Genomic DNA, 57,401 nt, shown 5'->3' on the forward strand with positions numbered 1-57,401 from the left:
GGAGCGGCGATGCCGGTCATGTCGGTCCTTTCGGTGGAACTCGGTGCGGGAAGGGAGGAGTTCAGGGGTGGCCGTCCCGGCCCCGTCGGCTCGTCGCCGTCAGGACCGGCGTGATCGCCCGGTCGCGCGGGCGGCAGGGCGGACGGCGCCCTGGGTCCGCCGAGCACGAAGAGCCGCCACCCGCGAGAACGAACGTTCTGTTCATCAAGACTGGCGAGAGCGGGGAGACTTGTCAAGACCGAACGTTCTACCCGCTAGGATGGCCGTATGGTGCGCAGCGAATCCGGGAGCCGGCCGTCCGAGGCACGCTCCCGGCTGCTCAAGACGGCCACTCAGGTGTTCTACGCGGAAGGGATCCACTCCGTCGGCGTCGATCGCATCGTCGCGGAGGCACACGTGACACGGGCGACCTTCTACCGCCATTTCCCCAGCAAGGAGTCCCTGGTCGTCGCCTATCTCACGGAGGCGGACCGCGCCGTGCGCGGCCAGGCGGACGCGGCCGTCGCCGCGAAGCTGTCCCCCGCCGACACCGTCCGGGCGCTCGCCTCGTCCATCGCACAGGGCATCCGCTCCTCGGGATTCCGGGGCTGCGCCTTCCTCAACGCCGTCGCCGAGTACCCCGACGCCGATCACCCGGTGCACCAGGTCGTCCTGGCGCACCGCCAGTGGTTCCTGGACACCGTCACCGGGCTTCTGGCCGACGTCCGGGAGGAGTCCGCCGAACCCGCCGCCCGCCACTTCGTGATGATGCGGGACGGCGCGATGGCCGCCGGCTGCCTCTTCGACCCGGTGCTGGTGTGCGAAACCTTTCTGGCCGGTGTCGAAAGGCTCCTGGAGACCCACGGCACACCCGCCTCCGCCGAGCCGGGGGACACCTGAGGTACGGCCCGCCGGGGTGCGGGCAGGGGGCGCGTTCGGCACGGCGGGCACACCGAAGAGGGCGACACCGTCCGGTATCGCCCTCAGCGTCTTCCGGTCACGGGAAGCGGCGGTGCGGGATGCTCATGAAAGCCGCACCACAAGCCTGCGCCGCGGCCAGGTACGGGACGGCACAGCCCTCAGTCCGGGGTCTCCTCCGTGCGGTCGTGCCACTTCGGGTCGTTCTCCCATTCGAGGTTCCGCTCACGCGCGGTGTCCATCGCGTGCTGGGCCTCCTCGCGGGAGGTGTACGGGCCGAAGCGGTCCTTCGCCGGGCAGTCGGGGCCTTCCTCGACCTTCTGGTGGACCAGGCAGTAGTACCACTCGCCCGGTTTGCCGACCGTGCGCTTCTTGAACAGGGCCATCGACGGATCCTTTCCTCGCTGCCATGGTGCCCCGAGCCCGCTGGTTAGACTCGTTGACATGTCTGGTCAGTCGCTTCTCGTGCCCGGGGAGATCACCCCCGTCCGTTCCGTCCCCGGAAACATCCGGCGCCCCGAATACGTGGGGAAGCCCGCTCCCACCCCGTACACCGGGCCGGAGATCCAGGACCCCGACACCGTGGAACGCATGCGGATCGCGGGCCGGATCGCCGCGCGGGCGATGGAGGAGGCGGCCAAGCACATCGTCCCCGGTGTCACCACCGACGAACTCGACCGGATCGCCCACGCGTTCATGGTCGACCACGGGGCGTACCCCTCGACCCTCGGCTACCGGGGCTTCCCCAAGTCCCTGTGCACCTCACTCAACGAGGTGATCTGCCACGGCATCCCCGACTCCACGGTGGTGCGGGACGGTGACATCGTGAACCTCGACGTCACCGCCTACATCGGCGGCGTGCACGGCGACAACAACGCCACCTATCTCTGCGGTGACGTGGACGAGGAGTCGCGGCTGCTCGTCGAGCGCACCCGCGAGGCGCTGAACCGCGCCATCAAGGCGGTACGGCCCGGACGGCAGATCAACGTCATCGGCCGGGTCATCGAGTCCTACGCCAAGCGGTTCGGGTACGGCGTGGTGCGGGACTTCACCGGGCACGGCATCAACACCTCGTTCCACTCCGGTCTCATCGTCCCGCACTACGACAGCCCGCACGCGACGACGGTGATGCGGCCCGGGATGACGTTCACCATCGAGCCGATGCTGACGCTGGGGACGCATGAGTACGACCTGTGGGAGGACGGCTGGACCGTGGTCACCAAGGACCGCAGGCGGACCGCGCAGTTCGAGCACACACTGGTGGTGACCGAGACCGGGGCGGAGATCCTGACCCTTCCGTGAGACGGCGCCCGGTCCGGACCGGGCGCCTTACCAGGAGGTTTGCCGGGAGGCCGCTCCAGGACGGTTTTACCGACAAGCAGTCGGGAACCTGTTGACTTAGGTGAGCCTAAGTAGGAGGATCGGTGTGTCGGTAGCCGCTGCGCACGCAGTGGACACCGGCGATATTTCCGCATCTGTACGGACTTCCCGTCCCTTCTTGGCCCTCGGAGGCCCGCCTTGGACGCAACCGCCACCCCCGCGACCGCTCCCAGCACCCCCTTCTCGACGCTGATCCGCACCGCGTCGCACGAACAGCACACCGAGGCGGAGTCCTCCACCTTCATGAGCGACATGCTCGGCGGACGGCTCGGGGTGGACGCCTACACGCGCTACACGGAGCAGCTGTGGTTCGTCTACCGCGCGCTGGAGGACGGCGCCGACGCCCTGCGCGCCGACCCGGTGGCCGGGCCGTTCATACGGCCGGAGCTGATGCGCTCGGCCGAGCTGGAGCGCGATCTCGCCCATCTGCGGGGCGAGGGCTGGCGTGAGGGCCTGGAGCCGCTGCCCGCCACCGCCGCGTACGCCGAGCGGGTCGCCGAGTGCGCCCGTGACTGGCCGGCCGGTTATGTGGCGCACCACTACACCCGTTACCTCGGGGACCTCTCCGGCGGCCAGATCATCCGGGGCACGGCGGAGAAGACCTGGGGCTTCGAGCGCAAGGGCGACGGCGTGCGTTTCTACGTCTTCGAGGGCATCTCCAACCCGGCCGCCTTCAAGCGGGAGTACCGGGAGCTGCTGGACGCGGTGAACGCCGACGACCTGGAGAAGCAGCGCGTCATCGACGAGTGCAAGCGCGCCTTCGCGCTGAACACCGCCGTCTTCCGTGAGCTGGGCGAGGTGTTCCCGCTCAGCGCCTGAGCCCGGCCCGCGCCAGCAGGACGCGGCCCCCGACCTCCACCGTGCCGTCCGGCGCGGGTGCGGTGAGGATCTGGGAGCCGCGTCCTTGTGTGATGTTGAGGGCCCGGCCGAGCCGGGCGCTCAGCAGCATGGCGGCCGCGCCGGTCGCCTCGTCCTCCTCGATGCCCCCGGCGTCCGCCCCGGTGCCTGCCACGGTCCCGGCCCCGGCGCCGGAGCGGCTTCCGCGTGTGTCCGTACGGCCCGAGTCCGTACGGCCCGTTTCCGTACGTCGGGGGAAGGCCCGCGCCCGTACCCGCCCGGCCGCCTCGTCCTCCCAGGCCCAGACGTAGAGCCACCCCTCGCCCGGCGGGGGTTCCGTCAGCGCCTCGATCTCGGCGGCCGTCGCGTACTGCTCCAACGCCCGGGGCGGGGCCCACTCGGGGCGGGCGGTGATCCAGGTGAACTCGCCGTCCTGGCGCGCGAACACGTCCCCGACCGGCAGCTCCAGGACCTCCAGGTCGAGCAGCCAGGCCGCGCCGACGAGCGGGTGCCCGGCGAACGGCAGCCGCAGTCCGGGGGTGCGGATGTCCACGGTGCCGCGTTCCGGGTCGTCCACGAACACGGTCTCGCTGAAACCGAGTTGCCGGGCGAGCGCCTGCCGGGCGTCGTTGCCGGGGTAGCGGCGGCCGTCCCGGACGACGCCCAGCGGGTTGCCGTGGCGGCCGTCCGGGCCGCAGAACACCCGTAGTACGTCGATTCCCTCGGGTACCTCGAAGTCGTTCACGGGGGCATTCAAGCACCGTTCGGCCACCGGGACATCGTGCGGCCGTGTGAACGCGACCGGGGCCGCACCGGCGGTGTGTGCCGGTGCGGCCCCGGTGGGGGTGTGCGTGGGAGCCTCGGGTCAGACGGCCTCGGCGCCCGCACGGCGGCGGCGCGCCGCGATCACGACACCGGCGCCCGCGGCGACGACGACACCCGAGGCGGCGATCAGCGCGCCGGTCGGGAGGTCGGAGCCGGTGGAGGCGAGGGAGCCCGAGCCGCCGACGGAACCGCCGACGGAGCCGCCGCCGCCGACCGTGCCGCCGGTGGAGCCCGTCCCGCCGGTGGTGCCGGAGCCGCCCGTGGAACCGCTGCCGCCGGTGGAGCCGGAGCCCCCGGTGGAGCCGGGGAGTTCGGCGTTCTCGTCGAGCGAGACGGCGACGGTCAGGGCGTCGAGCACCTCACCCTTGTCGTACATGCCGCCGAACGCCTTGGCGCCGCCCGCGGTCAGCGTGGTGGGAACGCCCTTCAGCGTCACGACCCCGCCCTTGGCGGCGAGTTCACCGGAGGGGAGCTTCAGGTCGGCCAGGGCCAGGTCGGTGTAGGTGGCGACCTTCTTGGTGGTGCGGTCCTTGCTGGAGACGTCGGCGACCAGCGTGCCGGTGCCGCCCTTGACCTGGATCCGCAGCTTGCTGAGGGAGAGGTCGAGGGTGTAGGCGTCGCCCTCCTTGTGACCGAGGAAGCGGACCGAGCCGCCGAACTGGGCGTCCAGGGTCTGCTTGTCGGCGTCGAAGGCTCCGGTGGCGTCGGGGAAGCGGTAGCCGTCGGCCGAGGCGGTGGCGCCGCCCGAGGTCTCGACCTTGCCGTTGGCGATGGGGCCCGTGACGTAGGCGCGGAAGGACGCCTTGACGCCCCAGTCCAGGGTGCCGTTGACGACCGGGCCCTGCTTCACGGACGGGGCGGTGGCCGATCCGGAGGGGGCCGGGGAGGCGGAGGTGGACGGGCTGGGGTTGCCGGGGCCGGTCGTCGGCTCCGTGGAGGGCTCCTTCGTGGGCTCCTTGGTCGGCTCCTCCGAGGGCTCCTTCGTGGGCTCCTTGGTCGGCTCCTGGGTCGGCTCCTTCGTCGGCTCCTGGGTCGGCTCCTTCGTCGGCTCCTGGGTGGGCTCCGGGGTGACGGCCTTGACGGAGAGCGTGGCGGGGTCGAGCTCCGCACCCTCCGCGTACATGTTGTTGAAGACCTCGGCACCCGCCTTGGTGAGGGTGGCGGGCATGTCCTTGTAGACCATCGCGCCGCCGTCGCCCTGGCTGGGGCGGACCGAGGAGAGGTCCAGCGCGGCGACCGCGACGTCGTCCTTGGTGCCCTCGGGGGTCTTGACGTCGGCGGTGATCGTGCCGCCGGTGAGGGTCGTCGTGACCTTCACGTCGGAGAGCGTGATGTCCAGGACACCGCCGTGCGCGTTGAAGTTGACGCTGCCGTCGAAAGCGGTGGAGGTGCCGTGGGTGCCCGTGTCGTAGGTGCCCTTGCCGTTGCCGAAGGTGAAGGCCCCGTTGCCGGGGGCCTGGGTGGCCCCGTCCTTGACGGTGATGGTGCCCGCTCCGCCGATGTACCGGCGGAACGAGTCCTTGAAGCCCCAGTCCAGCGTGCCGTCCGTCAGGTCTCTGGTGGCCGCGGGGGCGGCCTCCTTGCTGTCGGCGGCGAGGGCGGGCAGGGCGAAGGTGGCGCCCAGCGCGGCCGCGGTGGCGACGGCGGCGGCGAGGGCTATGGGGCGGCGGGTGGCTGCCATGGCGGTGACTCCTGAAGAGACGTGGTGACGGGGGAAGGTGTGAGGGGAGGGGAGGAAAGTTCAGGTGGTGGTGCGGGCGGCCGTACGGCGCCGCAGGGCCAGCCAGAGGCCGCCGCCCGCGGCGGCGAGCAGCACGGCTCCGCCACCCGCGGCGAGGTAGGTGCCGCCGCCGGTGCCGGACTCCGCGGCCACCGGCTGGGTGGACGGGGTGGCCGCAGGCGTCTCCTCGGGCGTGGCGGAGGGTTCGGCCGCGGTGCCCAGGTCGGGCAGTGCGGGCAGTTGGGCCTTCGCGTCCACGGCGACGGCGAGGGAGACCGGGTCCATCGCGGTGCCCTCGCTGTAGAGGGACCCGAAGGCCTTGGCTCCGTCGGCGGTCAGGGTCGCGGGGGCCTCGGTGAGCGCGGCGAGCCCGTCCTTCGGGGTGAGGTCCTTGGCCGTGAAGGTGACGAGCGCCACGCCCTTGCGGGTGGTGCCCTCGTTGGTGACGTCGGCGCGGAGGGTGCCCTTGCCGGAGGCCACCTTGACGGTGACACCGGCCAGTTCGAGGTCGAGGCCGCCCTTACCGGTGAAGCGGACACTGCCGGCGAACGCCGCGTCGAGAGTCTGCTTCTTCGCGTCGTAGGTGCCCTTGCCCTTCGGGAAGCGGAAGAGCGCTCCGCCGTCCTGGGCGCCGTCGGCGAGGGTCCACTCGCCCTGGGCGATGGAACCGGTGACGTACTCGCGGTAGGTGCGGCGTACGCCCCAGTCCACCGCGGCGTCCTCGAAGCGGCCCGCGGTGCTCTCGGCCTTCTTGGTCTTCGAGGGGGACGGCGACGGGGTGGAGGAGGCGGCCGGGGCGCCCGCCGGGGCCTTGGTGTCGACGGAGAGGCTGACCGGGTCCAGCGGGGTGCCGGCCGTGTAGTAACCGGCGAAGGCCTTGGCCCCCTGGGCGGTGAGCGTCGCGGGGACGTTGTTCAGGGCGACGGGCGTGGACCCGCCCCGCATGTTGATCCCGGACAGCCCGAGCGTGGCCATCGGCACCTGGGCCGAGGTGGTGACCCGGCCGCTCTCCCGCTCCTTGCTGACCATGTCGGCGTAGAGGGTTCCGCCGCCGCCGGATATCCGGACGGTGGGGCGGCCGATGGTCAGGTCGAGCTGGTTCGTGCCGTCCGACTGCCGGTGGCCGACGAAGCGCACGCCTCCCGAGAACCCGGCCTGGAACGCGCCGCTCTCCGGGTCGTACGAGCCGGTCGCGGAGTGGAAGCGGAACTGGCTGCCGCCGACGGTGGCGGTGCCCCCGGTGAGGCTCCAACTCCCCTGGGCGATGGGGCCGGTGACGTAGCTCTGGAACGAGGACTTGATCCCCCAGTCCAGCCGGCCGCCCTGCACCGTACGGCTCGCCGCCTGCGCGGCGGTGGCTGGAAGCAACGCTCCCAGGAGCACCGCGAACAGCGCGACGACAAGCGCGCGCACGGATCTGGACGGCAGCATGGGACCCTCCCGAAGGGCTAGAAACCGAGGTAAGGCTAACCTAAGGTGTATTCAGCCCGTGCCGGAACCCCCTCCGCCACTTCAGTTCGCAACACCCCCAGGACGGTGCACTCGTGCGATTTCCCCAGTACCCGGCTCTACCGGGGCGAAGAGCCGCACGACCGCGCGCCGCGCGATTCGGCGCCCTGGCCGCCGTGGTGGCGCTCACCACGGCGCTCGGCGGTTGCGGTGGCACAGGGGATCCGGCAGGCGGAACCACGAAGGCGGCGAAGGCCGAGACCGCGGCCGACAGGGTCGAACCGCTGGCCACCGCGCCGAAGCCGCGGCTGCCCGTCACGGTGACGTCGGCGGACGGGACCGAGGTCACCGTCTCCTCGACCGACCGGATCGTGCCGCTCACCGGCTCGCTCAGCGAGATCGTCTTCACCCTGGGCTTCGGGAAGGAGGTGGTGGCCCGGGACATCACCGCCACCTTCGAACAGGCCGAGAAGCTCCCGGTGGTGACCCGCGCCCACGACGTCTCGGCGGAGAGCGTGCTCTCGCTGCGGCCGACCGTCGTCCTCGCGGACACCACGACCGGCCCCACCGAGGCCGTCGACCAGATACGCGACGCCGGCATCCCGCTCGTCGTCGTGGAGCCCGCCAAGGAACTCGCCGACGTGGGCCGCCGGATCGACGCGGTCGCCGCCGCGCTCGGCGTGACCTCCTCCGGGGACGAGCTGAAGGCGCGTACGGAGTCCCGCATCGACGCCGTACGCGAGACGATCCCGGCCCGCGAGGACGGGGACGCGCCGCGCGTCGCCTTCCTGTACCTGCGCGGATCGGCCTCCGTCTATCTGCTGGGCGGCCGGGAGTCCGGGGCCAGTTCCCTGCTGGAGGCGGCGGGCGCCGTGGACGCGGGCAAGGCCTCCGGGCTGAAGAAGGACTTCACCGCGATCACCGCCGAGGCCCTGGCCAAGGCGGCGCCGGACGCGATCCTCGTCATGTCCAAGGGGCTCGACTCGGTGGGCGGTGTCGACGGGCTGGTGAAGATCCCCGGGATCGCCGAGACGCCCGCCGGGATGGACCGCCGGGTCGTCTCGATCGACGACGGGGTGCTGCTGAACTACGGGCCGCGCACCGACCGGGTGCTGGCCGAACTGGTCGAGCAGCTCTACCCGGAAGGCGGCTCCGGCCGATGACCGCCACCACCCATGACACGGGCGTCGTCAAGGACGCGTCCGGCGGTTCCGGTGAGGACTCCGCCCCCGGAACGGACACCCCTCGCAGGCGCGGGAACGCGTTCGTCCTCACCGTCGCCCTGTCGGCGGCCCTGCTCGTCGGCTGTCTGCTCTCCGCCGGCCTCGGCGCGTACCACATCCCGCTCGGGGACGTCCTGTCCTCCGTCCAGCACCGGATCGGTCTCGGCGGGCACGCCCTGGACCGGGTCGGCGAGAGCGTCCTGTGGAACGTACGCCTGCCCCGGGTCGTCCTCGCCCTGCTGGTCGGCGCCTCCCTGGGCTGCGCGGGCGCCCTGATGCAGGGGGTGTTCGGCAACCCGCTCGCGGAGCCGGGGGTCATCGGGATCTCCGCGGGCGCGGCGGTCGGCGCGGTCGGCTCGATCGCGCTCGGCCTGAGCTTCTTCGGCAACTGGACCATCACCGTCTGCGCGTTCGCCGCCGGTCTCGTCACCGTCCTGCTGGTGTACGCGCTCTCGCGTTCCGGGGGCCGCACCGAGGTGGTGACGCTGATCCTCACCGGCATCGCCGTCAACGCCTTCGCCGGCGCGCTGATCGGCCTGTTCATCTTCTTCGCCGACAACGCGCAGATCACCCAGATCACCTTCTGGCAGCTCGGCTCGCTGGCCCAGGCGACCTGGCCGAAGGTGCTCGCCGTCCTGCCCTGCGCGGTGCTCGGACTGCTCGTCGCCCCCTTCTACGCCAGGAAGCTGGACCTGCTCGCCCTCGGCGAACGCCCGGCCCGCCACCTGGGCGTGGACGTCGAGCGGCTGCGGATCGTCCTGGTCCTCGTGGTGGCCCTGCTGACCGCGGCGGCCGTCGCGGTCGCGGGCATCATCACCTTCGTGGGGCTCCTCGTCCCGCACCTGCTGCGGATGGCCAACGGCCCCGGCCACCGCTTCCTGATCCCCGGCAGCGCCCTCGGCGGCGCCCTGGTGCTGGTGGCCGGCGACCTCGCCGCCCGTACGGTGGCCGATCCCGCCGAGCTTCCGCTCGGGGTGCTGACCGCGCTCTTCGGCAGCCCGTTCTTCTTCTGGCTGCTGCGCAGGACCCGTCGTAGGCAAGGTGGTTGGGCGTGAAGGCGCTGAGAAGACTGTTCGCCGCGGGAAGCGACCGGGAGCTGCCCGCCCCCGCGGCGCCCGGTTCGCCGCTCGCCGAGGCCCGTGGCCTGGGCATCCGGCTGGGCCGCAGGCAGGTCCTGGACGCGGTGGAGCTGACCGCCCGTGCGGGCGAGGTGGTGGCCCTGGTCGGCCCGAACGGGGCCGGGAAGTCCACCCTGCTGGCGGCGCTGGCCGCCGATCTGCCCGCCGGGAGCGGTGAGATCCGCATCGACGGCCGGCCGGCCGCCGACTGGTCGCCGCCCGAACTCGCCCTGCGGCGGGCCGTGCTGCCGCAGTCCGCCGCGCTGTCCTTCCCCTTCCCGGTCGAGGACGTCGTACGGATGGGCCGGGCGCCCTGGGCGGGTACGGCCAAGGAGGACGAGGACGACGTGGCGGTCGCCTCCGCGATGGAGGCGACGGAGGTCACCCGGTTCGCGGCCCGGCCGTTCTCCGCGCTGTCGGGCGGTGAGCGGGCGCGTGTCGCGCTCGCCCGGGTCCTCGCCCAGCGCGCCCCGCTGCTGCTGCTGGACGAGCCGACCGCCGCCCTGGACCTGCGCCACCAGGAACTCGTCCTGCGGATCTGCCGGGAGCGGGCCGCCGCCGGGGACGCGGTGGTGGTGGTGCTGCACGACCTGGGGCTGGCCGCGGCCTACGCGGACCGGGCCGTGGTCCTGCGGGACGGCCGCGTCGCCGTGGACGGCCCGCCCGCCGAGGTGTTCACGGGCGAACTGCTGGGCGAGGTGTACCGGCAGCCGGTGGAGGTGTTCCCGCACCCGAGGACCGGCGCGCCGCTGGTCGTACCGGAGCGCACGCGCTGAACCCGGGGCGCCGCCGGCCGTACGGGGCGTGCGCGCCGGACCCGGGCGTACGCGCCCGGGTTCCGGGGCGCGCCGAACCCGGGGGCCTACGCGCCGGGTTCCGGGGGCCCCGGGGGCAACACCCGTCCCCCCTGTCACGGTTGGGCGCCCTATCCCTCATCCGCCCGCTCATGGCCCCGCGCGCCCCGGTAGGGTTCAGGCGGTCAGTGCGGACGACGGATCAGAAGGCGCAGAAGGCGACGGATGACAAGGCTGGGGCGACTGGCGGCGGGGCTCGCGGCGGCGACGGCGCTGAGCATGGGCGCGAGCGGCTGTGTGACGGTACACGGTGAGCTGGAGGTTCTTCCGGGGGCGACGAAGTCCGAGGCCGCCCGGGCCCTTGAGGACTTCACCGCCGCCTACAACGCGGCGGACAAGGCGTACGATCCGGCGCTGGACGAGGACCGGGTGACCGGTTCGCTCGGCGCCATCAACCAGGCCGGGCTGAAGGCGCGTCGGAAGAGCAGTCCGGAGGGCAACGCGGCGCACAAGCCGCTGGAGCTGACCGACGTCTCCTTCGTCATACCCAAGAAGGTGGGCTGGCCGCGCTGGTTCCTCGCGGACACCGACTCCAACCGGGACGAGGACGGCGGGAAGCTGGACACCCGCTGGCTGCTGGTCTTCGTCCGTACCGGCCCCGAGGCGCCCTGGAAGGCGGCCTATCTGGCGGCCGTCAGCCCGTCCCAGGTCCCCGAGTTCCGCACGGACGCCGACGGTCTCGCCGAACCCGTGCCCTCCGCCGGGTCGGACGAGGTGCTGGCCACCGCACCGGCCGAACTGAGCCGGACATACACGGAGTACCTGGAGAAGGGCGCCCCGGACGTCTTCGCCCCGGGGTCCACGACCTCCGGCTGGCGGGAGGCGCGGGAGAACACCCGGCGGGCGGGCTTCTCGTACCAGTACGTCGACCGGGCCCTGGACGACGGGGCGTTCGCGCCGCTGGGGCTGAGGACGAAGGACGGCGGGGCGCTGGTCTTCTTCAGCAGCAAGCACTTCGAGCGCCAGACGGCGGCGGAGGGGCTGCGGCCCACGGTCACGGCGGACGTCGAGGCGCTGCTGACCGGCGAGGTGAAGAGCACGCTGACCAAGGAGCGGGTCTCCAGCCAGCTGGTGTACATCCCCGAGCGCGGCGCCGGGGACGGGGAGGCCGCCGGCAAGGCGCGCGTGCTGAACCGGCTGCCCGGTCTGGTGGCGGCGCAGGGCTCCTGAGCCGGAGCGGGGCACGCGCTTCGTGCCCCGGGCCCGCCGGGTGGTCCGGGTCCCGTCCGAACCCGGTCCGGGCCCCTCGGCGCTCGGGCCCGGTCCCGGTCGGGCTCAGCGGCCGAGGGGCCAGGCCACCGCGTCGTGGTCCAGTCCGCTCTCCGCGGCGGCGTACCGCGCGCAGGCGTCGGTGAGTGTTTCGAGCAGGGTCAGCGGGTCGGGCAGCGGGTGCTCGGGGCCGCGGATCCAGTGCACGTCCAGCTCACCGGGGAGCCGGGCGGGCGGCAGGAGCACATAGCTGCCGCGGCAGTGCCAGCGCAGCCCCGGGTGCTCGTCCATGGTCTCGGGATGGCAGTCCAGCTCGCACGGCCACCACTCGTCCTCGTCCTCGGGGGTGCCCCGGGTCGCGGTGAAGAAGAGCATCCGGTCGTCGCCGGACTGGGCCACCGGCCCTACGTCGATGCCCGCGGCCGTCAGCCGTTCGAGAGCGGCTCGGCCCGCGGGCAGGGGGACGTCCAGCACGTCGTGGATCATGCCGGTGGCGGTGATGAAGTTGGCCTGGGGCTGGTTCGTGGCCCAGCGCTCGATCTGGGCGCGGTCGGTGGTGGACTGCGTCTGCCACGCGAACGAGACCGGATGCCGTGCGGGGGTGGGGCAGCCGATGCGTTCGCACGAACATCGGTAGCCGACCGGGTGCGCGGCGGGTGAGATGGGCATCCCTGCCTCCGCGACGGCCAGGAGCAGCGCCAGCCGGGCCGCGTCGTCGGCCTCCGGCTGTGGTTTGGGCCGTCGGCGCAGCCACTGGGAGATCCTGCTCTCTGTGCCGCGACTGCGGCCGGAATCGGCGCCCATCTATCCCCTCACCTCAGCGGTTGTGCCTCCATGGTCCCATCATCCTGCGCCCCGGGTGGCCCAAGTTCCCAAGTGGGGGGTCCGGGACGCGCCGGGAGGGTGACCTCTTTCGTCCTGAATGCCCTGGTATGGGTGGCCTGAAGGCGGGCCGGAGGCGGGTCCGGGATCACGGTGTGGGTGACAAGCCTCGCAGCGCGTGGTCGGCGCCCCGGCCCTCCGGCCCGCCCGGCGGAGGCCCGGAAGCGGGGAAAGGGGGGAGACACACCGGCGGCGGCCGTGCAACCACCCGTTCGGATCACTGCGCTTTCGGCCCGGTCTGGCGCACCATGAACGCACGCACCCACCCCGTGCGCGTGTCCCACCGTTCCGCAGCCGAGCTGCCGTTCGAAAGGAGCCTGCATTGACCCGTGACGCCACCCCTCGTCGCTATCTGATGTGCGCCCCGTCCCACTTCGAGGTCACCTACTCCATCAACCCGTGGATGGACCCCTCGAAACCCGTGGACCTGTCCCTGGCCACCACCCAGTGGGAGGACCTGCGCGACCGCTACCGTTCCCTGGGCCACACCGTGGAACTGCTCACCCCCCGTCCCGAGCTGCCCGACATGGTGTTCGCCGCGAACGGCGCCACCGTGATCGACGGCAGGGTGCTGGGCGCCCTGTTCGCCTACCGGGAGCGGTACGCGGAGGCGGAGGCGCACCGGGAGTGGTTCCGGGCCGCCGGCTTCACCGACATCCACGTACCCGACCATGTCAACGAGGGCGAGGGCGACTTCGCCGTCACCGCCTCGTATCTGCTGGCGGGCCGCGGTTTCCGCTCCAGCCCGCTCTCGCACGCCGAGGCGCAGGAGTTCTTCGGCCGCCCGGTGATCGGCCTCGATCTGGTCGATCCGCGCTACTACCACCTGGACACGGCCCTCAGTGTCCTGGACGACGCGGCCGACGAGGTCATGTACTACCCGGGGGCGTTCTCGCCGGGCAGCCGGGCCGTGCTGGCCCGGCTCTTCCCGGACGCGCTGATCGCGGAGGAGGCCGACGCGGCGGCGCTGGGCCTGAACGCGGTCAGTGACGGACGCCACGTCCTGCTCCCCCAGGCCGCGGTGGGCCTGTTCGGCCCGCTGCGGGACCGGGGCTTCGAGCCGGTCCCGATGGACCTGGGTGAGCTGCTCAAGGGCGGGGGCAGCGTGAAGTGCTGCACCCAGGAGCTACGCCCCTAGGGCGTGTTTCGAAAGGAGCGCCGTCCGCCCGGAGGGCGGGGCCTGCGGCGTCCGGTGCGTGCGATCGCAAGGCGGAGGATCGCCCTCGTACTGGACGTACTGGGGCGACTCCGACAACGCGGCGAGCGTGCGTGCCGGGCGTCGCGGGCCAGGCGGGACTTTCGAAACACGCCCTAAAGGCTGCCCTGGTCCGGTGCCGTGTGAGGCGGCCAAGGGTCGCCCCAGGCGGTGTCACGGGCGGCGCGGTAGAGCTCACCGTGCCGCTTGGTGACCGTGGCGCGGCGCAGCCCCTCGTCCCGTGTGCAGAGCTCCAGCAGCACCTGGCCCTTGCGGAGCTGGGGCTTGCGGGTGACCCGGGCGCGTACCGGATCGGTGGGGAAGCGGGTCGCCGCCACATAGCTGAACTTCTCGTCCTCGTGGCTGAGCGAGCCGCCCTTGACCTGGCGGTGCAGGGACGAGCGGCTGACCCGGGCCGAGAAGTGGCACCAGTCCGCGCCCGGTTCGATGGGGCAGGCGGCGCTGTGCGGGCAGGGCGCGGCGACGCTCAGACCGGCGGCGACCAGCCGGTCGCGGGCCTCGATGATCCGGGCGTATCCGTCCGGGGTGCCCGGTTCCACGACCACCACGGCCTGGGCCGCGGCGGCGGTGGCGTCCACCAGGGCGGCCCGGTCCCCGGGGGTGAGCTCCTTGAGTACGTAGCTGACGGTCGCCAGGTCCGTGGGGGCCAGTTCCAGCGCCGTACCGATCCTCGCGCGCTGCCAGGTGGCGGCGCGCAGCGCGGGGGCGCCGGACGCCTCGGCCAGCTCGCGGCCGAGGGTGAGGGCGGGCTCCGCCCAGTCCAGGACGGTGGTCCGGGGCCCGTCCTCCCAGGCGCCCGCGACCGCCCAGCTCGCCGCTCCGGTGCCGCCTCCGATGTCGGTGTGGGTGGCGGGCGTCCAGTGGGGCGCGGCGTCACGCAGGGCGTCCAGGCCCGCCCGTACGGCCTCGAAGGTGGCGGGCATGCGGTACGCGGCGTACGCGGCCACGTCCGAGCGGTCGCGCAGGACCGGGGCGTCGGTGGGGGTGGTCCCGCGGTAGCTCGCGATCAGCCGGTCGACCGCCTGCGCGGCCTGGCGGGGCGGCAGCCCGTCGAGCAGCGCGGCCAGGGCGGCGCGCAGGGATTCCGCGGTGGGGAGGGTGGCGTTCACCGGCGAATTGTAGGCGTTGCGGGCGGGGCGGTGGCGGCCCGGTGGCCCGGCGCCCCGCCCGGTACGCCTCAGCCCCCGGCCTGCTCCTTGGGGGCCGGGGCGCTCTGCCACGGGCGGCACAGCAGCAGGAAGCAGGCCACCGCGGACAGGGCGCACACCAGCTGGACGACAGCCATCGGCACGGCGGTCCGCTCCCCGGCGATCCCCACCAGCGGCGAGGCGACGGCGCCGACGAGGAACTGGGAGGTCCCCAGCAGCGCGGAGGCGGAGCCGGCCGCGTGCCTGGTCCGCATGAGGGCCTGGGAGTTGGTGTTGGGCATCGCCAGGCCCATGCACGACATCAGGACGAAGAGCCCGATGGCGACGGGCAGCAGCCCGACGTCGCCGAAGACCCCGGACGTCATCAGCAGCAGGGCGAGGGCGGCGAGGGAGATGACGGCGAGGCCGAAGCCGAGTGCCTTGTCCAGGCTGACCCGGCCGACCAGGATCTTGCCGTTGATCTGGCCCACCGCGATCAGACCGATGGAGTTGATCCCGAAGAGCAGGCTGAAGGTCTGCGGGGAGGCTCCGTAGATCTCCTGGACGACGAAGGGGGAGGCGCTCACGTAGGCGAAGAGCGTGGCGAAGGCGAGGCTGCCCGCGATCATGTACCCGGTGAACACCCGGTCGGCGAGCAGATGGCGCATGGTGCGCAGGGCGTCCCCGATGCCGCCGGTGTGCCGGTCGCTCTCGGGCAGGGTCTCGTGCAGCCACTTCCAGACGACGAGGGTGAGCGCCACCCCGACGAGGGTGAGGACGACGAAGATGCCCCGCCAGTCGGTGAAGCGGAGGACCTGCCCGCCGATGACGGGGGCGATGACGGGGGCGACACCGGAGATCAGCATCAGGGTGGAGAAGAACCGGGCCATCTCCATGCCGTCGTAGAGGTCGCGGACCACGGCCCGGGAGATCACGATGCCGGCCGCGCCGGCCAGTCCCTGGAGGAGGCGGAAGCCGATGAGCAGCTCCGCGGAGGGGGCGAGGGCGCAGATCATGGTCGCGGCCACGTAGACGATCATGCCGAGGAGCAGGGGCTTGCGCCGTCCCCAGCGGTCGCTCATCGGTCCGACCACGAGCTGGCCGAGCGCCATGCCGGTGAGGCAGGCGGTCAGGGTGAGCTGGACGGTGGCCGCCGGGGCGTGCAGGGAGCCGGTGACCTCCGGCAGGGCCGGGAGGTACATGTCCATGGAGAGGGGCGGCAGTGCGGTGAGCCCGCCCAGGACCAGGGTGACCAGGAGTCCGGCCCGCCGTGCGGCGGGGGTGGAGTTCGTGGTGGGAGCACCTGGTGCGGTGCCCTTGTGCGTCGGTATGGGTACGTGCTCTTCTCGCTGGGCCCGGCTCACGCCGCTGTCCGGCATCCTCGTCTCCGCTTCGTTGAAACCGCATCTATGCTCTCAGGTCAGTCGTAGTGGTCGGTACCTTTTTGTGTGAGGGCGGGCGGACATGGGCGGGACAGTGCGTTGGGGTGTTCTGGCGACGGGCGGCATAGCCGCGACGTTCACGGGGGACCTGCTCGCGATGGAGGACCCGGCGGCCGAGGTCCTGGCGGTCGCCTCCCGCTCGGAGACCTCGGCGCGGGCGTTCGCCGACCGGTTCGGGATCGAGCGGGCGTACGGCAGCTGGGCGGAGCTCGTCGCGGACGACGACATCGATGTCGTGTACGTGGCCACACCGCACTCCGCGCACCGGGAGGCGGCCGGGCTCGCGCTGGAGGCCGGCAAGCACGTGCTGTGCGAGAAGGCGTTCACGCTCAACGCCCGTGAGGCGGGTGAGCTGGTGGACCTGGCCCGGGAGCGCGGGCTGTTCCTGATGGAAGCCATGTGGACGTACTGCAACCCGCTGATCCGCCGGATGACGGAGCTGGTGCGTGACGGGGCGATCGGCGAGATCCGCACGGTCCAGGCCGACTTCGGCTTCGCGGGGACCTTCGGCGCCGAGCACCGGCTGCGGGACCCCGCGCTGGGGGGCGGCGCCCTGCTGGACCTCGGGGTCTACCCGGTGTCGTTCGCCCATCTGCTGCTCGGTGAGCCGGACCGGGTCCAGGCGGACGCGCTGCTGTCGCCGGAGGGCGTCGATCTGAGCACCGGGATGCTGCTGGGGTGGGAGTCGGGCGCCACCGCCCTGCTGGCCTGCTCGATCGTCGGGGACCTGCCCACCGTCGCGTCGGTGACCGGCACGGGCGGGCGGATCGACTTCCCGCAGGGCTTCTTCCACCCGGAGCGCTTCGTCCTGCACCGGCCGGGCCGGGAGCCGGAGGAGATCACCACGGGTCCGGGTCCGCAGGGCCTCACCGGCATGCAGTTCGAGGCCGCCGAGGTGACACGGGCGCTGCTGGCGGGTGAGAAGGAGTCCCCGCTGGTGCCGCTGGAGGGGTCGCTCGCCGTGATGCGGACGCTCGACGCGGTGCGGGACCGCGTCGGCGTCCGCTACCCGGCGGACGGGCACTGACCCCCGGCCGGACGGGCGCCGGGGCCGGGGTCACACGGGGACGAGCCCCGGGTTCCCCGCCTCGGTCACGAACGACCCGGCGGTGCTGACGGGCGCGCCGGGGGTGGTGACCGCGGACACGGTGCGGAAGTCGGCGCGCGCCTTCTCCCGGTCGAGGCCGACGAGCACATAGCCGCGGCGGCCGTCGTAGAACCGCAGGTGCGGGTTGGCGCGGGTGAGGTTGTCCCAGTTGGCGGGCCTCGCCGCGCCGTCCTTGCCGCTGGTGACCGAGGTGGCCACGATCTCGGTGCCGACGGTCCGGGAGGCGGGGTCGTCGAAGTCCTTCTTGAGGTCGAAGCCGTAGGCGACGTGCACGTCGCCGGTGAGGACCATCAGGTTCTCGATCCCGGCCGCCTCGGCCCCGTCCATGATCCGCTGCCGGGAGGCCGGATAGCCGTCCCAGCAGTCCATGGAGAGTCGGTAGGCGTCGGTGGGCACATCGCGCCGCTGCGCGAAGGTGACCTGCTGGGGCACGACGTTCCACCGGGCCCGGGACTGCTTCCAGCCGTCGATCAGCCAGCGTTCCTGGGCGGCACCCGTCATGGTGCGCGCCGGGTCCTCGGACTCCGGTCCGGGCACCTTCCAGCCGTCGCCGTACGCCTGGTCGCTGCGGTACTGGCGGGTGTCGAGGACGTCGAACTGGGCGAGCCGGCCGAAGTGCAGACGGCGGTAGAGCCGCATGTCGGGGCCGGTGGGGCGCTGCGGGGCGCGCAGCGGCTGGTTCTCCCAGTACGCGCGGTAGGCGGCGGCCCGGCGCAGCAGGAACTCCTCGGGCGGGACGTCGTTCTCGGGGGTGTCGCCCGCGTAGTTGTTCTCGGTCTCGTGGTCGTCCCAGGTGACGACGAAGGGGTGTGCGGCGTGGGCGGCGCGCAGGTCCGGGTCGGACTTGTAGAGGCCGTAGCGCATCCGGTAGTCGTCGAGCGTCAGCGTCTCGCGGTCGAAGTGGTCCGGCAGCACCCGGTCGGTGTAACCACGGGCGCCACCGGCGGAGTTGACGGCGTACTCGTAGAGGTAGTCACCGAGGTGGAAGACCACGTCCACGTCTTCGGCGGCGAGGTGACGGTAGGCGGTGTAGTAGCCGTCGTGGTACGCCTGGCAGGAGACGGCGGCGAGAGTGAGCGAGCTGTTGCGGGCGCCGGGCGCGGGGGCGGTGCGGGTGCGGCCGGTGGGGCTGGTCCAGGCACCGGCGCGGAAGCGGTAGTGGAAGACGCGGTCGGGGGCGAGCCCCCTGACGTCCACATGGACGCTGTGGCAGAACTCCGGGTGGGCGGTGGCCGATCCGCGCCGGACGACGCGCCGGAAGCGTTCGTCGTGGGCGATCTCCCAGCTGACCCGGACCCGCTCGGCGGGCAGTCCGCCGTCCGCCTCGAAGGGGCGGGGCGCGAGCCTGGTCCAGAGCAGGACGGCGTCGGGCAGCGGGTCGCCGGAGGCCACACCGAGGGTGAAGGGGTCCTCGGTGATCCTCCGGGCGTCCAGCTCGGCGGCGCTCGCCGCACCCGCGGCGGGCAGACCGGCCGCGAAGGCGAGGGCGGCGGCCGCACCGGTGACCGTGAGGAACCGGCGGCGGTCGGGACCGGCCGCGATCCGCCGGGCGGCGGACCGGAAGGCGGCGGGGTCGCCGCCCCGTTCCGCGGCGGCGGTGCTGTTCTGCGCGTATGTCATATGCCCCTCCTGTGCAAGCCGGATGGTGTCAGAGGCATTGCAGTGCGGGGCGACGACGTTCCGTCGGCGCGTACCCGACATCCATATGGCGGTGCGATGAGGACCGCGTGCGCGGGAGCGACCGCCACCGCGTGCGCCGGGCGACCGGGACCGCGTGCGCCGGAGTGACCGACCGCGCGCAGGTGCCGCCGGACCCGGGGCTACCCTCCGGACCATGGACGCTGACGCTGACGCTGACCGGAAGATCGCTGTCGTGACGGGTGCGGGATCGGGCATCGGCAGGGCCGTCGCCCGCACGCTCGCGGACGCGGGCTGGACCGTGGCCCTGGCAGGCCGGCGGGCCGCCCCCCTGGAAGAGACCGCCGCCGGGGCCGGCCGGGGCGACGCCCTGTGCGTACCCACGGACGTGACGGACCCGCGGGCGGTGACGGCGCTCTTCGACGCCGTACGCGAGCGCTTCGGACGCCTCGACCTGCTCTTCAACAACGCCGGTACGTTCGGGCCGCGTTCGGCGCCGGTCGAGGAGCTGGGGTACGAGGAGTGGCGGAGTGTGGTCGACGTCAATCTGACGGGGTCGTTCCTGTGCGCGCAGGCGGCGTTCCGGCTGATGAAGGAACAGGACCCACGAGGCGGCCGGATCATCAACAACGGTTCGGTCTCGGCGCACGCGCCGCGCCCGCACTCCATCGCCTACACGGCGACCAAGCACGCCGTCACCGGGCTGACGAAGTCGCTGTCGCTGGACGGGCGTCCGTACCGGATCGCGTGCGGGCAGATCGACATCGGCAACGCGGCGACCGACATGACGGAGCGGATGCGGACCGGCACCCTCCAGGCCAACGGGGAGACGGAGGTCGAGCCGGTGATGGACGTGGCCGACGTGGCCCGGACCGTCCTGCACATGGCGGAACTCCCGCTGGAGGCCAACGTGCAGTTCGCCACGGTGACGGCGACCGCGATGCCGTACATCGGCCGGGGCTGACCCCTTCCCGGCAGGGCCGAACCCTGCCTCTTCCTGTTCGCGCCTGCCCGAAACAGGGTGCCCAGTGAGCGAGTTCGACCGTTGTTGACTCCCTGGCCCAGCATTTCGGACTCCTGGACCGGGCAAGCGCGTACCGGACGTATGCTGCTGCCCTTCACCGGAAGTACACAGAAGGAACACACCGCATGCGCATATCCGTAGCCTCGTCGGCCGTCGCCCTGGCCCTGGCCGGCTCGCTGCTCGCCGCCGTTCCGGCGTCCGCCGCCACCCACCAGGGCGGTCTGCACCTCGGGAAGATCCAGTACGACAGCCCCGGCAAGGACACCCGCACAAACGCGTCCCTGAACGCCGAGTGGGTGGAGATCCACAACAACGGCAAGAAGAAGCTCCAGCTCAAGGGCTACAAGCTCAAGGACAACACCGGGTACACGTACATCTTCCCCACGTACACCGTGGGCGCCGGGAAGACCGTGCGGGTCCACACCGGCAAGGGCAAGAACAGCGGGAAGCACGTGTACTGGAACCGCGGTTCGTACGTCTGGAACAACACCGGCGACAAGGCGCGGCTCTACAAGGCGTCCGGTGCGCTCCTGGACTCCTGCTCCTGGAAGAAGGGCAAGGGCGTCACCTCCTGCCACTGAGCACCACGTCCACCGGCCCACGGGCCCGTCCCCGACCGGCGAGGCCGGGGACGGGCCCTCGGCGCGCCCGGGGCCGGGGCCGGGCGATGACAGCTGCTGACCGGCGAACGTGGCGGAGGACGCGGTTTCGTGTCCGGATGTGACAGGGAATCGTCATTGCCGCCGTCGGGCGGGGCGATGAGGATGGGGGCATGCCCCTTCCACACCATGTGGTCATCGCGGTCTTCCCCGGTGTCGACCTCCTGGATGTCACCGGCCCGGCCGAGGTCTTCGCGCTCGCCGACCGGGAGGCGGCCGAACGGGGCGTTCCCGGGGCGGAGTTCGCGGCCCGGAGCACCCTGGACGGTGACACGGGGGGCGGGGACGCCGTGGGCCGGGCCGGCTGCTACCGGGTCCGCCTCGCGGGGCCGGCCGCCGGGCCGGTGCGGACGTCGGCGGGCGTGCGGCTGGTGACGGACGTCGCCTTCGAGGAGGTGGACGGGCCGATCGACACCCTGCTGGTGCCCGGTGCCGCCGTCATGAGCGGCGGTGTCCCGACCGTCCTCGTCGATCCCGACGTGGTGGCCTGGGTGAGAGCTGTGGCCCCGAGGGCGCGGCGGGTGGCCTCGCTCTGTGTGGGCGCGCATCTGCTGGCGGCGGCCGGGCTGCTGGACGGGAAGACGGCGACCACCCACTGGGCGACGGCCGCCCAGCTCGCCGCCGATCACCCCGCCGTCACCGTCGATCCGGACCCGATCTTCGTCCGCGCCGATCAGGGACGGCTCTGGACGGGCGCCGGGATCAGCTCGTGCCTGGACCTCGCGCTGGCCCTGGTGGCGGAGGACCTGGGCGAGGACATCGCCCTCGCCGTGGCACGGCAGTTGGTGATGTACCTCAAGCGGCAGGGCGGGCAGAGCCAGTTCTCCGTACCGCTCAGCAAGCCCGCCGCCTCCCGCCGGGACATCGACGAGCTGCGGCTGTGGATCTCCGACCATCTCGACGAGGATCTGTCGGCGGAGGCGCTGGCCGGCCGTATGTGCCTGAGCGAGCGGCACTTCGCCCGGGTCTTCAAGCGGGAGACCGGCGCCGGTCCGGCCGCCTACGTCGAGGCGGCCCGGGTCGAGATGGCGCGACGCCTGCTGGAGACCACGGACTGCTCCCTGGACCACGTCACGGCGGCGACCGGCCTCGGCTCGACGCAGACCCTGCACCGCGCGTTCAAACGGCAGTACGCCACCACACCGGCCGCCCACCGCCGCCGCTTCCGCCGGGGGGCCGCGGCGAACTCCGGGACGGCCGGCACCAAGAAGACCACGGGCAGCACAGGCACCACCGGCACCACCGGCACCACCGGACCCACGGGCACCACCGGAGCCGCCGGAACCACCTGAGGCCCCTCCACCCACCACCCTCCGCACCGGCCCACGCGTGGCGGACGACTCCGCCGTGCCGCGGCCCACCCCAACCGCACCCGAAAGGTACCGACATGAGCGGAAACCAGCCCTCCCCCTCCCTGCGTGACGTCATCGGCCTGGACAGCACACCGCCCCGGCTGAGCGAGTCCGTGCTGATCCTGATCGACTGCCAGAACACCTACCGGAGCGGCGTCCTGGCGCTGGAGGGCGTCGAGGAGGCCGTCGCCGCGGCGGCCCGCCTCCTGGAGCGGGCCCGCGCCGCCGGCACCCCGGTGGTCCATGTGGTCAACGACGGCGGTGAGAACACCCCGTACGACATCCGCGCCCACATCGGCGCGATCAGCGACGAGGTCGCCCCGGTGGAGGGCGAGCCGGTGGTCGTGAAGCACCACCCCAACTCCTTCCACGCCACCACGCTGGAGAAGACGCTGTCCGGCCTGGGTGCCGAGCCCGGCAGCGGCAAGGACCTGGTGCTGGCCGGCTTCATGACGCACATGTGCGTCAACTACACCGCCCAGGGGGCGTTCAACCTCGGCTACCGGCCCACCGTGGTCGCGGAGGCCACCGCCACCCGCTCGCTCACCGCCCCGGACGGCACGGTCCTGTCCGCCGCCGCCCTCCAGGCCGCCGCGCTGACCGGCATCACCGACCTGTTCGGCACGGTGGCCCCGACGGTCGAGGCCCTCCCCGCCTGACCGCTCCGGGGGTGCGCGGCGGCGGGAGACCCTTCCGCCGCCGCGCATCCCTGGGTCCGGCGGCGAGCGCGGTGACACGCCCTGACACGCCGAGCTGAACGGCGACCGGCCCGTGGACGGCCGGGCGGCCACCACCCGGTGAACGGGGAGGCGTTACGATCGCGGGCACCGCGGCCCGTGCCACACCGCCTCGCCGCCGGGCCCCAGCCGCACCACACCGGGAGTACCGAGCCTTGACCGCACCACGCATCGGCGTTTCCGTCGTCACCATGGGCGACCGGCCCCGGCAGGTCGAGGCGCTGCTGGCGTCGGTGGCCATGCAGGACGTCCGGCCGGCCCGGGTCGTCGTCGTCGGCAACGGCACCCGGCTGCCCGACTACAGCGCCTTCCCCGGCCTGGGCGACCTGGCGGGCGGGGTCACCACGATCGAGCTGGACGAGAACCTCGGCTGCCCCGGCGGCCGCAACGAGGCGCTGGCCGCGCTCGCGGCACTGGACGACGTGGACGTGGTGATCGAGCTGGACGACGACGGGCTCCTGGTGGACGCGTCGGTGTTCCGCACGGTCCAGGAGCTGTACGCCGCCGACCCCCGCCTGGGCATCGTGGGCTTCCGCATCGCGGACGAGCGCGGCGAGACCCAGCGCCGCCATGTGCCGCGGCTGCGCGCCGGGGACCCGATGCGCCGCGGGCCGGTGACCGCGTTCCTGGGCGGCGGCCACGCGCTCTCGATGAGGATGCTCGCCGAGACGGGTCCGTGGCCCGCCGAGTTCTTCTTCACCCACGAGGAGACGGACCTGTCCTGGCGGGCGCTCGACGCGGGCTGGACGATCCTCTACGAGCCCGCGCTGCTGCTCCAGCACCCCAAGACCTCACCGGCCCGGCACGCGGTCTACTACCGGATGACGGCCCGCAACCGGGTCTGGCTGGCCCGCCGCAACCTGCCGCTGCCCCTGGTCCCCGCCTACCTCGGCGTGTGGATCCTGCTCACCGTCGCCCGTACCCGCTCGGCACCGGGTCTGCGGGCCTGGGCGTCCGGCTTCGCGGAGGGGATGCGCACGCCCTGCGGTGTCCGTGCCCCGATGCGCTGGCGGACGGTGTGGCGGATGACGCGGCTGGGCCGCCCGCCGCTCGTCTGACGGGGTGCCGCACCGCCTCCGGCCCGGCACCGGTGCCCGCCCTCAGCACGTCGTCAGAGCCGGTTCGCCCGGGGTGGGCTGGCGCATTATCGGCTTCAGGTGCTCGACGTAGATCTCGGACCACCGCGAGGCCCCGCCGCTGGTGTCCGTGATCTTCTCCAGGGCCTCGCACACCTCCCGGTGCAGATCCGTCTTGCGCGCGTCCGTCGCGACGCCGTAGCCCTCCGCGTCGCCGCCGAGGCTGTCGAGCGCCTTCGTCTTGTCGGCGTACTTGTCCGCGAGACCCGCGACGATGACGTCGTCGGTGGCCACCGCGTAGACGGGGCTCTGCGGGTTCAGCAGGGCCTTGACGCAGTCCTCGTAGCCGGAGAGGAGGACCTGCTGTCCGGCCATGCCCTCCTTCTTGATCCAGGGGACGTAGACCGACTCCCTGGCGGTGCAGACCTTCGCTCCGGAGTCGTTCTGGAGGTCGCTCAGGTCGTTGTAGGGCCGGTTCTTGCGGACCAGCAGGCCCTTGAGCGCCTCGAAGTAGGGGCCGGCGAAGGAGACCTTCTCCAGCTTCTCGCGTTCCTCGCTGATGCTGTAGCTGGCGAGGACGAGGTCCACCCGGTCGGTCCGCAGATAGGCGCTGCGGTTGCTGGAGTTCACCCGGACGAACTCCACCTGGTCGTCACCGAAGCCCAGGATCCGGGCGACGGCCCGGCCCATGTCCACCTCGAACCCCTTGAAGGTCTTGCCGCTCTTCACGCTCAGGCCGGGCTGGTCCCCCTTGACCCCGATCCGCAGGACGTCGTGGGTGTCGCTGAACTTCGGCGGACCGGCGGCCTTGCCCTGGTCGTCCACGACCCCCGTCTCCGGCGCGCCGCCGGCCGTCGTGCCGTCCCCGCCGCCCTGCCCCCAGACGAACCAGGCGGCGCCCGCGAGCAGCGCCGTGCACAGCACGGCCGCCGGGACCTTCCACCGGTCCCACGGGCGTCTGCGGCCGGGCGTCCCGGTGTGGCCCGTGACCGGCCCCGGCTCCTGCGGGACGGGTCCGGCGGGCTTCGGGGGCGCGGGGGTGTCGAGTACGGCGAAGTCCCGGGTGACGGCCTGGAGCGTCCGCTCCGCCTCGGTGGCGTCCGGGCGCGCCGCGGGGTCCTTCCGCAGCAGGGCCTCGATGAGCGCCGTGAGCGGTCCGGCGTACTTCATGGGCGGCACCGGTGACTCGCGTACCGCGATGAGGACCTCGAAGCTGGTGGCCCCGTCGAAGGGGCGTCTGCCCTCCACCATCTCGTAGAGGGTGACGCCGAGCGCCCACAGGTCGGACGCGGCCGTCGCGGGGTGCGGGTGCTCCACGGTGCGGCTGAGCAGTTCGGGGGCGAGGTACTGCGGGGTGCCGATGATCTCGTGCGACCGGGTCACCTGCACCGCGCCCTCGAAGGTGGCGATGCCGAAGTCCATGAGGAGGGCGCGCCCGTCGGGGCGGAACAGGATGTTGTGGGGCTTGACGTCCCGGTGCAGCACCCCGGCCTCGTGCACGGCGGTCAGTCCCCGCAGCACCTGGAGCCCTATGCGCGCCGCGTGCGGTACGGAGAGCTGTCGTTGTTCGCGCAGGAGGTCGGCCAGGGAGCGGGAGTTGAGCAGCTCCATCACGATCCAGACCTGGTTGCCGTCCTCGATCACGTCGTGCACGGCCACCACGTTCTGGTGCCCGATCCGGGCGATGGCCTGTGCCTCCCGGCGCGCCCGGTTGACCCATTGCGCCTGGGCGACGGGGGTGACGGCACCGGGGTAGAGCAGCCCCTTGACGGCCACCTTGCGGTCGAGGCTCGTGTCGAGGGCCTCCCAGACCACCCCCATCCCGCCGCGCCCGAGCTGGCTCAGCAGCCGGTAGCGGCCGGCGATCACGGTGTCCGGCCCGTTGCCCGAGCCCTGGCCGGTCGTGCCCTGGTTATGCATCGAAGCCCCCCGTATGCCCGTTGTGGTAGGCCACAATAGACGCTCGGTCATGGCGTGGTGACGCTCTCGGAAACGGGTTTCCGGCCCTGTTTCACCGGGCTCCGCGCGGGCCGCGCTCCGCTCTCAGCTCATCCGGCGGCGGTCCACCGGTAGCGCACGTCCGGCTCCCGTTCCTCGTTGCGGGAGCCGTCGTCGTACGCCACCGCGGTGAAGCCGTGCCGCTCGTAGAAGGCCCGTGCGCCGGTGTTGCGCTGGAAGGTGTACAGGCTCAACTCCCCTGCCGAGGCCGCCTTGACGTGGTCCAGCAGCCGGGTGCCCACGCCGCGCCTCAGTGTGTCCGGCCGCAGGTAGAGCTGGTCCAGCTCGGCACCGTCCAGCGCGGCGAAGCCGAGGATCTCCCCCGCCGGGCCCTCGGCCACCCACACCCGGCTGCCGGGCAGCAGCACATGGGTGATCCAGGCGAGCGTGTCCGCGTCGCTGTGTACGCGGGGCAGATACGGCAGTGCGGCGGCCCGTGAGGCCAGGAGGACCCGGGTGACCTCCTCGGCGTCCTCGGGCACCGCCTCGCGCACCGTCACCGGTCCGCCCTGTGTGGTCATGTCGCTCCCCCCGTCGGCAGGGGCCCATCTGTAGCAGAGCCGGTGGGAGAGGGGCGCGGGGTTTTCCGGGGCGGTGAGCGCGGCCCCGTCATCGCGGGCCGCCTCCGCACGCGCGGCGCGGCGGGCCGTCCCGCCCGGCCGGTGCGGCTCCGTGCTCCCCGGCGGGGGTCCCGTCTTCGGCGGCCCGGGGGATTTACTCCGGTCGCTCGGCGCGCGCCCGCGCACGCGGGCGGGAAAAGACGCGCGGGGCATCTCCGGCTGCCCGAAAGGGCATGCGCGACCGCCCGGAAGGGCATCTCCAGCTGCCCGTCCGTGGCGGGAATTCCCGTGCCGTGGCGGGCGGTGCGTCCACCGCCCCGGCGGGTCGTGGCCTTTTTGTTTCGTATTCATCTCGGGGATGTGTACGACTTCGTCACCGGGACGCGGACGGCGGGTTCCGGCGCCTTGCCCGTCAGGGCGCGACCCAAACCCGTTTACCAGGTGATCCGCGTCCGTTTCGGGTGGGACTGGGTAATCGTCCGAGGTCAGAGCGGGACCGGAAGATCACCTCGGACGGCTCCCGGCCGTCCCGAGGAGCGGAATCCAACGGTCATTATTCAGCCAGAATAGAAGGCTCACCGAGACACCCGCGACCGGGTCGCGCCATTCCTCCGACAGCCCGCCCGTATCTCTCCGAAGCAGCTCCCACCAGGCACGATGCGGCGAACCGACGTTCCGCCGACTCCGCACACCGCGCATTCCACCAGATTGGTCCGGACCTGTACGACCCAGGGTGGCGCGGTTGCGTGGCGTCCGACACATGAATAGCCGACGCCGGGTAGTCACTTTCCGGACAGCCCTGGAATTCGGCCCTTCTCTTCGGGCCCGGGAGGAATCAAGCTGTCCCTGCGACCACCACGGTTACCGCGGTTCCAGATCTCTCAGCACACCGCTGACATTGAGGACCTGACGGCATGCGGAAGCCTGCTTCCCGGTGGCGGGGGTGCCCGGCTTCTCACAGGTCACGGAAACGGTGACGGTCGCGTTCTGCTGAATCTGGATGGGGGTCACCCAGTGGTAGTCCTGATTGCGGAAAGTCTCCAGAGCGATCGTGGTGATCTTCCGTTCCCCGAAGGAGATCGTCACCACTCCTTCGTCTCCCTGGAAGTTCGCCACCACGATGTCGGTGACGGCGAAGACCTTTCCGGGCTCGACCTTGTACGTCCCGCTCTCCTCGGATCCGCTCGCCGTCTCCACGTCGATCGTCTCCGAGTGCTGACCGCCGCCGCCCGGCCCGCCACCCGATCCGGTGCCCGTGCCCGATCCGGTGCCCGTGCCGGTTCCCGGCGCGCCGCTTCCGTCGTCCGTCCCCTGGCCGCCCGTACCCTCGCCCGCGCCGGGCGCCGCCTGTCCGCCCTGCTGCTGGGCGCCCCGGGCCACCTGCTTCTCGGCCGCCTCGGTCCCCGCCTCCTCGGCCGCGCTGCGCACGGCGGGCCGGACCAGGGCGAACCAGGCGACCAGCAGGGCCACGAGTGCGGCGAGCACGATCAGCAGCCACTTCGGGAAGACCGGGAGCTGGAGGAACTCACCCGCCAGGGACTCCTTCTGACGCTCGCTCTCCTCTTCCGGGGCGCCGTCCCCGCTCTCGGCCACCTCGGCCTCGAAGGGCCAGGTCACCGGTGCGCCGAACCAGACCGGCTTCCGGGTGCGGACCCGCAGGCGTACGTCGGCGGACTCGCCCGGCTCCAGGCTCCGGGTGTCCGGCGTGAAGGCGAGCTTCAGGTCCTCCCCGGCCTGCCGGCCCGCGAGGGCGACCCCCACGGGGGTGTTCCCCCGGTTCTGCACGGCGGTGCGGTACCGGGCGCCGAGCCAGCCGCGCCGGCGCCGGGGGCTCAGCTCGGTGCGCAGCTCCCGGAACGCCTCGACGTGCACCGTGGTCTCGGGCACCACCACCCGGTCGGGGTGCTCCGCCGGCAGGACGCGGACGCCCAGGGGCATGTCCCCGGCGCGGACCTCGTGCGACCGGGGAGGCGCGAGTCTGATCGTCACCTGCTCGGAGGTCCCGGGGTACAGCGAGACGCGTGCCGGCTCGACGGTGCTCCACGCGGCGCAGTCGCCGACGACTTCGAGCGTGTAGGCCTCGACGATGTCGCTGTCGTTGCGCACGGTCAGGGTCGTCGTCGCCTCGCCGCCGGGCGACACCGTCACCGCGGGGATTCCGAGTTCGGCAGATGTGGTCACGATCCGACGCTAGGACGGCGGACCGCCCCTCCAGCAGAGTCGGGAGGGCAACGAGCGGGCAGGGACGCTGCCCCCGGGGCACGCCGCCGCGCCGCACCCACCGTCCGTGCCGGGGCTTCGCGGACCCGGCCCCGCGCCCCCTGAGGCACCCGGCTCCTCCGTACCGCACATCCCCGTCGTGGCGAGCGCAGACATCAGAAGAAAATGGGCAGTGGAACGATGATCTTCACAGAGGCGACGTACGAGCCCGGGGGTGCCCGGCAGCATCCGGGACCGGACGTACCGACACAGAAAACACGCACCGCGCCGGAACGGGTCTCCGTCGCGGTGTACGCGGAGGACCCGATCCTGCACACCGGCGTCGTCCAGCAGTTACGCCAGCGCCCGGAGACGGAGCTGCTCATGGACGCCGACGCGGACCGCGCCCAGGTCTCGCTGGTCGTGGTGGACAGGGTGGACGAACCCACCGTGCAACTGCTGCACCGCCTCCAGCGCAACACCTCGACCCGCACCGGACTGGTCGTCGGTCTCTTCGAGGCGGGCTCGTTGCAGACGATGATCGAGTGCGGGGTGGCCGCCGTCCTGCGGCGTTCGGAGGCCGACCGGGACCGGCTCGTCCACCTGGTCACGGCGATGGCCAACGGGGAGGGGGTGCTGCCGGGCGATCTGCTCGGCAAGCTCCTCGACCACGTCAGCAGGGTGCAGCGCACGGTGCTCGACCCCCGGGGGCTGACGCTCTCCACCCTGACGACCCGTGAGGCGGACATGCTCCGGCTGGTGTCGGAGGGCTTCGACACCTCGGAGATCGCCCTGAAGACCTCGTACTCCGAGCGCACCGTGAAGAACGTGCTGCACGAGGTGGCGACACGGCTGCGCCTGCGCAACCGGGCCCATGCCGTGGGCTACGCGATGCGGCACGGGCTCATCTGACCGGGCGGTCCCGCCCGGGCGGCGGCCGGTCCGGGGCGGGGCGGGCGCGATGGCCGGAAAGGGCAAGGGCGCTTCCCCCGCCCCGGGTACTCCCGGCCTGTATTTCCCCGTACGGGACGGTGACGCTTGTCCATGGAGAGCCATGAGGCCTGCCCCGATCCGACTGCGAGGTGACCCGTGACCGGCACTGTTGGCCCGGCCGCCCGGTATGCCCGTCCGGGCGTGCTGGCCGGCGCCCTTGTGCTGCTGGTCCCCCTGCTGGCGACGGGGTCCGTCCCCGGGCACCTCGGCGCGTCCCGGGCCGCCGCGGCCGAACCGGCGCCCGGCGCGGCCGCCGACGCCGGACGGATCGCCTTCGCGGGCACCGGACACCTCAGCCTGGGCCGGGTGGTGGCCAAGGACTCCAGCGAGGAGCTCTTCGGCACCGGCCCCGCGCACTTCGACCAGCAGCCCTCGGCCCGGGACGGCCTGCTGGTCTTCACCAGCCTGCGGGACAGCGCCCGCCCCGAGGTGTATCTGCGCGACACGGACGGTTCCATGCGCAGGCTGACCACCGGGCTCGACGCCGCCCACCCCGAACTCTCCCCGGACGGGGGGACGGTGGTGTTCGACGCGCCGGACCCCGAGGCCCCGGACGAGGACGCGGCGCGTGACCTGTGGACGATCGGCACCGACGGGACCGGGCTGCGCAGGCTCACCGACACGGCCGCCGACGAGGTCTCCCCCACCTTCTCCCCGGACGGCTCCCGGCTCGCCTACTCCAGCGACGCCGATCCGGGGCGCGGACGGCAGATCTACGAGCGGGCGCTGTCCGGAGGCCCGGAGCGCAGGATCAGTGACACACCGGCGGGCGACGCGATCGAGCCCGCCTGGAACCCGGTGGACGACGACGACCACCGCGATCTCGTCGCCTTCACCCTGGACCCGGACGCGGGGGCGGAGCCGGGGGGCGAACCGGAGACGGACCCGGCGAAGAAGCCCCATCTGTGGCTGACGGACGGCAAGGGCTCCGACCACGCGCTGCTGACGGGCGGCCCGGCCGCGTGGAGCACCAAGGCGCCCGCCTGGCTGCCGAACGGTGACGACCTGCTCTTCCTCAGCCCCGACCAGACCTGCACGTGCGACCCGTACGACAACGTCTACCGGTACGGAACCCAGACGTACGGGGAGCCGGAACTGCTCCTGGGCGAGAACCGCGACGTCGCCTCACCGACCTGGCTGGGATCGGCGACCGGGTCCGTGGTGGTCGCCCGTACGACCGCCGCGTCGGCCAACGAGGCGACCCTCCAGGACGCGCGGCCGGACGGCTCGGACCCACGCGACCTGCGCGTCGGCATCCTCCTGGAGGATCCGGAAGCCGTGCGGGACGCGACGACGAACCGGCTGTTCCTCCCGCAGAACGGCTACGACCCCTGGCACGAGCGGCAGAACTACACGCCGGACGGCCGGCACATCGTGGTGACCCGGTTCGAGGGCGAGCTGGGCGAACGGGTCGCGCGCATCTGGCTCGTGGAGGCGGACGGCTCGGACCCCACCCGGCTGACGCTGGGCGAACCCGGCCCCCGGGACTGGGACACCGATCCCACCATCTCGCCGGACGGCACGCGGCTCGCCTTCACCCGGACCTCGCCCGGGGGCGTCGGTGACGCCTCCGGCCCCGGCAGGATCCTGGTGGCCGACCTGGACACCGGGGCGGTCCTCGACCGGGTCGTCCCGCCCGCCGGGCTGGAGACGGCCGGTGACGCGCAGCCCACCTGGTCGCCGGACGGCGAGACCCTCGCGTTCACCCGCAATCACACCGTCGACGGCCGTGGCGGCAGCAAGCACGTCTGGACCGTGCCGGTGGACGCGCTGGACGACCAGCACGACCTGAGCGCGACGCGCTGCCCCGGGACCTGCGAGGTGATCGACGACAGTCCGGCCTTCTCCCCCGACGGCCGCACGCTCGCCTTCAACCGGAAGGACAGCGGGGAGGAGGAGCGGGCGGGCCTCGTCGTCACCTCGGTGACGGACGAGGCGTGCCAGGTCGTGCTGCCGGCGGTGCTGCGGGACGACCCGGGCGCCTGCGGCAGGGACCTTCCGGGCACGGACACCTCCGGCACCGGGCCGTTCCAGCCCCGCGACGTGGCCTGGTCGCCCGACGGCGGGCGGCTGCTGCTGAGTTCGCGCCGCGCGGGCGCGCCGAACTCACCGGAGGCGCTGTCCGTCCTCGACCTGGGCTCCGGTGTCCTGACCCCGCTGACGGACAGGCTGCCCGGCCGGCAGAAGGAGCCCGCCTACCAGCAGTCGGTCGACCTGTCGGTGAGCGCCCCGCCCGTCGGGCCCCGGGTGGAGGCCGGTTCGTCCGTCTCGCTGACCGTCACCGTGACCAACCACGGTCCGGCGCCCTCACCGCGTACGACGTTCACCGCGGACGCCCCGCCCGGTGTGCGCGTCGATTCCCTGACCACACCGTCCGGTCCCTGCCCCGCCGGCTCCCCGCAGTGCGACCTGGGCCTCCTCGCGCCCGGTGCGAGCGTGCCGGTGACCGTCGAGCTGACCGGGGTGACGACGGGGGACCAGCGGATCGGGTGGTCGGTCGCCGGATCGGTCGTCGATCCCAGCCCCACCGACAACGCGGCGGAGACCGTCGTCCCGGTCGATGCCGTGACCCCGACGCCCACGCCGACCCCGACGCCCACGCCTCCCACGGCCACCCCGACGCCCCCGCCGACCGCTCCGGCGCCGTCCCCCTCGACGCCGCCCGCACCGGCCCCCGCTCCCCCGGCACCGGCACCGCCCTCGGCGGGACCGGGTCTCACGGTCGCGGCCCAGCCGAACCCGGGCTTCGTGGGCGGGCGGGTCGTGGTGACCTACACCGTGCGCAACGGGCGGAACGCCCTGGCGACCGGGCTGCGGCTGCGCCTCGGCCTGCCGTCGGGCGTACCGGCCGGTCCGCCGCCCGCCGGATGCCGCGCCGGGGTGTGCGCCCTGGGCGATCTGGCGCCGGGAGCCTCCACCGTCGTACGGGTGGTGCTGGCACCGGACAAGGCGCTGCGGACCGTGATCACGGGCACCCTGACCACCACCGGTACCGACGCCGACCCGCGCGACAACACCGCGCGGACCCCGCTGCGGATCCTCCAGCCGAAGATCGTCTCGGTGCCCGAGGTCGGCAAGCCGGGGTTCGTGACCTCGGTGCGGGGCAAGGACTTCCCGCCCGGCGCACCGGTGACGCTCACCTGGGATCCGGGCATCACGGCGGCGGCCCCGCCGGTGGTCCCCGGCTCGGACCGCAGGTTCATCGGGCAGTTGCTGATCCTCTTCAAGGACCGGACGGGACCGCGCACCATCACGGCGGAGGGTCCCGGATTCAGCCCGGTCACCACCACGTTCCTGGTGGTGACCGGCAGTATCGGGCCGCCCGACGAGGTGGAGCGCCGGTGATCCACGAGGTCGACGAGGGCCTGCGACTGCTGCTGGTGGAGTCGGGACTGCGGGAGAGCGGCGTCGAGATCGTCTTCGACGCGCCCACCAAGGACTGGTCGGCCCGGCGCAACGCGCCGACGATCAGCGTCTTCCTGTACGACATCCGCGAGGACGTGACGCGGCGGCGGTCCGGCACCTCCGAGGTGTACGACGGCGAGGGGGCGGTCGTCGGCCGCCGCACCCCGCCGCGCTGGTTCGACCTGACCTATCTGGTCACCGCCTGGACCAACCGCCCGCAGGACGAACACCGCCTGCTGTCCGAGGTGTTGCGGTGCCTGATCGTGGCGGACGTGCTGCCCGCCCGGTTCCGCACGGGCAGCCTCGCGGAGCTGGGTCTCACGGTCGGGATCGACGCGGCGGGCCCCGGCACGGACGGCCCGTCCGCCACGGATGTGTGGTCGGCGCTCGGGGGCGAGCTCAAGCCGTCGATCGTGCTGCGGGTGTCCGCGCCGATGGCCGGTGAGCGGAGCGCCGTGGGCCCGCCGGTCACCGAGGGCCTGGTGGTGCGGACGGCCACGGCGGTGGACGGCGCGGAGCCGGGCCCCGGGCGCCGGCTGCGGTACGAGGGGGTGGCGGACCCCGGTCCGGACGGGTTCGCCGCCCCCGGGCGGGAACGGCTCCGTCCGGCCGCTCGCCGCCGCCGAGGGGGTGCCGGCCGATGACGTACGGGGTGCGGGACCGGCGGGACGCCGACGCGGCGCCGCTCGGTGAGCCGTCCGGGCCGGGGGACTCGGCAGCACCGGGGGACGTGGCGGGGCCGGGGGATTTGAGCGGTCCCGGTCTCGTGGACCCGGCCGGTCCGCGGGATCTGTGGGAGCGGCTGGGCGGCGTCGAGCGGCGGGTGCGACGGGCCGTGGCCGCCCGCCGGGCCGTGGACCCGGATCCGGACGATCCGTACCGGGGGCAGTACCTGACGCCCGAGGCGGCCGAGCGGATCCTCGCGGCACCGTCCGCGCTCCACCCCCCGCCGGAGGGTGGCGAGGGGTGGGCGCCGCTGTCCCCCGGGGGCCGGCTGGGGCGGCTGGCGGCCGGCTTCGGCCTGCTGCCGCTGGACGTGGAACTGCTGCTGGTGGCGACCGCCCCCGACATCGACGCCCGGTTCGAGCGGCTGTACGGCTATCTCAACGACGACCTGACCCGCCGTCGGCCGACCATCGGGCTCGCCCTGGAACTGTGCGGGCAGCCGGCCGCCGGTCCGGGCCGGTTCCGGTTCTCGGCGGCGGCCCCGCTCGTCGGCGGCGGGCTCCTGGAGGTCCAGGAGCCCGGCCTTCCGCTGCTGTCACGGGTGCTGCGGGTGCCCGACCGGGTGACCGCGCACCTGCTCGGTGACGACGAGATCGGCGACGCGCTCCAGGGCGTGGTCCGGATCGGCGGGGGACGTCCGGAGCCGGCGGCCGCCGCACAGGCCGCGCGCGTGGCCGACGCGGTACGGACCGGCAGCGGGCTGGTGTATCTGCTGGACAAGGGCGGTGACCCGGCCCGGCTGGCGGTCGACGCCCTGCTGGCCGGGGGCCGTCGCCCGCTCGTCGTCGACCCGGAGGCGCTGGTCGCGGACCCGGCCCCGGAGCGGCTCGCGCACGCCCTGGTCACCGAGGCCCGGCTGAGCGGGGGCGGTCTCGTCCTCGGTCCGGTGGACGCGCTGGACCCCCGGCGCCCCGAACGCGCGCGGCTGCTGCGCGAGCTGTGCGCGGCGGCGGCCGGTGTCCCCCTGGTGACGTACGGGGCGAAGGGCTGGGACCCGTGGTGGACGCGGGAGAGTCCCGTGCGGTTCGCCGTGGCCCCTCCCCCGGCCGCGCGACGGACACGCCAGTGGGAACGGGCGCTGGCGGACGCCGCCGGGAGCGGCCCCGGCGAGCCCGCCCCGCTGGACGACGCGCTCGCCGACGCCGTGGCCCCGTACCGCCTGGACGCCGAACAGGTGCGCAAGGCCGCCGTCGTGGCGACCCGGACGGCGGCGCTGGAGCGGCGGCCGGTGGGCGCGGACGACCTGCGGGCCGCCGTACGCGCCCAGAACAGCGCGGGGCTCGAACGGCTGGCGCGGCGCGTCGAGCCCGCCGTCGGCTGGGACGATCTGGTGCTGCCTCCGGCGACCCGCCGTCAGCTGGGGGAACTCGCGCTGCGGGCCCGCCACCGCGAGCAGGTGCTCGGGCAGTGGCGGATGCGTCCGGGCGGGGGCCGGGGACGCGGGGTGATCGCCCTGTTCGCGGGTGAGTCCGGTACCGGCAAGACGATGTCCGCCGAGGTGGTGGCCGCCGAACTCGGCATGGAGCTCTATGTGGTGGACCTGTCCACCGTCGTGGACAAGTACATCGGGGAGACCGAGAAGAACCTCGAACGGATCTTCGTCGAGGCGGCCGAGGTCAACGGCATCCTCCTCTTCGACGAGGCGGACGCGGTGTTCGGGAAGCGTTCGCAGGTCAAGGACGCGCATGACCGCCACGCCAACGTGGAGTCGGCGTACCTGCTCCAGCGCATGGAGTCGTTCGACGGCATCGCGGTGCTCACCACCAATCTGCGGGCCAATCTCGACGAGGCCTTCACCCGGCGGCTCGACGTGGTCGCGGAGTTCCCGATGCCCGACGAGCCGCAGCGCCTCGCGCTGTGGGACCGCTGCCTCGGTACGGAGATGCCGCGTGACGGGGGGCTCGACCTGGCGTTCTGCGCGCAACGCTTCGAGCTGGCGGGCGGCTCCATCCGGGCGTGCGCGGTGACGGCGGCCTATCTGGCGGCGGAGGCGGGCCGCCCGCTCGGCATGGAGCAGGTCGTCTCGGCGGTCCTCCAGGAGTACCGCAAGCTCGGACGGCTGGTCCTGGAGAGCGAGTTCGGCCCCTGGCTGGACGGCGGACGGGCCGGGGACGCGTAGCCGCCCTGCGGAGCCCCGGCAGGACGCCGGGGCGGCGACGCGCGCCGATGCGGCCGTCCGGCGGGGTCCTGACGGGCAGTTCTCGCCCCGGCGGGGTTCCCCGGGAAGGCAGTGTCCTCTGCCCCGTGTCCAGGACCTTCGGACCTGTTCGCCGCCCTGACGGCCCGGTGAGACTCGGCAGTGACCGAGTGGGCCAGCTGAAGGAGCGAGCATGCCGTCGTACCTCACCCCGGGCGTCTACGTGGAGGAGGTGCAGTCCGGAGCACGGCCCATCGAGGGAGTCGGCACCGCCGTGGCCGCCTTCGTCGGCTTCGCGCAGACCGGCCCCTTCCACGAGCCGACCCTGGTGACGAACTGGGACCAGTACGTGCAGACGTTCGGCACGTTCAGCCCGGACACGTATCTGTCGCACGCGGTCTACGGCTACTTCGCCAACGGCGGCGGCACGGCCTACGTCGTCCGGATCGGCGGCCCCGCCCAGGGTGCGGAGCCCGAGGCGGGCGCACGGCCGGTGGAGCCGGTGGCGATCGGCGGTTTCCTGGTCGCGGCACGCCCCGGCGCCGGTACGGACCTCTCCGTGGAGGTCGCGGACGCGGAGGGCGAGAACCCGCCGGAGGACCGCTTCAGACTGCTGGTGCGGCAGAGCGGCAAGGTGGTGGAGACCTACGAAGCCTCCACCCGTAAGAGCGTCAAGGGCTACCTGGTCAACCAGGCGCGGGACTCCAAGCTCATCGAGGTCACCGAGCAGACGGGGGTGGCGCCCAGCCGTCCCGAGCGTCAGAGCGTCGGCCTCGCGTCGGCGCCCGCCCCGAACGCCGGGGTCGCCCGGCTCGACGCGGCCGAGTACGTGGGCGACGCGGCGGCCCGGACCGGGTTCGCCGGTCTGGAGGCGATCGACGAGATCACCATGGTCGCGGTGCCGGATCTGATGAGCGCGTACCGGCGGGGCGACCTGGACGCCGAGGGCGTCAAGACCGTCCAGCTCGCGGTGATCTCGCACTGCGAGCAGATGGGCGACCGGGTGGCCGTCCTGGACACCCCGCCGTCGATGAACGCGCAGCGGGTCCGTACCTGGCGCAACGAGGACACCGGGTTCGACTCGCGCTACGCCACCGTGTACTACCCCTGGGTCAAGGTGTTCGACCCGGCGAGCGGCCGGAACACGATGGTGCCGCCGAGCGGTCATGTCGCCGGAGTGTGGGCGCGCAGCGACGCCGAGCGGGGGGTGCACAAGGCCCCGGCCAACGAGGTCATCCGCGGGGCGGTGGACCTGGAACTGCGCCTGAGCAAGGGCGAGCAGGACCTGCTCAACCCGATCGGCGTCAACTGCGTCCGCGCCTTCCCCGGGCGCGGTATCCGGATCTGGGGGGCGCGGACGCTCTCCTCGGACCCGGCCTGGCGCTACCTCAACGTGCGGCGGCTCTTCAACTACCTGGAGGAGTCGATCCTGCTGGGCACCCAGTGGGTCGTCTTCGAGCCGAACGACGACCGGCTGTGGTCGAGCATCCGGCGCAACGTCACCGCCTTCCTCACCGAGGAGTGGCGCCGGGGCGCGCTCTTCGGCCGTACGGCGGAGGAGGCGTTCTACGTGAAGTGCGACCGGCAGAACAACCCGCAGGAGTCCATCGACCTCGGCCGGGTGGTCTGCGAGATCGGTGTCGCCCCGGTGAAACCGGCGGAGTTCGTGGTGTTCCGGCTCGCCCAGTTCTCGGACAGCACCAGCCTCGTCGACGAGTGACCCCCAGGGCCCACCGGCGGCCCGCCCACGGCCCGACAACGGTCGTACCCCGGCCTTTCAACAGCCTTCGGATCCACGGCCTTCGAACAGAAAAGGTGACAGAGAATCATGGCAGAGGGCGACGCTCTTTCCACCCATGTCTTCGGCGTCCAACTGGGCGGCTACCTCGTCGAGTCCATCCAGGAGATCAGCGGGATGACCGTCGAGGAGGAGGTCGTCGAGGTCCGCCAGGTGACCGCGGAGGGCAAGCAGATCATCCGCAAGCAGCCGGGCGCGCGTCAGGCCGGCGAGGTCACGATCACCCGCGGGCTCGACAAGAGCAGCGAGTTCACCACGTGGATCAAGGAGACCCTGAACAACGGGGCCGTCGACACCGCGCGGCAGAACCTCACGATCGAGATCAAGGACTCGACGGGCGACACGGTCCGGCGCATCCAGCTGATGCAGGGGTGGGCCAGCAAGTGGGAGGGCCCCTCGCTGAAGGCGGGCGAGTCCAGTGCCGCCACCGAGTCCGTGACCATCACCTTCGAGGAGATCGTGGTCGAATGAGGCGACGGACGGTCACGGCGGGCGGCCTGGACGAGATCCTCGACGCCACGGCTCCCGCCGCGCCCGCGGACCAGGCGTCCGCGCCGGCCCCGGCGCAAAACCGTCAGGAGCTGCGCACCGAGTTCGAGTTCGAGCTCCCGCGCGGTTACGTGGACGACGAGGGCACGGTGCACCGGCGGGGCACGATGCGGCTGGCGACCGCGCGGGACGAGCTGCGTCCGCAGATCGACCTGCGGGTCAAGGAGAACCCGGCGTATCTGAGCGTGGTGCTGCTGAGCCAGGTGATCACCCAGCTCGGCACCGTCACCGATGTGCACGCCGGGGTGGTGGAGCGGATGTACGCCACGGACGTGGCGTTCCTCCAGGACTTCTACCGGCGGATCAACAGCGAGGGGCACACGCACGCCGCGGTGACCTGTCCGCTGTGCCACGGCTCGTTCGAGGTGGACCTCTCCGGTGGGCGCCTGGGGGAATCGTGACGTACGCGCTTCCCCGGCTGCGGGAGGAGATCGCGTACGTCGCCTACCACTTCCACTGGCAGCTCGAAGACATCCTCGACCTCACCCATGGCGAACGCCAGCAGTGGGTGAGGGAGATCGCGCGGATCAACACCCGTGCCAACGAAGGTGGTTGATCGTATGGGCTTCGGTGCCTGGTTCCGGCGGGAGGAGCGCCGCAGGGCGGCACCCGTCCCGCCGGAGGCTCCCGGCGGCTCCGGCGGGCCCGCGGAGGCCGTCCCGGGTACCGTCGGCGCGGGCGACGACGCCCGGGGCGCGGACTGGGACGGCGGCTGGCAGCGGGTCGCGCCGCCCACGGTGACCGTGGCACGGTCGTCGATCGGGGTCAGCGACGGGCTCCGGTTCCGTTCGGGGCTGGCGGCCTGGCAGAACCCCGCGTTCGGCGGCGAACTCGGCCACGCGGTGCTGCCGTCCGCGCCGGTCGGGCTGATCCACGGGGTGGCCCGTCCGGCCGCCCCGGCCCCCGCGACGTCCCGGGGCGGCCCGCTGCTGCTGCGCGCGGTGGCCCCGGAGCCGGAGGCCGGGGCGGCACCGCCCGCCGCGGGCCCGGCGGTGCCGGCCGTACGGAAGAGCCCGGCGCGGTCCGCGCGGCGGGCGGACGGGACAGGGCATACGGAGACGGCCCGGCCCGGTACGCCCACGCCGCCCGCACCGGGCCGGCCCGGTGGTGCCCCGGTGTCCGGAGCCCGGCCGGAAGCCCCTCCGGAGGCCGGTCCGGCGACGGTCCGGCGGACGGCGTCCGGGCAGGGAAGCCGGGGCGCGGAAGCCGGCCGGGGAACCGCCTCGCGCGTCCCTGTGGCAGCCTCACGCACCCGGCCCGAGGCCGACGCGGACACCGGGCGGGCAGCGGCCGGGGCAGTCACCGGCGGCCCGGAAGCCGGTCAGGGACCACGCACCCCTGGGTCGCTGCCGCGCACCCGGCCGGCCGCCGTGCGCCCGCACCCGAGCCGCCCGTCCCTGGTCGTGGCGCGGCGCCCGGTGATGGCCGTACGTCAGGTGTCGGCGGTCCCGGCGGCGGTGGACCGGATCAGGGCGGCCGCCCCGGCGACCCGCCCGGAACCGGCCGCCCAGGACTCCGCACCGGTCTCCGGGAACACCGGCGACGCGCCCCGCACGTCCGGTGACAGCCGCCGGGGCTCCTCGTCGCCCACCCGACCACGGGACGCCTCGTCGCCCGCGCCTCAGGGCGGACCGGAGGGCGGCGGTGTCCGGCGGAGCGCCGACACCGACACCGCCCAGGGCCGTACCGCTCCGCGATCCGAGGCGGTCCGGCCGGCGCTGGGCGCGCCCTTGCGCCAACTGCCTCCCGAAGCCGTGCCCATGGCCCCGGGAGACCGGGCGGCGGGCGGCTCCGGTGCGCCGGGGCGGGACGCGGCGGGCCTGCCGGTCCTGCAACGCTCGGTGCCCTCCAACCCTTCCGCCTCTCCGGCCCCGGCCCCCACTGCGGGTGCCTCTCCTGCCCCGGCGGCGCGACAGGGCTCCGCACGCCCGCAGCCGGGCCCCTCGTCACCGACCCCACCCGCCGCCCGCACCGGACGTACAGGCCCCGACAAGGGACGTACGGACGCCGAGGGCACCCCTTCCGGAAGCTCGGCGAGCCCCCGGTCACCCCGTACGCCCGCCGACCGATCGCGGCAACACGGGGGCATCGGCGCCCCGTTGGCGGCGCTGCCGCCCACGGCCGCCCCCGCGACCGGCCCCAGGCCCCCCGCCGCCGCCCGGACCGCACCTCCGGCGGGTCCCGCCTCCGCCGCCCCGGCACCGGCCCCGCTGCTCGGCGCCGGACGCCCGGTGCGGCGCCGGACGGGCCCCGCGCCCGGGGTGGATCCGGGGGCGCCGGACGGACCGGGCACGAGCCCCGCGTCCGGGCCGTCCCGCCCCGGTGAGACCGTCGCCATGCCGGTGCGCACGCCCGACGGGGCGTCCGGGTCCTCCCCGTCCGCCGGGGCGCCCGCCGCCGTACAGCGGGCTGCCCAGGCGGGCCCAACCGGTGCCACAACGCCCGGAGTTCGGCTCCCCGGCGCCGACGAGCACCCCGCCGGTCCAGGCCCGGCCGCCCGGACCGGGACCGGAGCGCACCGGGCCCCCGGCCCGCGTACTCCGGACGCCTCCGCCCGGAACCGGCGCGACGGCAGCGGCCCCGCCGCCGTGGCCGGGGCGACGACGGCACCGGCCCTCGGCAGTTCCCTGGCCGACCCCGGCCGCGCTCCGCTGCCCACCGTCGTCCAGCGCTCGCGGTCGCTGCTCGCGGACCGGCCGCTGAGCGTCAGCACCGGGGCGGGCGAGGGATTCTCCGCACTACCCGCGCCCCCCGGAGCCTCCCGCCCGGTCGTCACGCCCTCCTGGCGGCGCGACACCCCGCCCGCACCCGCGGCAGGCTCCCCGGCACCCCAGCCGTCACCCAATCCCGGGTCCTCCTCGACGCCCCCGCAGAGGACACCACCGTCGAGAACGCCACCGAAGACTCCCCCGCCGAACCGGCGAACCGCCCCGGACGAGCGCCGGACGCGGGGCGCCGGACGGAACGACCCGCCGCGCACCGCCGCGCCCCCGGCACCCGCCAGGACCGGGCTGCTCCGGCGCGTCCAGCGCGCCCGTACGACCACGCCGACCCCCGTCAACGCGCCCGCCGCGCCCGCCACTTCCGGCGGGGAACCGGTGGCCGGCCGCACGGGAAGGGCGGACGCCCGGGGCTCCGTCCGCGCGGAGCGGGTCCCGTCAGTCCGGCAGGCGTACGGCTCCCCGGCGGCCGCACGGCCTCCCCTGCCCCCTGCGGTCCCACCGGCCCCCGCAGGAGCCGCACCGGGCGGGACGGGCTCCCCCGTCCCCGTCGTACGTCCTCATCCGCCGTCTCCCTCCGGCGGCGCGGGGCCCGTCGTGCCGGTCCAGCGGCTCCCGATGCCGGTGACCGACGGACCCGCCCGGCCGACCGCTGCCGGGCCCTCGACGGCTCCCGCCTCAGCTCCGCTCCCCGCCGTCCGGGCGGCCACCCCCCGCGCACCGGCCCAGGCTGCCGGGGCCGCCTACCCGGATCCCGTCCCGCCGCCTCCCCGGGTGTCGGCCGCCACCGGTGCGGCATCGCGGGCGGCCCTCCAGCGCGCGGTCTCCGACGCCGGGATCGGCGGGGTTCCCGTGACCGCCGTCCCCGCCAGGCCCCCGGCCGCACCGGCCAGGGGCCGGCCGGCCCAGGAGGCGCGGACGTCCGCACCACCGGCCCCCGGCCCGGACATGGAGGAACTCGCCCGCAAACTGCTCGAACCGGTGAGCCGGCTGCTGCGCGCCGACATGCGCCGCGGCCTGGAACGCACCGGGCGGCTGTACGACGGCCGGCGCTGACCGCGGCCCGCACGGAACGGCATAGGGAGAGAAGCGGATGACGGACAACATCTTCGCGACGAGCGTGTTCTTCCGGCTCGTCATCGGAGGCACCGACCTGGGGGCCTTCCACACCTGCTCGGGTCTCGGGGCCGAGGTGGAGATGGAGCAGTACGCCGAGGGCGGCAACAACGGCTTCGCCTGGCAACTGCCGGGACGCATCACCTGGACCAACATCACGCTGACCCGCCCGGTCACCGCGGACACGACCAAGATCGCACGCTGGCTGAACGAGATCATCCAGCGCGTCGAGCCCAAGGACGGCGAGATCGTCGCGCTCAGACCGGACCTCAGCCCGATCATCAGCTGGCAGGTGCAGGGGATCGTGCCGGTCCGGTGGCAGGGTCCGTCGTTCGATCCGGCGAACTCCCAGGCGGCCGTCGAGACCCTGGAGATCGCGCACGAGGGGCTGAGCCCGTCCTGACAGACCCGTCCCCGATGCACCCTCCCCCGACGCACCCGCCCCAGACCCACCGCACACAGAGCCACCGGACCGCTCCCGGAAGGAGGAACCGCATGTCCCCCCTCGCCCGCAGCAGCAGGGCCCGCGCGCAGCTGACCATCATGGAACCGCCCGCGACGGTCGGGGCCCGGCCGGGCGGCAGCCTCGCCCAGCTCACGTTGCAGTTCAACCCCGCCACCCTGTCGCTGAGCAAGAGCACCGAGTGGCGGCGCACCCCGTCACGGATGGCCGGACAGTCCGCCCTGCCCGAATTCGTCGGCAGCGGGCCGCGTTCGCTGTCCCTGGAGGTCTTCCTCGACGCGACGGCCACCCATGACAACTCGGTGGAGCAGGCGGTGGAGCAGCTGATGACCGCGTGCGTGCCGACGCCCAGCAGTCTGGCGAGCAAGACGCCCGCGAGCCCGTGGGTCCGGTTCGACTGGGGTACGTCGAGGACGACGTCGTTCGACGGGGTGATGTCCAACCTCTCGGTCTCGTACACGCTGTTCGACGTCGACGGCAAGCCGTTGCGCGCCACGTGCTCCCTGTCCATCGAGGAGGCCAGCGTCGATCCGGCGGGCCAGAACCCCACCTCGGGCTCGCGTGAGGCACGCCGTACGCACCGGGTGGTGGCGGGCGACAGTCTGGCCCTGCTGGCCTGGCGGGAGTACGGCGACGCCACCCGGTGGCGCGTGATCGCCGAGGCCAACGACATCGACGACCCCATGACGCTCACCCCCGGTACGGAACTGGTCGTGCCCGCCACGGACGAGCCGGCAGCCAAGGAGTTCGGATGATCACCGGAGCCAGGTCGTTCGCGGCCGACCCGATCGTCGAGGCGCCCGGCGAGCTGCCGCCCGTGTGGGTGGCCCAGTTGGTGAGCTGTGTGGTCGACGAGAACGTGAACCTGCCGGACATCGCCCTGCTCACCTACCGCGACCCGAACTACGAGCTGCTCACCGCCACCGGGATCACCCTCGGCACGCCGCTGAACGTCTCGGTGGTGACGGTGGAGGACCGTGCGCGGGAGCGGCTGTTCACCGGCGAGGTGACGGCGGTCGAGCTGGACAGCGACTCCACCGGCACGTTCACCGTGATCCGGGCCTCGTCGAAGGCGCACCGGCTCCAACGCGGCCGTAGGGTACGGGCGTTCCGCGACATGCGGACCGCCGACATCGTGCGCCGGGTGGCGGCGGGAGCCGGTCTGGCCTGCGGCCGTGTCGAGGCCCCGCCGATCACGCACCAGCAGCTCACCCAGGCCAACGTCTCGGACTGGGAGTTCCTCCAGCAGCTCGCCGCGGAGAGCGGCGCACGGGTGCGGCTGGACGACAAGGGGCTGCTGGAGTTCGTCAAGCCCGAGCCCGCCTCCGGCGGCAGCCCGGTCGAGCTGGTCCGCGGGGACAACCTGCTGGTGCTGCGGGCCGTGCTGACCGGTGCGGAGGGCGCGGACGACGTCGAGGTGCGCGGCTGGAACGTCACGACGAAGAAGCCGCTGGTGGCCAGGGAGCCGTCGGTGCGGAGTACGACCGTGGTACCGGGGCTGAGTCCCTCGGTGGTCGGGAAGGCGTTCGGCTCGTCGGCCCGGACGACCGTCGCGGACACCCCGTACCGCACGCAGGCGGAGACCGCGGCCGTGGCGGGCGCCGCGGCGGCTGCGGTGAGTGCCGGTTTCGGCGAGATCGAGGCCGTCGCGAAGGGCGACCCCAAACTCCGGGCGGGGGAGCCGCTGGTGCTGGCCACCGCCGGTGCGGCGTTCTCCGGGCGCTACACGGCGACGGCGGCGCACCATGTGCTGGAGCCGGACGGCGGCTACCGTACGACGGTCCTGGTCAGCGCGGCCTCCGACCGTTCGCTGGCCGGTCTGGCGACCGGGGGCAACGCCCCGGCCCGTGGCCCGCGCCTGCCGGGCCTGGCGATCGGTGTCGTCACCGACGTGCGTGAGGACGGCTCCGAGCGTGGCTGGGTGCGGCTGACCTTCCCGTGGCTCGACGACGCGTACGTGACCGACTGGGTCCGTACGGTGCAGTGGGGCGGCCAGGGCGGCGGCGGGGTCTTCAGCCCCGAGGTCAACGACGAGGTGCTGGTCGGCTTCGAGCAGGGGCTGCTGGACAGCCCGTACGTGCTGGGCGGCCTCTACAACGGGGTGGACAAGCCCTCGGCGCACGACGTCCCGCTGGTGGACGCGGCCAGCGGGAAGGTCAACCGCCGTTCCCTGGTGTCGCGTTCGGGCAACCGCCTGGAGCTGCTGGACGCCCCGCGCGGGCCGTCCGGTGTCCGGCTGGCCAGCGGCGACAAGCGGCTGGAGGTGATGCTGGACGAGCGGCGGGACCGGATCGAGCTGACGGTGTACGGGCCCGGCGGCACACGCCCGTCGAGCTCCGTGACCCTCTCCCCCACCGGCATCACCCTCGACGCGGGCACCGGGGACGTGACCATCAACGGCCGCTCGGTGAAGGTCAACGGCACGGCGGACGTCACCGTGAGCGGCGGTCTGCTGGCCGTCCTGAAAGCCAAGCTCATCCGTATCAACTGACCTGTGTGGTGCCCGATATGGACCCGTACCGAACCAAGGAGGAGCGACGATGCCAGCCGCGGCCCGCATGGGCGACACCACCGTCCACGGCGGAACCCTCGGCACTCCGCCGCCGGGTGCCGCGCTCGCCGTCGCCAGTGTGCTGATCGGCGGCCGGCCGGCGGCCGTCACCGGCAGCCTGCACGTCTGCGTGGTGCCGCCGCACGCGGCGCTGGGGCCGGGCAACGTCGTCATGCCGAATCCGGCCGCCGCGCTGACCGGTGTGGTGCTGATCGGCGGGCTGCCCGCCGCCCGCGTGCGCGACACCACCACCTGCGGGGCGGCCATCCTGACCGGCGCGCCGAACGTGCTGATCGGGGGCCCGTTGTGAGCGGGCACTTCATCGGACGGGGCTGGGGCTTCCCGCTGCGGGTGGGGCCGACCGGCGGCATCGCCATGGTCGAGCGCGACCGGGAGATCGAAGAGGCGATCCGGCTGGTGCTCGGCACCGCGCCGGGTGAGCGTCCGATGCGCCCGGAGTTCGGCTGCGGTATCCACGACTACGTCTTCGCGCCCGGCGACGGCGCCACGGCCGGGCGGATCGCGCACGAGACGCGGACCGCGCTGGAGCGCTGGGAACCGCGTATCGAGGTGACCGACGTGGTGATCGCCTTCGACACGGTCGACGAAGGCACCCTCTACATCGATGTGCGGTACACCGTGCGCTCCACCAACGACCTCCGCAACCTCGTCTTCCCCTTCTACACGATCCCGTCCTCGGAGGGCTCCGAGGACGCAGGAGTAGGCTGATGGCACTTCCCTCACCCCATCTGGACGACCGGCGCTTCCAGCAGTTGGTGGACGAAGCGAAGCGGTACGTCCAGCAGCGGTCGCCGGAGTGGACCGACCACAACGTCTCGGACCCCGGGGTCACCCTCATCGAGACCTTCGCGTACATGGTCGACCAGTTGCTGTACCGGCTGAACCGGGTGCCGGAGAAGAACTACGCGGCGTTCCTCGACCTGATCGGGGTCACCCTGTTCCCGCCGTCCGCGGCGCGGGCCGACGTCGACTTCTGGCTCTCCGCGCCGCAGACCGAGACGGTGCGTCTGGCGGCGGGCACCGAGGTGGCCACCGCCGGCGGCGAGACGCGGGAGTCGGTCGTCTTCTCCACCGTCGAGGACCTGCCGATCGTGCCGAGCGCCCTGGTCCGGCTGGTGACCGCGCCCGCGTCCGGCGGCCAGAGCGACCGGACGGGGCAGCTCGCCTCCGGGGCGGACATCCCGTGCTTCCAGCCGCGGCCGGCCCCCGGGGACGCGGTGCTGTTCGGGCTGCCCACCGCCGTACCGCGCTGCATCGTCGCCGTACGGCTGGACAGCAGGGTCGAGGGGGTGGGCGTGGACCCGCGGCAGCCTCCGCTGGTGTGGGAGGCGTGGGACGGGGCCCGCTGGACGCTGTGCGAGACCGGTACCGACACCACGGGCGGGCTGAACCGGCCCGGTGAGGTGACCGTGTTCGTGCCGGGCGCGCACACCGCCTCGGTGGTCGCCGGCCACCGGGCGGGATGGCTGCGCTGCCGCGTCGTGGACCCGGCCGCCGGACAGCCCTTCTACTCGGAGTCCCCGACCGTCCGTGAGGCGGAGGTCTTCACGGTCGGCGGCACCACGGCCGTCGAGCACGCCGAGGTGGTCCACGACACGCCGCTCGGTGTGTCGGCGGGGGTGGCGGGGCAGCGGTTCGTGCTGAGCCGCCCGCCGCTGCTGCTGGACGGCGACCCGCCGGTGGTGGAGGTGTCCTCCGCCGACGGCTGGCAGACCTGGACGGCGGTCGAGCACTTCGGCGCCTCCTCGCCCGGCGACCGGCACGTACGGATCGACGCCACCTCCGGCGAGTTCGCGTTCCCGCCCGCCGTCCGCGAGGCGGACGGCACGATGCGCGCCTACGGGGCGGTCCCGGGCAAGGGCGCCCAACTGCGGGTCCCCCGCTACCGTACGGGCGGCGGGGCGGCCGGCAACGTCGCCCGGGGCGCGATCTCCGTGCTGCGCAGCTCCGTGCCGTACGTCGCCGGGGTCGAGAACCGGGAGGCGGCCCGCGGCGGGGTGGACGGCGAGAGCGTGGAGAACGCCAAGCTGCGGGCGCCGCAGGTGCTACGGGTCCAGGAGCGGGCGGTCACCGCCGAGGACTACGAGATCATCGCGGCCCAGGCCGCCCCCTCGGTACGCCGGGTGCGGTGCCTGCCCGCCGTGCCCGCCGAACCGGGCGCGGTCCGCGTCCTGGTGGTGCCCGACGCGGTCCCGGACGAGGGCGACCGGCTGCGGTTCGAGCAGTTGATCCCCTCCGACCAGGTGCTCTCGGCGATCGCCGGACGGCTGGACGAACGCCGGCTGGTCGGCACCCGGCTGGTGGTGGAGCCGCCGGCGTACCAGGGCGTCACGGTGGTCGCCCGGCTGGTGGCGGCGCCCGGCGAGGTGGACCGGGTGCGCGAGGACGCGCAGACCGCGCTGTTCCGGTACCTCGACCCGCTGCGCGGCGGCGGGGACGGCACCGGCTGGCCGTTCGGCAGGCCCGTGCAGTACGGCGAGGTGTTCGCCGTACTCCAGCGGGTGGAGGGGGCCCAACTGGTCGAGGAGGTACGGCTGTTCCCGGCCGACCCGGTCACCGGCCGGCGCGGGGCGCCGGTCGACCGGATCGACGTGGCGCGCAACGCGCTGGTCTTCTCCTACCAGCACCAGGTGGTCGTCACCGCGGCCGAACCGGACGGCCTCTCATGACCAGGTCCGCCGTTCCCGGCCTGCCGACCCGCTACCCGATCGGGGAACTGCTGCCCGCGATCTACGCGGACGACGACCTGGCGCAACGGTTCACCGCGGGGCTGGACACCGTCCTCGCCCCGGTGCTGTCCACCCTGGACAACCTCCCCGCCTACTTCGACCCGGCCCTGACACCAGGTGACTTCCTTCCGTGGCTGTCGTCCTGGGTCGGGGTGGACGTCGCCGAGGCCTGGCCGGAGGAGCTGCGGCGGGCCGTCGTCGTCCGCGCGGTCGAACTGCACCGCGGGCGCGGCACCCGCCGGGGCCTGGCCGAACGCCTCTGGCTCTGCTTCGGCGTGCACGCCTCCGTCGAGGACGGCGGAGGCGCCGCCTGGTCGTCCGTGGCGAACACCGAGCTGACCGGGCCGCCGCCCGGCGAACTCCTGGTCCGGGTCTGGCCGGTGCGCACGGCCGAGGTGGACGAGGCGCAGGTCCTGGACGTGGTCAGGGCGTCGTGCCCGGTCCATCTCACCTGCCGGGTCGAGGTACTGCCCGGCCCACCCGACGACCAGAGAGAGGCCTGAAACCATGCGCTCATGTCCGGCGTGCGGGTCGGCGAACGGGGACAACGACGACTTCTGCGGGAACTGCGGGTCGTACCTGGGCTGGTCGCGGGAGCCGGCGGGCGGGGCGGGGGCCGACGGGCAGCCGGAGGCTGGGGCGGGGGCCGATGGGACGGGGTCCGATGGGGCCGGGTCCGGGGGGCCGGGTCCGAGCGGGCCGGGACCGGGCGGGTCGGCTTCTGCCCCCGCCGCTCCCGCTCCCGGGCCCGCTCCCGCTCCCGCACCGACCGCCCCTCCCACGCCCCCCGCCGTACCCCCGGAGGCCCACGGCCCCAGGACCGGAACCAGCAGCGGGGCCAGGACCGGGACCAGCGCGGAAACGGGTCCCGGCGGCACCCCCGCCCCCGAAACCGTCCCCGCAGCCGTACCCACCCCCGCCCCCGAGCCCGCCCCGGTCCTGCCCGTCCAGCCTGCGAAGCCGGTGGCCCAGCGCCCCGTCGTGCGGCCGGTCACGGTGGAGGAGACCCCGGACGGCCCGCCGTGCCCGGCCTGCGGCACACCGAACCGGCCGGACCGGCAGTTCTGCCGCCGCTGTGCCGCCCGGCTCCGTACCACCGCCCCGGTGGCCGCCCTGCCGTGGTGGCGCACGATATGGCCGCTACGGCGCCGGGTGGGGAACGGCTCGGACGGCCGGTGGCTGCGGCGGACCCTCCTGCTGCTGGTTGTGGCCGGGCTGCTCGTGGCGGGCTTCCTGCTGGTCCCGGCCGGCCGGTACGTCGTCGAGGACGTACGGGACAAGCTCGGCGGCACGGCGGCGGTCGGCACGGCCGACGTCACCGCCAGCGCCGAGGCACCCGGCCACCCGGCGACGGCGGCCACGGACGGGATCACCAACACGTACTGGGGCACGCCCGCGCTCGACGCCTCGCTGACGTGCACCTTCCACGACCCGTTCCGGCTCGTGGGTGTCGTGGTGCACACCGGCGCCTCGAAGGAGCCCAAGGTGTTCCGGCGTACCGCACGCCCCACCCGGGCCGAACTCCGGGTCACCACGGCGGACGGCGACGTGGACACCCGGACGCTGACCTTCGACGACAGGCCAGGACGCCAGGAATTCCGGATGGGCATCAGCGACGTGGTCTCGGTCCGGCTGATCCTGCGGGACGCGGCCGGCCCGGTCGGCGAACAGCCCATCGCCCTGGGGGAGGTCGAGTTCTTCCGCCGCAGCTGACGGCGGACCGTACGGCGAAGACCGCGCACGGGGGTACGGGGAGCACGGGAAGTACGAGGTGTACGGGGCGTTCTCGCTGACACCGTGGTCGCATCCGTACCAGGATGGTTCCATGTCCCACTCCACCGCACCTCACGGCAGTCAACTTCCCCGCCAGGTCGCCGACGCCTATGTCGACGCCCTCGTCGAACTGGACCCGATCACCGGTACCTTCCTCGGGGTCCCGGAGAGCGCCGACCGGCTCACCGACTTCTCGCCCGCGGGCCAGGAGGAGATGGCCCGGCTCGCCCGCACCACCCTGGAGCGGCTCGCCGCCGCCGAGGCCACGCCCGGCGGGGACGCCGTCGCCGAGCGGCGCTGTGCCCGGCTGCTCCGCGAGCGGCTCACCGCCGAACTCGCGGTGCACGAGGCGGGCGAGGGGCTGCGGACGGTCAGCAACCTCAGCTCACCGCTGCACCAGGTCCGCACGGTCTTCACGATCACCCCCGCCGACACCGAGGACGACTGGGCGGCGATCGCCCGGCGGCTGCACGCCGTGCCGGAGGCGCTGGCGGGCTACCGGGCCTCCCTGGACGCCGGCCTCCAGCAGAAGCTTCCGGCAGGCCCGCGCCAAGTGGCGACCGTCATCGACCAGTTGACGGACTGGATCGGTACGGACCGCAGCTGGTTCGAGCAGTTCACCGAGTCCGGGCCCGAGGGCCTGCGCGACCGGCTCACCGAGTCCGCCGCGGTGGCCACCGGTGCCCTGGTGGAGCTGCGCGACTGGTTCCGGGACACCTACGCCCCCGCCGTGGAGGGCGCCCCGGACGTCGTCGGCCGGGAACGCTACGGCCGCCTCGCGCGCTACTACAACGGCACGGACCTCGACCTGGACGAGGCCTACGCGTACGGCTGGGCCGAGTTCCACCGCCTGCTCGCCGAGATGCGGTCCGAGGCGGGGAAGGTGCTGCCGGGCAGCGAGGACCCCTGGGAGGCGCTGGCCTGGTGCGACCAGCACGGCGAGGCCGTCGAGGGGGTCGAGGAGACCCGGCAGTGGCTCCAGTCGCTGATGGACGAGGCCATCGACACCCTGGACGGCACGCACTTCGAACTGGCCGAGCGGGTGCGCCGGGTGGAGTCGTGCATCGCCCCGCCGGGCAGCGCCGCCGCCCCGTACTACACCGAACCGTCGCTGGACTTCTCCCGGCCCGGCCGGACCTGGCTGCCGACGATGGGCGAGACCCGCTTCCCGGCCTACGACCTCGTCACCACCTGGTACCACGAGGGCGTGCCCGGCCATCACCTCCAGCTGGCCCAGTGGGCGCACGTCGCCGACAGCCTCTCGCGGTACCAGACCACCGTGGGCATCGTCAGCGCCAACGCCGAGGGCTGGGCCCTGTACGCCGAACGCCTCATGGACGAACTGGGCTTCCTGACCACGGCCGAACGGCGCCTGGGCTTCCTGGACGCGCAGATGCACCGGGCCATCCGGGTCATCGTCGACATCGGGATGCACGTGGGCCTGGAGATCCCGGCGGACTCCGCCTTCCACCCGGGTGAGCGCTGGACACCGGAGCTGGCGCAGGAGTTCCTCAGCGGGCACAGCAGCCGTCCGGCGGACTACATCGAGAGCGAGATCATCCGCTACCAGGGCATGGCGGGCCAGGCCATCGGCTACAAGCTCGGTGAGCGGGTCTGGATCGAGGGGCGGGAGGCGGCCCGCGCCCGGCACGGCGCGGACTTCGACCTCAAGGCCTGGCACATGGCGGCCCTGTCGCAGGGCTCACTGGGCCTGGACGACCTGCTGAGCGAGATCTCGGCGCTCTGAGCCACCCGGGCGCTGTGCGGGGCCCACGCGCCCTCCGCCCGCCCGTGGCGTCGGGTCACGGGCGGGCGGTCACGGGCGGGGCGTCAGGCGGAGGGCGGTCCCGGCCGGGGCGTCAGGCGGAGGGCGAGGAGGTCCACGCCGTCCGGGGGCCCGGTGAGTTCGCCGGCCTTCTGCCAGCCCCAGCGGCGGTACAGCTCGCGCGCCGGTGCCTTGTTCGACGAGGCGAGCACGGCATACGGCTCGGGCCGGTCGGCGAGCAGCAGGTCCAGCAGCTCACGCCCGTGCCCACGGCCCCGTAACTCGGCGACGACCGCCAGTTCGTAGACGTAGAACACCGGCCGCCGCAGCCACCCCGGCGCGGGGGCGGCCGCCCGTGGGTGCCACCATCCCTCCTCGCGGCGCACCCCGTACGCGAAGCCGCCGAGCGCACCGTCACCGGGCACGGCGGGCGTGGCGGGCACCGAGGTCACGGAGAAGCCGGGCAGCGCCGCGTGCGCGAGGAGTTGCTCGGCGAACCCGTCCGCGGCCGCCGCGTCCTCGTGGTACGGCGCCTCGCGGTAGACCCGGTGGTAGATGTCGCGGAACTCCTCGGGCCGACGTAACCCGGTCGCGCGGTCAGCCATGGACGGTGTCCCTCTGGACGTCGGCGGGCAGTACGCGGCCGAGCCGGTGCAGTACCACGACCGCCGAGAGGCAGCAGAGGCCGAGCATGAGCCACGGCAGGACCGGTCCCTTCACCAGCAGCCAGGTGAAGACCGTGGGTGCCATCACCCGGGCCACTCCCCACATCAGTTCCTCCAACCCCAGGTAACGGCCCCGCAGATGCTCGGCGGCGATCGCGACGATCATCGCACTGCTGGTGGGTGCCTGGAGCAACTCCGCGACGGTGAAGACGACCATTCCCAGGGCGAGTCCGGCGAAGGCGACCTGGCTGTGCCCCCCGGGCACCGCCGCGAACATCGCGAAGGAGACGACGAACAGGACCGCCGCCACCTGGAGCACCCGGGGCCTGCGGTACCGCTCGACCCCCTTGGCCATCGCGGTCTGCGCCAGCACCACCAGTGCGGTGTTGATCGCGAACAGCGCGCCCGGCTGCCAGGCGGGCAGCCCGCGGGCCTCGATCACATAGGCGGTCAGCAGCACGGTCAGCGCGAGGTCGCACAACGCGAACACCCAGACCGTGGCCAGGAATCCGAGGAACGCGCGGTCGGCGAGCACGTCACGGTAGCCGCCACGCCGCCGGTCCGGACCGTCACCGGCCGGGGTCGGGCCGTCGGCGGCCGGGACCTGGCCCCCGCCGGAGGGGACCGGGACGGCACTCCGGCGCCAGGCGGCGACGAGCCCGGCCGCCAGGAGGAACGACACGGCGTTGAGCACCACCACGAGGGTGTAGCCGTTGGTGCCGCCCCAGCCGACGAGCACACCGCCGAGCAGCCCGCCGACGCCGAACCCGACGTTGCGCAGCATCCGGTCCATGGCGTACCAGCGGGCCCGCTGCCCGCCGTCGGCCACCTGGGCGACCAGCGCGGCGACCGCGGGCCGGAACTGGCTCTCGCCCCACATGGTGACCGTGACCAGAGCGACCAACTGCCAGGGCACATCGGTAAAGACGTAACCGGCGAAGGTCAGTACGCGGATCAGGTTGCTCGCGACCACCACCCGCCGGGGTCCGATCCGGTCGATCAGCGGGCCCGCCAACGGGCCCGCCGGCAGCGACAGGAGGGCGGCGACCGACAGCATCAGGCCGACCGTGGTCAGCTCGATGTCCTTGGCCCGGTGGAAGTAGACGACGGCGAACGGCAGGAAGAGCCCGGTGCCCAGGGCGTCGACGACCTGCGCGACGATCAGCGGGGCGCGCCCCCGGGTGTTCGGCAGGCCGAGTGTCTCGATGACGGTCATCGGCGCCCCTCACGCATGGGGCAGCGGAAAGACATTGAACTCCTCCTCGGCCAACGGCCGTGTATGCCAGCCGAGTCGCACTCCCGCCCGGCTGATCCGTCCGTCGCCCCACATCGGCGTCCCGGCGGGGAAGTTCGAGACGAGGCCGGGTACGAGGGTGTGGGCGGCGCTGAACCCGGCCGCCTCGACGTCACAGGTCGTCAGGTCCACGCTGATCACCTCGAAGCCCCGGTCCTCGACGCGTTCGCGGTAGGCCGCGAGGCGCCGTTCCGCGAGGGCGGGGAGCCCGTCCCAGGAGCGGGTGGGAAGGTCCAGGATCCAGGGTGCGACCCGCTCCCCGGCACGGGGGTCGAGGTGGAGCTGCTGCTGGCACAGCAGGTCGCGGACATCGGAGAAGTCCGCGCGGTAGGAGTCGAGGTAGCGCCGGTCCGTGCGGTGCGGCTTGAGGTTGTCCAGGTGCGGCAGCTCCGCCTGACCGTCTGTCAGCGCCTTCTCGTCGTCGAGGTAGTGGCAGGTGTGGTGCAGGGTGAATCCCTCGGCGAGCGCCTTCTCGGCGGCGTCCTGGGGGTCGGGCCGGGTGGCGAAGCCGAGGGTCAGCCAGGAGGTGGCGCGGTCGCGTACGGCGGCGGCGATCACCGGGACGCCGAACTCGTTGTCCAGGTGGATCAGGGTGACGGCGTAGGCGTCCAGGCTGTCGGCGACGAGGTCGCGGATCCGGTCAGGCACCGGCAGCCGGGGAAGGCGGGCGGCGTTGGCCCACCACAGCATGGTCGTGTCGCGCTCGATCACCTCTTCGAGTCCGGAGGTGACGGCGTGCTCCTCACTCACCCCGGCGGCCACACCGGCCACCAACGGGTCGGAGTAGGCCACCGGATCGTGCTCCCCGTGGGCGACCAGGAAGGCGGGGACCCACACCGGTGCGTCGGTCGTCCACGAACGGCCCTCGACCCAGGCGCACTCGGCATCCGTGGTCAGCGGCGCGAAGGGGAAGCCCTCGGTGCCGTACTGCCGCCGCGAGTACAGATGCAGCCGGCGCGGGTCCAGGGCGGGCACCCCGGCCCTGCGGAGCCGGTCGTAGCTGCCGTGCCTGAGGCGGTCGTCCGGCAGTCTGCTGCCGCAGTAGCGTTCGACCGCCTCCCCGACCGCGCTGCGGCGGGCCGTGTCGAAGTCGGTCCATGAGGTGCCGAACGCCTGCCGGTCGTTGGGCCAGTCCGCGACGCGCCGCATGTCGGCGACATCGACCGCGCACACCCGCAGCCGGCTGGGCATGCCGGGTGACGGGGCGATCTCCTGGACTCCGGTGACCACGCCCACCTGCTCGTCCACGAGCAGGTCCGCCTCGGCGTCACCGCGCACCACGGGCCGGGGCCGGGTCGGCACCGGCAGCACGGTGCGGCTGGTCCGGCCGAGGTAGCGCGGGTCGAGGTCCGTCTCCTCGACGGCCGCCTCACCCGTCACCCAGCGCTCCAGGCAGGCGGCGGCCTGCGCGGATATCCAGCGGGCGTCGCCGCCCCGGAGGCGGGGGCGGTCCGGTTCCGGGGCGGCTCTCATGGCCTCGACCACCCTGGGGTCGTGTGCCGCGCAGATCCGGCGGTCCAGCACGTCCGCGAAGTCGGCCGTACGCCCGGGTGTGATCGCCGGGCCGAGCACCGCCCGGCCGCGTTCGCGGCGCAGCGGCAGCCAGCGCAGGCCGATGCGGGCGCACACCGCGTCGATGCGGGCCAGCTCGGAGTAGGCGGGGTGCGCGAAGGCGGCGACGAGCACGGTGTCGTGGCCGTGGCCGTCGAGGGCGGAGAGGTCCTCGGGGGCCGGCTCGACGCACGCGTAACCCGTGGTGCTCAGAGCGTCGGTGAGCGGTCCGGTGAGCATCGGTGAGCCGGTGAGGAGGACCCGGGTGCGCGCCGTCCGCGCGGCCCGTTCGGCCTCCTCGGTGGGCCGGGCCGGGCGCAGACAGCCGTCGCCCTGGAGGACGTCGACCACTTCGGCGTATTCGGGAGCCATTCCCGCCAGCAGCTCGGAACGGGTTACGGTGCCGTCGCAGCGTGCGGCCCACGCACGGAACTCGGGGCCGGGGGCGGAAATGTAGAACTGCCCGCCGTTCGGGGTGACAAGAAAGCACATGTCCTGCGCCAGGTCGTAGATCTCCACATCCACGATTTCCAAGGTGGTGCCGTCCGCTGGCATGTCATCCCCCGTCGAATGATCCCGTCCCGTGATCGCGTCGCACGCGCGTCCCTGGCGCGCGGGCCACGGCCCCGGGACGCGCCCCGGGGCCGTGGCGGCCGGCCTCAGAGGGCCGGTGTCACTTGGTGACCGAGCGGTTGTGCACGACGGCCCGGTTGTGCACCACGGCGCGGTTGTGAACGACGGCACGGTTGTGCACCACGGCGCAGACGACGTTGGTCTTGACGGCCGAAATCATGGAAATACCTCCCAGTTCGCTGTCAGATACCCGGAAGACGGTACTGCCGCGCGGCACTGCCGCCTACGTGAATCAGTCATGAACTCGCGTGATTAATTCACAGGCCAATTCCGGCCCCCTGTCGGGAATGCAGCGTATTACAGGAACTGAATTCCGGCGTCCGGATGTCATGGCAGAACCGGAACCGGACATGCCCGCACAACAACGCCTGGGCGACGGGGAGACCGGGCGGACGGCGAGGCGTGCGAAGTGGTGGAGCAGGCGAAGGCCCGCAGGCCCGGTCGACCGGCGCCCCACACCCTCACGAACGGCCGGATCGACATACCGGATACGCCCCACCAGCACACTGCGACAAGATGGTGATACGAGCTCTGAGCACCTGGTCACATGGCTGAGGGGCAGCCCTTAGGCTGCTGTCCCGTGCAGAAGACGCGCCTGGACACCGCTCGGATCCGAGCAGCTCGCCGGACCATCGACCCGGTATTCCTCGACACACCGCTGTACCGCTGCGAAGCGCTGGAGCCCGTGCTCGGGTGTGCGGTGAGCCTCAAGCTCGAAACAGCGAACCCGGTCCGTAGCTTCAAGGCCCGGGGCACCGAGGTGGTCGCGAGCCGACTCGCCGAAAGCGGTTCGCGAGCCGTGGTGTGCGCGAGCGCGGGCAATCTGGGGCAAGCTCTGGCCTGGTCCGGTCGCGGCCGGGGACTCGACGTCACCGTCGTGGCGTCCCGATTCGCGACCGTGGCCAAACTTGATCGCATCCGTGCACTGGGCGCCAGGCTGGAGCTGGTGGACGGCGACCACGAGGTGGCTCGCGAGCGGGCCACGGTCATCGCGCGGCGCGAGGGCATTCGACTGGTCGAGGACAGCCTGGACATCGAGACCTGCGAGGGCGCGGGGACCATCGGTCTGGAGCTGGCGGACTCCGCGCCGTCGTTCGACGCCGTCCTTGTAGCGCTCGGCGGCGGAGCGCTGGCCACCGGTGTGGGTCATGTGTTGAAGGCCCTGACGCCCGGGGTCGAGATGATCTGCGTCCAGCCGCTGGGGGCACCGGCACTGACGTACTCCTGGCTCCAGCGGCGCGTCGTGAACACCGACTCGGCCGACACCATCGCCGACGGCGTCGCCGGCCGGTGTCCCATCCCGGCGGTCCTGGACGATCTGCTCCAGGTCGCCGACGACGCCGTCCTGGTCCGGGAGGCGTCGATCATCGCCGGCATGCGCACGCTCCTCGACCATGCCGGCCTCGTCGTGGAGCCATCGGCCGCGCTCGGCGTCGCGGCGGTTCTCGAAGACCGTGACCGCTTCGCCGGCCGGCACGTGGCCACCATCGTGTGCGGCAGCAACGTCGACATGAGCGCGTATCACCGCTGGGTGGGTGCCGGCCATCCGCCAGAGGGCCTGTAGCACGTACGTCAGCTCAGGTGCCGGTCTCTGCCGTTCGCGGGCACGGGGACGGCCTTCGGCTTGCTTCCACGAGTCGGGCAGCGGGTCGAAGAAGACGCCCGGTCCCGCGAAAGGAGCTGTCCAGGGGGACTCCGATACCGCGCCGCACCAGGCACGACAAGATCAGCTCACCCGCTCCCACGGTTACGGGACAGCCGTCAGGCGACGCAGGGCCTCGCGCTCCATACGTGAGAGGTCGTTGAGGAGCGAACCAGCCTGCACAAGGAACCGCACGCTGGAGCCCGCACTGACCGGTGGGTGTCGTTCCGGCGGGTCGTGCCCGACACGTCGTACGCGTCGAGGCACCGGCCGACGCCTCGCTCAGCTGTAGTAGGCGATTTTGTCGTCGAGGACCTCCACCGCCCGGGACAGCGCCGTG

49 protein-coding genes and 2 pseudogenes (2 of these 51 running past the window's edge) are annotated in these 57,401 nt (G+C 73.3%); 34 read left to right on the forward strand and 17 right to left on the reverse strand.

Annotated features, from left to right (window positions below):
* A protein-coding gene (locus B9S64_RS08130) for a hypothetical protein (RefSeq protein WP_103491038.1) crosses the window boundary here: on the reverse strand, positions 1-20 show its 5' end (the start). The gene continues 541 nt to the left of window position 1, outside the view; the window shows 20 of its 561 coding nt (coding positions 1-20); it begins with the start codon at positions 18-20; its stop codon lies off the left edge, out of view.
* 247 nt (positions 21-267) lie between these two features.
* Between B9S64_RS08130 and B9S64_RS08135 the strand changes: the two genes are divergently transcribed.
* Positions 268-879, forward strand: coding sequence for a TetR/AcrR family transcriptional regulator (locus B9S64_RS08135; protein ID WP_103491039.1), 612 nt, complete (start codon positions 268-270; stop codon positions 877-879).
* A 179-nt stretch (positions 880-1,058) separates the two neighbouring features.
* Here the strand turns inward: B9S64_RS08135 and B9S64_RS08140 are convergent, their stop codons facing one another.
* Complete coding sequence (locus tag B9S64_RS08140) at positions 1,059-1,283, reverse strand: hypothetical protein (protein ID WP_028440010.1); 225 nt, start codon at positions 1,281-1,283, stop codon at positions 1,059-1,061.
* 58 nt (positions 1,284-1,341) lie between these two features.
* Here B9S64_RS08140 and map point away from each other — a divergent pair, with 58 nt between their 5' ends.
* On the forward strand, positions 1,342-2,199 hold the full coding sequence (gene map, locus B9S64_RS08145; protein ID WP_103491040.1) for a type I methionyl aminopeptidase: 858 nt from the start codon (positions 1,342-1,344) through the stop codon (positions 2,197-2,199).
* 216 nt (positions 2,200-2,415) lie between these two features.
* Positions 2,416-3,096 (forward strand): heme oxygenase (biliverdin-producing), encoded by a 681-nt coding sequence (locus B9S64_RS08150; protein WP_028440008.1) that lies wholly within the window; start codon positions 2,416-2,418, stop codon positions 3,094-3,096.
* Here B9S64_RS08150 and B9S64_RS08155 read toward each other — a convergent pair.
* Together B9S64_RS08155 and B9S64_RS35505 are read right to left on the reverse strand one after the other, a co-directional pair.
* Positions 3,086-3,859: a PhzF family phenazine biosynthesis protein gene (locus B9S64_RS08155; protein WP_103491041.1), complete on the reverse strand. Its 774-nt coding sequence runs from the start codon at positions 3,857-3,859 to the stop codon at positions 3,086-3,088. The two genes, B9S64_RS08150 and B9S64_RS08155, sit on opposite strands and share 11 nt — an antisense overlap.
* Positions 3,860-3,979: 120 nt before the next feature.
* On the reverse strand, positions 3,980-4,789 hold the full coding sequence (locus B9S64_RS35505; protein ID WP_374936065.1) for an HtaA domain-containing protein: 810 nt from the start codon (positions 4,787-4,789) through the stop codon (positions 3,980-3,982).
* 97 nt (positions 4,790-4,886) lie between these two features.
* Here B9S64_RS35505 and B9S64_RS35510 point away from each other — a divergent pair, with 97 nt between their 5' ends.
* Complete coding sequence (locus B9S64_RS35510) at positions 4,887-5,117, forward strand: glycine zipper domain-containing protein (protein WP_374936066.1); 231 nt, start codon at positions 4,887-4,889, stop codon at positions 5,115-5,117.
* Here B9S64_RS35510 and B9S64_RS35515 read toward each other — a convergent pair.
* A pseudogene (locus tag B9S64_RS35515) lies at positions 5,081-5,620 on the reverse strand (HtaA domain-containing protein); the annotation flags it as partial. The gene B9S64_RS35510 and the pseudogene B9S64_RS35515 overlap by 37 nt on opposite strands.
* Before the next feature lie 60 nt (positions 5,621-5,680).
* A complete protein-coding gene (locus tag B9S64_RS08165) occupies positions 5,681-7,090 on the reverse strand; it encodes an HtaA domain-containing protein (RefSeq protein WP_103491043.1) in 1,410 nt (469 codons plus the stop codon).
* A gap of 113 nt (positions 7,091-7,203) precedes the next feature.
* Here B9S64_RS08165 and B9S64_RS08170 point away from each other — a divergent pair, with 113 nt between their 5' ends.
* The 4 genes from B9S64_RS08170 (at position 7,204) to B9S64_RS08190 (ending at position 11,473) form a co-directional block, all read left to right on the forward strand.
* Positions 7,204-8,271 (forward strand): hemin ABC transporter substrate-binding protein, encoded by a 1,068-nt coding sequence (locus B9S64_RS08170; protein WP_103491044.1) that lies wholly within the window; start codon positions 7,204-7,206, stop codon positions 8,269-8,271.
* Positions 8,268-9,386: an iron ABC transporter permease gene (locus B9S64_RS08175; RefSeq protein ID WP_103491045.1), complete on the forward strand. Its 1,119-nt coding sequence runs from the start codon at positions 8,268-8,270 to the stop codon at positions 9,384-9,386. Before B9S64_RS08170 ends, B9S64_RS08175 begins: the two co-directional genes overlap by 4 nt.
* Positions 9,383-10,225, forward strand: coding sequence for a heme ABC transporter ATP-binding protein (locus B9S64_RS08180; RefSeq protein ID WP_093675080.1), 843 nt, complete (start codon positions 9,383-9,385; stop codon positions 10,223-10,225). Before B9S64_RS08175 ends, B9S64_RS08180 begins: the two co-directional genes overlap by 4 nt.
* A 243-nt stretch (positions 10,226-10,468) precedes the next feature.
* Positions 10,469-11,473, forward strand: coding sequence for a hypothetical protein (locus B9S64_RS08190; protein WP_181012269.1), 1,005 nt, complete (start codon positions 10,469-10,471; stop codon positions 11,471-11,473).
* 105 nt (positions 11,474-11,578) lie between these two features.
* Here the strand turns inward: B9S64_RS08190 and B9S64_RS08195 are convergent, their stop codons facing one another.
* On the reverse strand, positions 11,579-12,316 hold the full coding sequence (locus B9S64_RS08195) for a bifunctional DNA primase/polymerase (protein WP_028440000.1): 738 nt from the start codon (positions 12,314-12,316) through the stop codon (positions 11,579-11,581).
* Between the two features lie 385 nt (positions 12,317-12,701).
* Here B9S64_RS08195 and ddaH point away from each other — a divergent pair.
* Positions 12,702-13,532, forward strand: a pseudogene (gene ddaH / locus B9S64_RS08200) (dimethylargininase); the annotation flags it as partial.
* Positions 13,533-13,705: 173 nt separating this feature from the next.
* Here the strand turns inward: ddaH and B9S64_RS08205 are convergent.
* Positions 13,706-14,719, reverse strand: coding sequence for a small ribosomal subunit Rsm22 family protein (locus tag B9S64_RS08205; protein ID WP_103491047.1), 1,014 nt, complete (start codon positions 14,717-14,719; stop codon positions 13,706-13,708).
* A gap of 68 nt (positions 14,720-14,787) precedes the next feature.
* Complete coding sequence (locus tag B9S64_RS08210) at positions 14,788-16,116, reverse strand: Bcr/CflA family multidrug efflux MFS transporter (RefSeq protein ID WP_103491048.1); 1,329 nt, start codon at positions 16,114-16,116, stop codon at positions 14,788-14,790.
* A gap of 85 nt (positions 16,117-16,201) precedes the next feature.
* Here B9S64_RS08210 and B9S64_RS08215 point away from each other — a divergent pair, with 85 nt between their 5' ends.
* Positions 16,202-17,206 carry a Gfo/Idh/MocA family protein gene (locus tag B9S64_RS08215; RefSeq protein WP_103491049.1) on the forward strand — a complete coding sequence of 335 codons (1,005 nt, stop codon included), beginning with the start codon at positions 16,202-16,204 and terminating at the stop codon, positions 17,204-17,206.
* A gap of 30 nt (positions 17,207-17,236) precedes the next feature.
* Here the strand turns inward: B9S64_RS08215 and B9S64_RS08220 are convergent, their stop codons facing one another.
* On the reverse strand, positions 17,237-18,907 hold the full coding sequence (locus B9S64_RS08220; protein WP_103491050.1) for an alkaline phosphatase: 1,671 nt from the start codon (positions 18,905-18,907) through the stop codon (positions 17,237-17,239).
* Between the two features lie 214 nt (positions 18,908-19,121).
* On the opposite strand from B9S64_RS08220, the gene B9S64_RS08225 reads away from it, so the two are divergent.
* The 5 genes from B9S64_RS08225 to B9S64_RS08245 all read left to right on the forward strand — a co-directional run bounded on the left by B9S64_RS08225 (position 19,122) and on the right by B9S64_RS08245 (position 23,755).
* On the forward strand, positions 19,122-19,889 hold the full coding sequence (locus B9S64_RS08225; protein WP_103491051.1) for an SDR family oxidoreductase: 768 nt from the start codon (positions 19,122-19,124) through the stop codon (positions 19,887-19,889).
* 185 nt (positions 19,890-20,074) lie between these two features.
* Positions 20,075-20,530 carry a lamin tail domain-containing protein gene (locus B9S64_RS08230; protein ID WP_103491052.1) on the forward strand — a complete coding sequence of 152 codons (456 nt, stop codon included), beginning with the start codon at positions 20,075-20,077 and terminating at the stop codon, positions 20,528-20,530.
* Positions 20,531-20,721: 191 nt separating this feature from the next.
* Positions 20,722-21,900, forward strand: coding sequence for a GlxA family transcriptional regulator (locus B9S64_RS08235; protein WP_103491053.1), 1,179 nt, complete (start codon positions 20,722-20,724; stop codon positions 21,898-21,900).
* Between the two features lie 95 nt (positions 21,901-21,995).
* Positions 21,996-22,619 carry an isochorismatase family protein gene (locus B9S64_RS08240; protein WP_103491054.1) on the forward strand — a complete coding sequence of 208 codons (624 nt, stop codon included), beginning with the start codon at positions 21,996-21,998 and terminating at the stop codon, positions 22,617-22,619.
* A 233-nt stretch (positions 22,620-22,852) separates the two neighbouring features.
* Positions 22,853-23,755 (forward strand): glycosyltransferase family 2 protein, encoded by a 903-nt coding sequence (locus tag B9S64_RS08245; protein WP_103491055.1) that lies wholly within the window; start codon positions 22,853-22,855, stop codon positions 23,753-23,755.
* A 42-nt stretch (positions 23,756-23,797) separates the two neighbouring features.
* Here the strand turns inward: B9S64_RS08245 and B9S64_RS08250 are convergent, their stop codons facing one another.
* From B9S64_RS08250 to B9S64_RS08265, 3 genes are all read right to left on the reverse strand, one after another.
* Positions 23,798-25,693 carry a serine/threonine-protein kinase gene (locus tag B9S64_RS08250; protein WP_103491056.1) on the reverse strand — a complete coding sequence of 632 codons (1,896 nt, stop codon included), beginning with the start codon at positions 25,691-25,693 and terminating at the stop codon, positions 23,798-23,800.
* A gap of 128 nt (positions 25,694-25,821) precedes the next feature.
* The gene (locus tag B9S64_RS08255) at positions 25,822-26,292 is read right to left on the reverse strand and encodes a GNAT family N-acetyltransferase (RefSeq protein WP_103491057.1); all 471 of its coding nucleotides are present in this window, start codon (positions 26,290-26,292) and stop codon (positions 25,822-25,824) included.
* A gap of 900 nt (positions 26,293-27,192) precedes the next feature.
* A complete protein-coding gene (locus tag B9S64_RS08265; protein WP_228867167.1) occupies positions 27,193-28,512 on the reverse strand; it encodes a hydrolytic protein in 1,320 nt (439 codons plus the stop codon).
* Between the two features lie 219 nt (positions 28,513-28,731).
* Here B9S64_RS08265 and B9S64_RS08270 point away from each other — a divergent pair, with 219 nt between their 5' ends.
* The 18 genes from B9S64_RS08270 to B9S64_RS08350 all read left to right on the forward strand — a co-directional run bounded on the left by B9S64_RS08270 (position 28,732) and on the right by B9S64_RS08350 (position 51,258).
* The gene (locus B9S64_RS08270; protein WP_103491060.1) at positions 28,732-29,442 is read left to right on the forward strand and encodes a LuxR C-terminal-related transcriptional regulator; all 711 of its coding nucleotides are present in this window, start codon (positions 28,732-28,734) and stop codon (positions 29,440-29,442) included.
* A 177-nt stretch (positions 29,443-29,619) separates the two neighbouring features.
* The gene (locus B9S64_RS08275; protein ID WP_103491061.1) at positions 29,620-32,868 is read left to right on the forward strand and encodes a DUF11 domain-containing protein; all 3,249 of its coding nucleotides are present in this window, start codon (positions 29,620-29,622) and stop codon (positions 32,866-32,868) included.
* Positions 32,865-33,572 (forward strand): DUF4255 domain-containing protein, encoded by a 708-nt coding sequence (locus B9S64_RS08280; protein ID WP_103491062.1) that lies wholly within the window; start codon positions 32,865-32,867, stop codon positions 33,570-33,572. Before B9S64_RS08275 ends, B9S64_RS08280 begins: the two co-directional genes overlap by 4 nt.
* Entirely contained in the window at positions 33,569-35,773 is a 2,205-nt protein-coding gene (locus B9S64_RS08285; protein ID WP_103491063.1) for an ATP-binding protein, read from the forward strand. Before B9S64_RS08280 ends, B9S64_RS08285 begins: the two co-directional genes overlap by 4 nt.
* Before the next feature lie 211 nt (positions 35,774-35,984).
* Complete coding sequence (locus B9S64_RS08290; RefSeq protein WP_103491064.1) at positions 35,985-37,511, forward strand: phage tail sheath family protein; 1,527 nt, start codon at positions 35,985-35,987, stop codon at positions 37,509-37,511.
* A 108-nt stretch (positions 37,512-37,619) separates the two neighbouring features.
* Positions 37,620-38,060: a phage tail protein gene (locus tag B9S64_RS08295; RefSeq protein ID WP_028439982.1), complete on the forward strand. Its 441-nt coding sequence runs from the start codon at positions 37,620-37,622 to the stop codon at positions 38,058-38,060.
* On the forward strand, positions 38,057-38,539 hold the full coding sequence (locus B9S64_RS08300) for a hypothetical protein (protein ID WP_103491065.1): 483 nt from the start codon (positions 38,057-38,059) through the stop codon (positions 38,537-38,539). The genes B9S64_RS08295 and B9S64_RS08300 overlap by 4 nt, the downstream gene beginning before the upstream one ends.
* Positions 38,536-38,694: a DUF6760 family protein gene (locus B9S64_RS34355; RefSeq protein WP_176723930.1), complete on the forward strand. Its 159-nt coding sequence runs from the start codon at positions 38,536-38,538 to the stop codon at positions 38,692-38,694. Before B9S64_RS08300 ends, B9S64_RS34355 begins: the two co-directional genes overlap by 4 nt.
* A 4-nt stretch (positions 38,695-38,698) precedes the next feature.
* Entirely contained in the window at positions 38,699-41,914 is a 3,216-nt protein-coding gene (locus tag B9S64_RS34360) for a hypothetical protein (protein ID WP_109492011.1), read from the forward strand.
* 37 nt (positions 41,915-41,951) lie between these two features.
* Complete coding sequence (locus tag B9S64_RS08310; RefSeq protein ID WP_028439978.1) at positions 41,952-42,377, forward strand: phage tail protein; 426 nt, start codon at positions 41,952-41,954, stop codon at positions 42,375-42,377.
* Positions 42,378-42,469: 92 nt separating this feature from the next.
* Complete coding sequence (locus B9S64_RS08315; protein WP_103489210.1) at positions 42,470-43,192, forward strand: LysM peptidoglycan-binding domain-containing protein; 723 nt, start codon at positions 42,470-42,472, stop codon at positions 43,190-43,192.
* On the forward strand, positions 43,189-44,928 hold the full coding sequence (locus B9S64_RS08320; protein WP_103489209.1) for a VgrG-related protein: 1,740 nt from the start codon (positions 43,189-43,191) through the stop codon (positions 44,926-44,928). The genes B9S64_RS08315 and B9S64_RS08320 overlap by 4 nt, the downstream gene beginning before the upstream one ends.
* Before the next feature lie 49 nt (positions 44,929-44,977).
* Positions 44,978-45,298 (forward strand): PAAR domain-containing protein, encoded by a 321-nt coding sequence (locus tag B9S64_RS08325; protein ID WP_093527618.1) that lies wholly within the window; start codon positions 44,978-44,980, stop codon positions 45,296-45,298.
* Positions 45,295-45,717: a GPW/gp25 family protein gene (locus B9S64_RS08330; protein ID WP_103489208.1), complete on the forward strand. Its 423-nt coding sequence runs from the start codon at positions 45,295-45,297 to the stop codon at positions 45,715-45,717. The genes B9S64_RS08325 and B9S64_RS08330 overlap by 4 nt, the downstream gene beginning before the upstream one ends.
* Positions 45,717-47,678, forward strand: coding sequence for a putative baseplate assembly protein (locus B9S64_RS08335; protein ID WP_103489207.1), 1,962 nt, complete (start codon positions 45,717-45,719; stop codon positions 47,676-47,678). The genes B9S64_RS08330 and B9S64_RS08335 overlap by 1 nt, the downstream gene beginning before the upstream one ends.
* Entirely contained in the window at positions 47,675-48,241 is a 567-nt protein-coding gene (locus B9S64_RS08340; RefSeq protein ID WP_103489206.1) for a phage tail protein, read from the forward strand. Before B9S64_RS08335 ends, B9S64_RS08340 begins: the two co-directional genes overlap by 4 nt.
* 460 nt (positions 48,242-48,701) lie before the next feature.
* Positions 48,702-49,451, forward strand: a complete 750-nt coding sequence (locus B9S64_RS35390) for a zinc ribbon domain-containing protein (RefSeq protein WP_103491683.1) — start codon at positions 48,702-48,704, stop codon at positions 49,449-49,451.
* Between the two features lie 112 nt (positions 49,452-49,563).
* The gene (locus tag B9S64_RS08350) at positions 49,564-51,258 is read left to right on the forward strand and encodes a DUF885 domain-containing protein (protein WP_103491675.1); all 1,695 of its coding nucleotides are present in this window, start codon (positions 49,564-49,566) and stop codon (positions 51,256-51,258) included.
* A gap of 83 nt (positions 51,259-51,341) precedes the next feature.
* On the opposite strand, the gene B9S64_RS08355 is transcribed toward B9S64_RS08350, so the two are convergent.
* From B9S64_RS08355 to B9S64_RS08365, 3 genes are read right to left on the reverse strand one after another with little or no spacing between them, the layout of a single operon-like run.
* Positions 51,342-51,881, reverse strand: a complete 540-nt coding sequence (locus tag B9S64_RS08355; protein WP_103491676.1) for a GNAT family N-acetyltransferase — start codon at positions 51,879-51,881, stop codon at positions 51,342-51,344.
* Positions 51,874-53,157: an MFS transporter gene (locus B9S64_RS08360; protein WP_103491677.1), complete on the reverse strand. Its 1,284-nt coding sequence runs from the start codon at positions 53,155-53,157 to the stop codon at positions 51,874-51,876. Before B9S64_RS08360 ends, B9S64_RS08355 begins: the two co-directional genes overlap by 8 nt.
* A 9-nt stretch (positions 53,158-53,166) precedes the next feature.
* Positions 53,167-55,341 carry a YcaO-like family protein gene (locus B9S64_RS08365; RefSeq protein ID WP_103491678.1) on the reverse strand — a complete coding sequence of 725 codons (2,175 nt, stop codon included), beginning with the start codon at positions 55,339-55,341 and terminating at the stop codon, positions 53,167-53,169.
* A 658-nt stretch (positions 55,342-55,999) separates the two neighbouring features.
* Between B9S64_RS08365 and B9S64_RS08370 the strand changes: the two genes are divergently transcribed.
* Positions 56,000-56,983 (forward strand): threonine/serine dehydratase, encoded by a 984-nt coding sequence (locus tag B9S64_RS08370; protein ID WP_103491679.1) that lies wholly within the window; start codon positions 56,000-56,002, stop codon positions 56,981-56,983.
* Positions 56,984-57,343: 360 nt separating this feature from the next.
* Here B9S64_RS08370 and B9S64_RS08375 read toward each other — a convergent pair whose 3' ends face one another.
* Positions 57,344-57,401, reverse strand: the final stretch of a protein-coding gene (locus tag B9S64_RS08375; RefSeq protein WP_103491680.1) for a MerR family transcriptional regulator. It continues 293 nt past the right edge of the window; 58 of the gene's 351 nt are visible here — the last part of the coding sequence; the start codon falls outside the window, past its right edge; it ends in the stop codon at positions 57,344-57,346.

The organism is Streptomyces sp. SM18 (assembly GCF_002910775.2).
GTDB lineage: Bacteria > Actinomycetota > Actinomycetes > Streptomycetales > Streptomycetaceae > Streptomyces > Streptomyces halstedii.

Bases quoted from the DNA above. Each gene is read 5' to 3' on its own strand.
- B9S64_RS08165 (WP_103491043.1), bottom strand. From the start codon at position 7,090: ATGCTGCCGTCCAGATCCGTGCGCGCGCTTGTCGTCGCGCTGTTCGCG.
- B9S64_RS08295 (WP_028439982.1), top strand. From the start codon at position 37,620: ATGGCAGAGGGCGACGCTCTTTCCACCCATGTCTTCGGCGTCCAACTG.
- B9S64_RS08190 (WP_181012269.1), top strand. From the start codon at position 10,469: ATGACAAGGCTGGGGCGACTGGCGGCGGGGCTCGCGGCGGCGACGGCG.
- B9S64_RS08350 (WP_103491675.1), top strand. From the start codon at position 49,564: ATGTCCCACTCCACCGCACCTCACGGCAGTCAACTTCCCCGCCAGGTC.
- B9S64_RS08315 (WP_103489210.1), top strand. From the start codon at position 42,470: ATGTCCCCCCTCGCCCGCAGCAGCAGGGCCCGCGCGCAGCTGACCATC.
- B9S64_RS08255 (WP_103491057.1), bottom strand. From the start codon at position 26,292: ATGACCACACAGGGCGGACCGGTGACGGTGCGCGAGGCGGTGCCCGAG.
- B9S64_RS08270 (WP_103491060.1), top strand. From the start codon at position 28,732: ATGATCTTCACAGAGGCGACGTACGAGCCCGGGGGTGCCCGGCAGCAT.
- B9S64_RS08135 (WP_103491039.1), top strand. From the start codon at position 268: ATGGTGCGCAGCGAATCCGGGAGCCGGCCGTCCGAGGCACGCTCCCGG.
- B9S64_RS08175 (WP_103491045.1), top strand. From the start codon at position 8,268: ATGACCGCCACCACCCATGACACGGGCGTCGTCAAGGACGCGTCCGGC.
- B9S64_RS08195 (WP_028440000.1), bottom strand. From the start codon at position 12,316: ATGGGCGCCGATTCCGGCCGCAGTCGCGGCACAGAGAGCAGGATCTCC.
- B9S64_RS08250 (WP_103491056.1), bottom strand. From the start codon at position 25,693: ATGCATAACCAGGGCACGACCGGCCAGGGCTCGGGCAACGGGCCGGAC.
- B9S64_RS08215 (WP_103491049.1), top strand. From the start codon at position 16,202: ATGGGCGGGACAGTGCGTTGGGGTGTTCTGGCGACGGGCGGCATAGCC.
- B9S64_RS08310 (WP_028439978.1), top strand. From the start codon at position 41,952: ATGACGGACAACATCTTCGCGACGAGCGTGTTCTTCCGGCTCGTCATC.
- B9S64_RS08365 (WP_103491678.1), bottom strand. From the start codon at position 55,341: ATGCCAGCGGACGGCACCACCTTGGAAATCGTGGATGTGGAGATCTAC.
- B9S64_RS34360 (WP_109492011.1), top strand. From the start codon at position 38,699: ATGGGCTTCGGTGCCTGGTTCCGGCGGGAGGAGCGCCGCAGGGCGGCA.
- B9S64_RS08230 (WP_103491052.1), top strand. From the start codon at position 20,075: ATGCGCATATCCGTAGCCTCGTCGGCCGTCGCCCTGGCCCTGGCCGGC.
- B9S64_RS08355 (WP_103491676.1), bottom strand. From the start codon at position 51,881: ATGGCTGACCGCGCGACCGGGTTACGTCGGCCCGAGGAGTTCCGCGAC.
- B9S64_RS08240 (WP_103491054.1), top strand. From the start codon at position 21,996: ATGAGCGGAAACCAGCCCTCCCCCTCCCTGCGTGACGTCATCGGCCTG.
- B9S64_RS08340 (WP_103489206.1), top strand. From the start codon at position 47,675: ATGACCAGGTCCGCCGTTCCCGGCCTGCCGACCCGCTACCCGATCGGG.
- B9S64_RS08140 (WP_028440010.1), bottom strand. From the start codon at position 1,283: ATGGCCCTGTTCAAGAAGCGCACGGTCGGCAAACCGGGCGAGTGGTAC.
- B9S64_RS08220 (WP_103491050.1), bottom strand. From the start codon at position 18,907: ATGACATACGCGCAGAACAGCACCGCCGCCGCGGAACGGGGCGGCGAC.
- B9S64_RS08360 (WP_103491677.1), bottom strand. From the start codon at position 53,157: ATGACCGTCATCGAGACACTCGGCCTGCCGAACACCCGGGGGCGCGCC.
- B9S64_RS08285 (WP_103491063.1), top strand. From the start codon at position 33,569: ATGACGTACGGGGTGCGGGACCGGCGGGACGCCGACGCGGCGCCGCTC.
- B9S64_RS08210 (WP_103491048.1), bottom strand. From the start codon at position 16,116: ATGCCGGACAGCGGCGTGAGCCGGGCCCAGCGAGAAGAGCACGTACCC.
- B9S64_RS08225 (WP_103491051.1), top strand. From the start codon at position 19,122: ATGGACGCTGACGCTGACGCTGACCGGAAGATCGCTGTCGTGACGGGT.
- B9S64_RS08325 (WP_093527618.1), top strand. From the start codon at position 44,978: ATGCCAGCCGCGGCCCGCATGGGCGACACCACCGTCCACGGCGGAACC.
- B9S64_RS08290 (WP_103491064.1), top strand. From the start codon at position 35,985: ATGCCGTCGTACCTCACCCCGGGCGTCTACGTGGAGGAGGTGCAGTCC.
- B9S64_RS08335 (WP_103489207.1), top strand. From the start codon at position 45,717: ATGGCACTTCCCTCACCCCATCTGGACGACCGGCGCTTCCAGCAGTTG.
- B9S64_RS08235 (WP_103491053.1), top strand. From the start codon at position 20,722: ATGCCCCTTCCACACCATGTGGTCATCGCGGTCTTCCCCGGTGTCGAC.
- B9S64_RS08300 (WP_103491065.1), top strand. From the start codon at position 38,057: ATGAGGCGACGGACGGTCACGGCGGGCGGCCTGGACGAGATCCTCGAC.
- map (WP_103491040.1), top strand. From the start codon at position 1,342: ATGTCTGGTCAGTCGCTTCTCGTGCCCGGGGAGATCACCCCCGTCCGT.
- B9S64_RS08320 (WP_103489209.1), top strand. From the start codon at position 43,189: ATGATCACCGGAGCCAGGTCGTTCGCGGCCGACCCGATCGTCGAGGCG.